The 56,288-nt window shown below is 65.0% G+C and carries 55 protein-coding genes, 1 tRNA gene and 1 pseudogene (2 of these 57 only partly in view); 28 read left to right on the top strand and 29 right to left on the bottom strand.

All coding sequences use genetic code 11. The annotated features are described in order from the left end of the window. Window positions 1-562, bottom strand: partial view of an aldo/keto reductase gene (locus ACP7BY_RS13810; protein WP_033966111.1) — the 5' portion only. The gene continues 434 nt to the left of window position 1, outside the view; only the first 562 of its 996 coding nucleotides appear in the window; it begins with the start codon at window positions 560-562; its stop codon lies beyond the left edge, outside the window. Beyond that, entirely contained in the window at window positions 559-1,845 is a 1,287-nt protein-coding gene (locus ACP7BY_RS13805) for a dicarboxylate/amino acid:cation symporter (RefSeq protein WP_033966110.1), read from the bottom strand. The genes ACP7BY_RS13810 and ACP7BY_RS13805 overlap by 4 nt, the downstream gene beginning before the upstream one ends. A gap of 73 nt (window positions 1,846-1,918) precedes the next feature. On the opposite strand from ACP7BY_RS13805, the gene glmM reads away from it, so the two are divergent. The 7 genes from glmM (at window position 1,919) to ACP7BY_RS13770 (ending at window position 9,094) form a co-directional block, all read left to right on the top strand. Then, entirely contained in the window at window positions 1,919-3,259 is a 1,341-nt protein-coding gene (gene glmM / locus ACP7BY_RS13800; RefSeq protein ID WP_137902448.1) for a phosphoglucosamine mutase, read from the top strand. Window positions 3,260-3,374: 115 nt separating this feature from the next. Next, the gene (locus tag ACP7BY_RS13795) at window positions 3,375-3,620 is read left to right on the top strand and encodes a DUF1272 domain-containing protein (protein WP_137902447.1); all 246 of its coding nucleotides are present in this window, start codon (window positions 3,375-3,377) and stop codon (window positions 3,618-3,620) included. A gap of 85 nt (window positions 3,621-3,705) precedes the next feature. Beyond that, complete coding sequence (locus ACP7BY_RS13790) at window positions 3,706-5,028, top strand: bifunctional hydroxymethylpyrimidine kinase/phosphomethylpyrimidine kinase (RefSeq protein WP_137902536.1); 1,323 nt, start codon at window positions 3,706-3,708, stop codon at window positions 5,026-5,028. After that, window positions 5,021-5,632 carry a ribonuclease HII gene (locus tag ACP7BY_RS13785; protein ID WP_033965841.1) on the top strand — a complete coding sequence of 204 codons (612 nt, stop codon included), beginning with the start codon at window positions 5,021-5,023 and terminating at the stop codon, window positions 5,630-5,632. The genes ACP7BY_RS13790 and ACP7BY_RS13785 overlap by 8 nt, the downstream gene beginning before the upstream one ends. A gap of 229 nt (window positions 5,633-5,861) precedes the next feature. After that, on the top strand, window positions 5,862-7,001 hold the full coding sequence (locus ACP7BY_RS13780) for a site-specific DNA-methyltransferase (RefSeq protein WP_033965847.1): 1,140 nt from the start codon (window positions 5,862-5,864) through the stop codon (window positions 6,999-7,001). Window positions 7,002-7,108: 107 nt separating this feature from the next. Continuing rightward, window positions 7,109-8,167 (top strand): dihydropteroate synthase, encoded by a 1,059-nt coding sequence (gene folP / locus ACP7BY_RS13775; protein ID WP_137902446.1) that lies wholly within the window; start codon window positions 7,109-7,111, stop codon window positions 8,165-8,167. Between the two features lie 42 nt (window positions 8,168-8,209). Next, on the top strand, window positions 8,210-9,094 hold the full coding sequence (locus ACP7BY_RS13770) for a bestrophin family protein (RefSeq protein ID WP_033965840.1): 885 nt from the start codon (window positions 8,210-8,212) through the stop codon (window positions 9,092-9,094). Between the two features lie 35 nt (window positions 9,095-9,129). Here ACP7BY_RS13770 and ACP7BY_RS13765 read toward each other — a convergent pair whose 3' ends face one another. After that, a complete protein-coding gene (locus tag ACP7BY_RS13765) occupies window positions 9,130-9,465 on the bottom strand; it encodes a hypothetical protein (protein WP_033965839.1) in 336 nt (111 codons plus the stop codon). Window positions 9,466-9,554: 89 nt separating this feature from the next. Beyond that, window positions 9,555-10,979, bottom strand: coding sequence for a sigma-54-dependent transcriptional regulator (locus tag ACP7BY_RS13760; protein WP_137902445.1), 1,425 nt, complete (start codon window positions 10,977-10,979; stop codon window positions 9,555-9,557). Between the two features lie 212 nt (window positions 10,980-11,191). Here ACP7BY_RS13760 and ACP7BY_RS13755 point away from each other — a divergent pair, with 212 nt between their 5' ends. The 9 genes from ACP7BY_RS13755 (at window position 11,192) to ACP7BY_RS13715 (ending at window position 18,541) form a co-directional block, all read left to right on the top strand. Continuing rightward, window positions 11,192-11,320 (top strand): aa3-type cytochrome c oxidase subunit IV, encoded by a 129-nt coding sequence (locus ACP7BY_RS13755; protein WP_086010570.1) that lies wholly within the window; start codon window positions 11,192-11,194, stop codon window positions 11,318-11,320. A 2-nt stretch (window positions 11,321-11,322) separates the two neighbouring features. Further along, window positions 11,323-12,444 (top strand): NAD(P) transhydrogenase subunit alpha, encoded by a 1,122-nt coding sequence (locus ACP7BY_RS13750; protein ID WP_033965838.1) that lies wholly within the window; start codon window positions 11,323-11,325, stop codon window positions 12,442-12,444. Window positions 12,445-12,518: 74 nt separating this feature from the next. Further along, window positions 12,519-12,926 carry an endonuclease domain-containing protein gene (locus ACP7BY_RS13745; protein WP_249340803.1) on the top strand — a complete coding sequence of 136 codons (408 nt, stop codon included), beginning with the start codon at window positions 12,519-12,521 and terminating at the stop codon, window positions 12,924-12,926. 9 nt (window positions 12,927-12,935) lie between these two features. Continuing rightward, window positions 12,936-13,247 carry an NAD(P) transhydrogenase subunit alpha gene (locus ACP7BY_RS13740; protein WP_033965836.1) on the top strand — a complete coding sequence of 104 codons (312 nt, stop codon included), beginning with the start codon at window positions 12,936-12,938 and terminating at the stop codon, window positions 13,245-13,247. A gap of 109 nt (window positions 13,248-13,356) precedes the next feature. Beyond that, window positions 13,357-14,817, top strand: coding sequence for an NAD(P)(+) transhydrogenase (Re/Si-specific) subunit beta (locus ACP7BY_RS13735; RefSeq protein ID WP_033965834.1), 1,461 nt, complete (start codon window positions 13,357-13,359; stop codon window positions 14,815-14,817). 54 nt (window positions 14,818-14,871) lie between these two features. Beyond that, window positions 14,872-15,774, top strand: a complete 903-nt coding sequence (locus tag ACP7BY_RS13730) for a hypothetical protein (RefSeq protein ID WP_033965832.1) — start codon at window positions 14,872-14,874, stop codon at window positions 15,772-15,774. Window positions 15,775-15,936: 162 nt separating this feature from the next. Further along, complete coding sequence (locus ACP7BY_RS13725) at window positions 15,937-16,929, top strand: MarR family winged helix-turn-helix transcriptional regulator (protein ID WP_137902444.1); 993 nt, start codon at window positions 15,937-15,939, stop codon at window positions 16,927-16,929. An 85-nt stretch (window positions 16,930-17,014) separates the two neighbouring features. Continuing rightward, window positions 17,015-17,090, top strand: a tRNA-Val gene (locus tag ACP7BY_RS13720). Between the two features lie 155 nt (window positions 17,091-17,245). Next, window positions 17,246-18,541 carry a tyrosine-type recombinase/integrase gene (locus ACP7BY_RS13715; protein ID WP_033965830.1) on the top strand — a complete coding sequence of 432 codons (1,296 nt, stop codon included), beginning with the start codon at window positions 17,246-17,248 and terminating at the stop codon, window positions 18,539-18,541. 205 nt (window positions 18,542-18,746) lie between these two features. Here the strand turns inward: ACP7BY_RS13715 and ACP7BY_RS13710 are convergent, their stop codons facing one another. Both ACP7BY_RS13710 and ACP7BY_RS13705 read right to left on the bottom strand, forming a co-directional pair. After that, a complete protein-coding gene (locus tag ACP7BY_RS13710; protein ID WP_033965829.1) occupies window positions 18,747-18,956 on the bottom strand; it encodes a helix-turn-helix transcriptional regulator in 210 nt (69 codons plus the stop codon). A 285-nt stretch (window positions 18,957-19,241) separates the two neighbouring features. Next, window positions 19,242-21,107, bottom strand: a complete 1,866-nt coding sequence (locus ACP7BY_RS13705) for a reverse transcriptase/maturase family protein (protein WP_046408784.1) — start codon at window positions 21,105-21,107, stop codon at window positions 19,242-19,244. A gap of 898 nt (window positions 21,108-22,005) precedes the next feature. Here ACP7BY_RS13705 and ACP7BY_RS13700 point away from each other — a divergent pair. The 4 genes from ACP7BY_RS13700 to ACP7BY_RS13685 all read left to right on the top strand — a co-directional run bounded on the left by ACP7BY_RS13700 (window position 22,006) and on the right by ACP7BY_RS13685 (window position 26,011). Continuing rightward, on the top strand, window positions 22,006-23,766 hold the full coding sequence (locus tag ACP7BY_RS13700) for a ParB/RepB/Spo0J family partition protein (RefSeq protein WP_033965828.1): 1,761 nt from the start codon (window positions 22,006-22,008) through the stop codon (window positions 23,764-23,766). A 57-nt stretch (window positions 23,767-23,823) separates the two neighbouring features. Continuing rightward, a complete protein-coding gene (locus ACP7BY_RS13695) occupies window positions 23,824-24,060 on the top strand; it encodes an RNA polymerase sigma factor (protein WP_033965827.1) in 237 nt (78 codons plus the stop codon). Between the two features lie 71 nt (window positions 24,061-24,131). Continuing rightward, a complete protein-coding gene (locus ACP7BY_RS13690; protein ID WP_033965826.1) occupies window positions 24,132-25,061 on the top strand; it encodes a nucleotidyltransferase and HEPN domain-containing protein in 930 nt (309 codons plus the stop codon). 53 nt (window positions 25,062-25,114) lie between these two features. Continuing rightward, entirely contained in the window at window positions 25,115-26,011 is an 897-nt protein-coding gene (locus ACP7BY_RS13685; protein WP_033965825.1) for an HNH endonuclease, read from the top strand. Window positions 26,012-26,036: 25 nt separating this feature from the next. Here ACP7BY_RS13685 and ACP7BY_RS13680 read toward each other — a convergent pair whose 3' ends face one another. Together ACP7BY_RS13680 and ACP7BY_RS13675 are read right to left on the bottom strand one after the other, a co-directional pair. Beyond that, window positions 26,037-26,276 (bottom strand): conjugal transfer protein TraD, encoded by a 240-nt coding sequence (locus ACP7BY_RS13680; RefSeq protein WP_033965824.1) that lies wholly within the window; start codon window positions 26,274-26,276, stop codon window positions 26,037-26,039. A gap of 16 nt (window positions 26,277-26,292) precedes the next feature. Continuing rightward, window positions 26,293-26,619 (bottom strand): conjugal transfer protein TraD, encoded by a 327-nt coding sequence (locus ACP7BY_RS13675; RefSeq protein ID WP_033965823.1) that lies wholly within the window; start codon window positions 26,617-26,619, stop codon window positions 26,293-26,295. A 171-nt stretch (window positions 26,620-26,790) separates the two neighbouring features. Here ACP7BY_RS13675 and traA point away from each other — a divergent pair, with 171 nt between their 5' ends. Then, window positions 26,791-29,670 (top strand): Ti-type conjugative transfer relaxase TraA, encoded by a 2,880-nt coding sequence (gene traA, locus ACP7BY_RS13670; protein ID WP_033965821.1) that lies wholly within the window; start codon window positions 26,791-26,793, stop codon window positions 29,668-29,670. 79 nt (window positions 29,671-29,749) lie between these two features. Here the strand turns inward: traA and ACP7BY_RS13665 are convergent, their stop codons facing one another. The 9 genes from ACP7BY_RS13665 to ACP7BY_RS13625 form a co-directional block, all read right to left on the bottom strand. Continuing rightward, entirely contained in the window at window positions 29,750-30,124 is a 375-nt protein-coding gene (locus ACP7BY_RS13665; protein ID WP_231565215.1) for a TrbC/VirB2 family protein, read from the bottom strand. 64 nt (window positions 30,125-30,188) lie between these two features. After that, window positions 30,189-31,178: a P-type DNA transfer ATPase VirB11 gene (gene virB11 / locus ACP7BY_RS13660; RefSeq protein WP_033965819.1), complete on the bottom strand. Its 990-nt coding sequence runs from the start codon at window positions 31,176-31,178 to the stop codon at window positions 30,189-30,191. Further along, window positions 31,175-32,272: a TrbI/VirB10 family protein gene (locus ACP7BY_RS13655; RefSeq protein ID WP_249340802.1), complete on the bottom strand. Its 1,098-nt coding sequence runs from the start codon at window positions 32,270-32,272 to the stop codon at window positions 31,175-31,177. The genes virB11 and ACP7BY_RS13655 overlap by 4 nt, the downstream gene beginning before the upstream one ends. Then, window positions 32,272-32,976 carry a TrbG/VirB9 family P-type conjugative transfer protein gene (locus ACP7BY_RS13650; protein WP_033965818.1) on the bottom strand — a complete coding sequence of 235 codons (705 nt, stop codon included), beginning with the start codon at window positions 32,974-32,976 and terminating at the stop codon, window positions 32,272-32,274. The genes ACP7BY_RS13655 and ACP7BY_RS13650 overlap by 1 nt, the downstream gene beginning before the upstream one ends. Next, window positions 32,973-33,869 (bottom strand): virB8 family protein, encoded by an 897-nt coding sequence (locus tag ACP7BY_RS13645; RefSeq protein ID WP_052192419.1) that lies wholly within the window; start codon window positions 33,867-33,869, stop codon window positions 32,973-32,975. Before ACP7BY_RS13645 ends, ACP7BY_RS13650 begins: the two co-directional genes overlap by 4 nt. Then, window positions 33,866-35,143 (bottom strand): type IV secretion system protein, encoded by a 1,278-nt coding sequence (locus tag ACP7BY_RS13640; protein ID WP_137902443.1) that lies wholly within the window; start codon window positions 35,141-35,143, stop codon window positions 33,866-33,868. Before ACP7BY_RS13640 ends, ACP7BY_RS13645 begins: the two co-directional genes overlap by 4 nt. Beyond that, entirely contained in the window at window positions 35,140-37,503 is a 2,364-nt protein-coding gene (locus ACP7BY_RS13635) for a VirB4 family type IV secretion/conjugal transfer ATPase (protein WP_137902442.1), read from the bottom strand. Before ACP7BY_RS13635 ends, ACP7BY_RS13640 begins: the two co-directional genes overlap by 4 nt. After that, complete coding sequence (locus ACP7BY_RS13630) at window positions 37,482-37,757, bottom strand: type IV secretion system protein VirB3 (protein ID WP_426288169.1); 276 nt, start codon at window positions 37,755-37,757, stop codon at window positions 37,482-37,484. Before ACP7BY_RS13630 ends, ACP7BY_RS13635 begins: the two co-directional genes overlap by 22 nt. 13 nt (window positions 37,758-37,770) lie before the next feature. Then, on the bottom strand, window positions 37,771-38,076 hold the full coding sequence (locus ACP7BY_RS13625; RefSeq protein ID WP_033965814.1) for a TrbC/VirB2 family protein: 306 nt from the start codon (window positions 38,074-38,076) through the stop codon (window positions 37,771-37,773). Window positions 38,077-38,632: 556 nt separating this feature from the next. Between ACP7BY_RS13625 and ACP7BY_RS13620 the strand changes: the two are divergent. From ACP7BY_RS13620 to ACP7BY_RS13605, 4 genes and pseudogenes are all read left to right on the top strand, one after another. Then, window positions 38,633-38,923 (top strand): annotated as a pseudogene (locus ACP7BY_RS13620) (Ig-like domain-containing protein); the annotation flags it as partial. Then, window positions 38,923-40,605: a hypothetical protein gene (locus tag ACP7BY_RS13615; protein WP_137902440.1), complete on the top strand. Its 1,683-nt coding sequence runs from the start codon at window positions 38,923-38,925 to the stop codon at window positions 40,603-40,605. The pseudogene ACP7BY_RS13620 and the gene ACP7BY_RS13615, both read left to right, overlap by 1 nt. After that, window positions 40,602-43,190 carry an RHS repeat domain-containing protein gene (locus ACP7BY_RS13610; RefSeq protein ID WP_231565217.1) on the top strand — a complete coding sequence of 863 codons (2,589 nt, stop codon included), beginning with the start codon at window positions 40,602-40,604 and terminating at the stop codon, window positions 43,188-43,190. Before ACP7BY_RS13615 ends, ACP7BY_RS13610 begins: the two co-directional genes overlap by 4 nt. 14 nt (window positions 43,191-43,204) lie before the next feature. Continuing rightward, entirely contained in the window at window positions 43,205-43,789 is a 585-nt protein-coding gene (locus ACP7BY_RS13605; protein WP_137902439.1) for a hypothetical protein, read from the top strand. An 18-nt stretch (window positions 43,790-43,807) separates the two neighbouring features. Here ACP7BY_RS13605 and ACP7BY_RS13600 read toward each other — a convergent pair whose 3' ends face one another. The 4 genes from ACP7BY_RS13600 to cobU all read right to left on the bottom strand — a co-directional run bounded on the left by ACP7BY_RS13600 (window position 43,808) and on the right by cobU (window position 47,567). Next, a complete protein-coding gene (locus tag ACP7BY_RS13600) occupies window positions 43,808-44,944 on the bottom strand; it encodes an AAA family ATPase (protein WP_081988769.1) in 1,137 nt (378 codons plus the stop codon). Then, window positions 44,868-46,553, bottom strand: a complete 1,686-nt coding sequence (gene mobF, locus ACP7BY_RS13595; protein WP_426288168.1) for a MobF family relaxase — start codon at window positions 46,551-46,553, stop codon at window positions 44,868-44,870. Before mobF ends, ACP7BY_RS13600 begins: the two co-directional genes overlap by 77 nt. Continuing rightward, window positions 46,553-46,963, bottom strand: coding sequence for a hypothetical protein (locus ACP7BY_RS13590; RefSeq protein WP_137902437.1), 411 nt, complete (start codon window positions 46,961-46,963; stop codon window positions 46,553-46,555). The genes mobF and ACP7BY_RS13590 overlap by 1 nt, the downstream gene beginning before the upstream one ends. 82 nt (window positions 46,964-47,045) lie before the next feature. Then, entirely contained in the window at window positions 47,046-47,567 is a 522-nt protein-coding gene (cobU, locus tag ACP7BY_RS13585; RefSeq protein WP_033966807.1) for a bifunctional adenosylcobinamide kinase/adenosylcobinamide-phosphate guanylyltransferase, read from the bottom strand. Window positions 47,568-47,672: 105 nt separating this feature from the next. Between cobU and ACP7BY_RS13580 the strand changes: the two genes are divergently transcribed. The 3 genes from ACP7BY_RS13580 to ACP7BY_RS13570 are packed head-to-tail and all read left to right on the top strand — an operon-like array spanning window position 47,673 to window position 51,044. Further along, window positions 47,673-48,662, top strand: coding sequence for an aminotransferase class I/II-fold pyridoxal phosphate-dependent enzyme (locus ACP7BY_RS13580; protein ID WP_033966809.1), 990 nt, complete (start codon window positions 47,673-47,675; stop codon window positions 48,660-48,662). Beyond that, window positions 48,655-49,596: an adenosylcobinamide-phosphate synthase CbiB gene (gene cbiB, locus ACP7BY_RS13575; RefSeq protein ID WP_033966811.1), complete on the top strand. Its 942-nt coding sequence runs from the start codon at window positions 48,655-48,657 to the stop codon at window positions 49,594-49,596. The genes ACP7BY_RS13580 and cbiB overlap by 8 nt, the downstream gene beginning before the upstream one ends. Beyond that, window positions 49,584-51,044 (top strand): cobyric acid synthase, encoded by a 1,461-nt coding sequence (locus ACP7BY_RS13570; protein ID WP_137902436.1) that lies wholly within the window; start codon window positions 49,584-49,586, stop codon window positions 51,042-51,044. Before cbiB ends, ACP7BY_RS13570 begins: the two co-directional genes overlap by 13 nt. Here ACP7BY_RS13570 and cobS read toward each other — a convergent pair. The 8 genes in view from cobS to cobA are tightly spaced (at most 25 nt apart) and all read right to left on the bottom strand, a layout consistent with a single transcriptional unit that may run on beyond the window. Further along, window positions 51,024-51,743 (bottom strand): adenosylcobinamide-GDP ribazoletransferase, encoded by a 720-nt coding sequence (gene cobS, locus ACP7BY_RS13565; RefSeq protein WP_137902435.1) that lies wholly within the window; start codon window positions 51,741-51,743, stop codon window positions 51,024-51,026. The genes ACP7BY_RS13570 and cobS overlap by 21 nt on opposite strands. Continuing rightward, window positions 51,740-52,309: a histidine phosphatase family protein gene (locus ACP7BY_RS13560; protein ID WP_033966164.1), complete on the bottom strand. Its 570-nt coding sequence runs from the start codon at window positions 52,307-52,309 to the stop codon at window positions 51,740-51,742. Before ACP7BY_RS13560 ends, cobS begins: the two co-directional genes overlap by 4 nt. Further along, entirely contained in the window at window positions 52,306-53,322 is a 1,017-nt protein-coding gene (cobT, locus tag ACP7BY_RS13555) for a nicotinate-nucleotide--dimethylbenzimidazole phosphoribosyltransferase (protein WP_137902434.1), read from the bottom strand. The genes ACP7BY_RS13560 and cobT overlap by 4 nt, the downstream gene beginning before the upstream one ends. Beyond that, window positions 53,319-53,726, bottom strand: coding sequence for a DUF1636 domain-containing protein (locus tag ACP7BY_RS13550; RefSeq protein WP_033966163.1), 408 nt, complete (start codon window positions 53,724-53,726; stop codon window positions 53,319-53,321). The genes cobT and ACP7BY_RS13550 overlap by 4 nt, the downstream gene beginning before the upstream one ends. 25 nt (window positions 53,727-53,751) lie before the next feature. Further along, on the bottom strand, window positions 53,752-54,399 hold the full coding sequence (gene bluB, locus ACP7BY_RS13545) for a 5,6-dimethylbenzimidazole synthase (protein WP_033966162.1): 648 nt from the start codon (window positions 54,397-54,399) through the stop codon (window positions 53,752-53,754). Beyond that, entirely contained in the window at window positions 54,396-55,022 is a 627-nt protein-coding gene (cobO, locus tag ACP7BY_RS13540) for a cob(I)yrinic acid a,c-diamide adenosyltransferase (protein WP_052192458.1), read from the bottom strand. The genes bluB and cobO overlap by 4 nt, the downstream gene beginning before the upstream one ends. Beyond that, a complete protein-coding gene (cobF, locus tag ACP7BY_RS13535; protein ID WP_033966161.1) occupies window positions 55,012-55,776 on the bottom strand; it encodes a precorrin-6A synthase (deacetylating) in 765 nt (254 codons plus the stop codon). Before cobF ends, cobO begins: the two co-directional genes overlap by 11 nt. After that, a protein-coding gene (gene cobA / locus ACP7BY_RS13530; protein ID WP_033966160.1) for a uroporphyrinogen-III C-methyltransferase crosses the window boundary here: on the bottom strand, window positions 55,773-56,288 show its 3' portion. The gene runs 207 nt beyond the window's last position; the window shows 516 of its 723 coding nt (coding positions 208-723); the start codon falls outside the window, past its right edge; the stop codon is at window positions 55,773-55,775. Before cobA ends, cobF begins: the two co-directional genes overlap by 4 nt.

The following is a 56,288-nucleotide window of genomic DNA, read 5'->3' as shown; positions in this document are numbered from 1 at the left end:
CGATATCGCGCTCCCACAGCGAATATTCGGATTGCAGCGCGGCGATCGGATGCACTGCCGCCGCCTTGCGCAGCGTCGCGGCGCTCGCCTCGGACAGGCCGAGGAAGCGGACCTTGCCCTCGCGCACCAGCTCGGCCATCGCGCCGACAGTGTCCTCGATCGGCACGTTCGGGTCGACGCGGTGCTGGTAGAACAGATCGATCGTGTCGATGCCAAGCCGCTGGAGCGAGCCTTCGCACGCGCGGCGGATGTTGGCGGGGGTGCTGTCGACACCGGATACCTTGCCGTCGTCGCCGAAGCGGAAGCCGAATTTGGTCGCGATCACCAGCCCGTCACGCTTTCCGCGAATGGCGCGGCCGACCAGTTCCTCGTTGATCAGCGGACCATAGACTTCGGCGGTGTCGAACAGCGTCACGCCCAACTCGATCGCACGGTGGATCGTGGCGATGCTCTCGGCTTCGGTCGCCGCGCCGTACATATTGGGGCCGACGCCCGCCATCGGCATGCAGCCGAGGCCAAGTGCGGAAACCGTGAGGTCGGGGCCAAGCGTGCGATATTTCATGAAGGGTGTTCCTGCAGCAAGGTGTCGGCGGCGGATAGCGGGAGCTTGTCCCCCCGCGCTGCCACGGTCAGCGTAACCGCCAGATCGAAGATGACGTTCCCGAGGGTTCGGAAAATATCCGGCATCGTCTCGACCGCGACCAGCAGCCCAAGCGGGGCGACGGGCACGCCGAGCGTCACCGCAATCGGCGCAATCGCGCTGATGAAGCTGATTTGCCCCGGCAGGCTGACCGAGCCGAGCGAGGTCAGCACGGCGACCACGGTCGCTGCCGCCAGCGTTGCGAAGGTCATCGGCACGCCGCACCACGCCGCGACATAGATCGCCACCGCCAGGTTCATCGCCGGGCCAGTCGCGCGCATCATCGCAACGGCGAGCGGCAGCACCACGCCCGAAGTGGCCACCGGTACATCCATCTCTTCCGAACTGCGCAACATCGCGGGCAAGCTGGCGAGCGAGGATTGCGTGCTGAGCGCGACCGCCAGCACCGGCAGCGAGGCGCGGATGAACCGCCCAAGCGCCATGCGGCCGCCCCAGATGGCGACGGGCACCGCAAACAGGCTGACCACGATCCCGACCGAGGACACCGTCACGATATAGTGGAACAGTGCGCCGACCGCTGCCGTCCCGGTCTTGGCGGCCACCGTCAGGGCGAGGGCGAACACACCGATCGGCGCGATCCAGATGATCCAGCCGATCATCACCAGCATCGCATCGCGGATCGCGGAAAAGAAGGTCAGCAACGCGGTACGGCCCGTGGCGTCGATCCGGGTAAGGGCGAAGGCGAAGATCAAAGCGAACAGAATCAGCGACAGGAACCCGCCATTGGCGGCGGCGGCGATGACGTTATTGGGCACCATCCCCGCCAGAAACTCACCGAGCGGCGGCACCGCGCCCGGCGGGCCGACATTTACCAGCGCACCGCGCAAGGCGGCGGCAGAGGCCTCCGGGATTGGCACCAGGCCAAGGAACAACGGCGTCAGCAACGCGGCGGCGACTGCGCTGCACACCATTACCACCACGATGATGCTGATCGCCCGCGCGGCCACCGCCCCGCTGCGCGCGGCCTCCGCAGTCGACGCAATGCCGGTGACCAACAGCGAGAACACCAGCGGAATCACCGTCATTTGCAGCGCATTGAGCCAGGCTGCGCCGATCGGCTGCGCAACCGCCGTTGCGCCCGGCACCGCACCGGGCAGCCAGGTGGCAAAAACAATCCCGAAGAGTAACCCCGCACCCAGCGACACTAGGATCCGCGTCGATGGGCTGTTCAACGTTGCAGACATACTCGCCCTTATCGGTAAGCGGCGCTATCAAGCGCCTCTGAAGATACGGGCATAACCCAACGGATGAGGGCTGATGGCAAGAAAATATTTCGGGACCGATGGTATTCGTGGCCTGACCAACAAGGCCCCGATGACGGCAGCGATGGCGATGCAGGTCGGCATGGCAGCCGGCGCGCACTTCCGCCGCGGCGACCACCGGCACCGCGTGGTGATCGGCAAGGACACGCGCCTCTCGGGCTATATGCTCGAATCGGCGATGGTCGCGGGTTTTACGAGCGTGGGCATGGACGTCGTGCTGTTGGGACCGATGCCGACTCCCGCCGTGGCGATGCTGACGCAATCGATGCGCGCCGATCTCGGCGTAATGATCTCGGCCAGCCACAATCCGTTCTTCGACAATGGCATCAAATTGTTCGGTCCCGATGGCTATAAGCTGTCCGATGCTGACGAAACCGCGATCGAGGCGCTGATCGACGGTGAGATCGCGCTGTCGCCCGCCGCCGAGATTGGCCGTGCGCGGCGCGTGGACGATGCGCAGGGGCGCTATATCCACTTTGCCAAATCGACCTTTCCCGAAGATCTGCGGCTCGACGGTATGCGCATCGTGGTCGATTGCGCCAACGGCGCGGCCTATCGTGTCGCGCCGACTGCCTTGTGGGAATTGGGGGCCGATGTCGTCGCGATCGGCGTGACGCCCAATGGCAAGAACATCAATGACGGCGTCGGCTCGACCGCGCCGCAAACCCTGTGCGAGACGGTGGTGGCAAGCGGCGCGCAGCTCGGCATCGCGCTCGATGGCGATGCCGACCGGCTGATCGTGGTCGACGAAAAGGGCCATGTCGTCGATGGCGACCAGTTGATGGCGACGATCGCTAGCGGCTGGGCGCGCAGCGGGCGGTTGAAGAATGGCGGGCTGGTCGCGACGGTCATGTCCAATCTCGGGCTCGAGCGGCATCTCGCGGCGCAGGGCATCGGCCTGATGCGGACCGCGGTCGGTGATCGGCATGTGCTCGAGGCGATGCGCGCTCAAGGGTATAATGTCGGCGGCGAGCAATCGGGGCATATCATCCTGTCGGATTATGCGACGACGGGCGACGGGCTCGTCGCGGCGCTGCAGATCCTGGCCGAACTGGTGTGGGCGGGGGCTCCGGCGAGCGAGTTGCTGCACCGCTTCGAGCCATTGCCGCAATTGCTCAAGAATGTGCGGTTCGCGGGCGGCAAGCCGCTGGAGGCCGAGGCGGTGAAGGCGGTGATCGCCGGGGCCGAAGCCGAATTGAAGGGCAAGGGCCGGCTGGTGATCCGCCCGTCGGGCACCGAACCCGTTATCCGCGTGATGGCGGAGGGCGATGACCCCGCCCAGGTCGAGGCGGTGGTCGATCGCATTTGTGACGCCGTGCGCGTGGCGGCCGGCTAACTTCGTCCTCCCCTCCCGCTTGCGGGAGGGGCTGGGGGAGGGCATGTCATCCCGTGCCGTCCGCGACAGCCCTCCCCCGACCCCTCCCGCAAGCGGGAGGGGAGAAAGATACGAAATGCTCGAAATGCGCCCCGATTGCGAACGCTGCGGCGTGGATTTGCCCGCCGATGACGCGGGTGCGTTCATTTGCTCGTTCGAATGCACCTTCTGCGCCGAATGCGCCGAAGCGCTCGACGATCGCTGCCCCAATTGCCGCGGCGAATTGATGGACCGTCCCGCGCGCGTCGATGACGCGCTGGCGCGCCACCCGGCAAGCACCGTGCGCCGGTTTAATTCCCCTCCCGCTCGCGGGAGGGGTTAGGGGAGGGCCTGTGACGAACCTTCCCGACCAAGACAGCCCCTCCCCCAACCCCTCCCGCCAGCGGGAGGGGCGCTTTGTCCCGCGCATCCTGATCATCGCAGGCTCGGATTCGGGCGGGGGCGCTGGCATCCAGGCCGATATCAAGACGGTGACGATGCTTGGCGGCCACGCGATGACCGCGATCACCGCGATCACCGCGCAGAATACCTTGGGCGTGCAGGCGGTGCTGCCGGTGCCGACCGAGATGGTGATCGCGCAGATCGAATCGTGCGTGTCGGACATTGGGGTCGATGCGGTGAAGATCGGGATGATCGGCTCGGCGGCGACCGCGCGTGCGGTGGTGGACTATCTCGAACGCCTTAGCCCCTCCCCTTCAGGGGAGGGGTTGGGGTGGGGCCTCTCCCCGGATGCGCCCACTATAGGCACGGCCCCACCCCCAACCCCTCCCCTGAAAGGGAGGGGCTTAAGCATCCCCATCGTCTTCGATCCGGTGATGGTTGCGACCAGCGGCGATGTGCTGGCCGATGCCGATACGATTGCGGCGTTCGAGCGGTTGATGCGGATCGCGACGGTGGTGACGCCTAACTTGCCGGAGCTGGAGGCACTGCAAAAATCCCTCTCCCAGCGGGAGAGGGAGGGAGCCGCGCAGCGGCGGAAGGGTGAGGGTGATGTGGACGCTGCAGCAGACCCTCACCCTTCCCACGCCTTCGGCGCGGGCCCCTTCCCTCTCCCGCTGGGAGAGGGATTTTTGCTCGTCAAAGGCGGGCATGGCGAAGGGGACGAGATCGTCGATCGGTTGATCGGCCCCCAAGGCGAGGTCGCGTCCTGGTCTGCCACGCGAATCGAAACCCGCAGCACGCACGGTACCGGCTGCACGCTCGCCTCGGCGATCGCGACCTTGCTGGCACAGGGGCAGTCGCTAACCGCAGCGATTGCTGGCGCGCGGCACTTTGTTCGGCTTGCCTTGCACGATGCCCCCGGCCTTGGCGGCGGACATGGGCCAATGGGGCATCAGGCGGTGCGGCTCGATATCGGGCCGGAGCGGCGGCTCAACCAGATCACGCTCGGTCTGTCCGATTATGCTGCCTCGTGCGATTTCTACCGCACGCTCGGCCTTACCCAGATCGTTGCCACCGACGATGCGCATTATGCGCGGTTCGAGGCACCGGGCGGCGCGACGCTGTCGATCGAGCAAGGCGCGGAACCGACAGTGTTTTTCGAATGCGCCGATCTCGACGCCGAAGTCGCGCGCTTGCAGACGGCGGGGGTGGTGTTCGACCAGCCGCCGACCGACCAGCCCTGGGGCTGGCGCGAGGCGCGGTTGCGCGATCCCGCAGGCAATGCGGTCTGCCTCTATCAAGCTGGCGAAAACCGCCGCTATCCGCCATGGCGCTTGCGCGATGCCTAGCCTGAAACACGAGAAACTGTGCCTTGCGCCTGTCGCCGGGGTGGACGAGGCCGGGCGCGGGCCGCTGGCTGGGCCGGTGGTTGCCGCCGCGGTGATCCTGCCGGCCAAGGGTATCCCACGCGGTATCGATGATTCGAAGAAGCTGGCCCATGCCGACCGCGCGCGGCTGCATGACCGGTTGCGTGCCTGCGCGATCGTCGGGATCGGGATTGTCGAGGCCGAGGAGATCGACACGCTCAACATCTATTGGGCGACGATGAAGGCGATGACGCTGGCGGTGGAGGCGCTTGGCTGCGCGCCGGGGCATGTGTTGGTCGATGGCAACCGCTTGCCCAAATGGGGCTTTGCCGCGACCCCGATCGTCAAGGGCGATTCGATCAGCCTGTCGATCGCTGCCGCCTCGATCATCGCCAAGCATACCCGCGACACAATCATGCTCGCGCATGCCGAGGCGCATCCGCAGTATGGCTGGCACAGCAACAAGGGCTATGGCGCGCCCGACCATTTGCGCGCGCTGCGCGAGCATGGCCCGTGTCCGCTCCACCGCCGCAGCTTCGCGCCGGTCGCGGAGGCCTATCGCGCGCGGGAAACGCTGCTGGTGTGATTCGGGTCGGAATTCGTTCCGGGGCCATCTTTTTTTATCGCAAGTGAGTCCTCGCGGCGACACCCCAGCGGTTGGGCCTGTGGATAACTCCGGACTCAACATCTGCCCTGCTTCCCGAAATGTTCCGCCTTGTTAACGATTTGGCAGAGGTTTTCGTTAACCAATGTTCGCTTGACGGGAGTCCCCACATTCGCAGGGATGCGCGCGACAGCGAATAAAGGCGGGCATGATGGGCGTTTTGGAAAAGATCAGGGTCGGGACGAAGCTCGACACGGTGCCGCGCGTGCCGATGGCCGAATTGCCGCTCGACCAGATCCTGCAGGGGGATTGCATCGCCGCGATGCGCGCGTTGCCGGCCAAATCGGTCGACCTGATCTTCGCCGATCCACCCTATAATCTGCAGCTCGGCGGCGACCTGTCGCGGCCCGATGGCAGCCATGTCGATGCGGTGACCGACGAATGGGACAAGTTCGATTCGCTCAGCGCCTATGACAAGTTCACGCGCGAATGGCTGGTCGAGGCGAAGCGGATCCTGAAAGACAATGGCGCGATCTGGGTGATCGGCAGCTATCACAATATCTTCAAGGTCGGTGCCGCGATCCAGGATCTGGGCTATTGGATCCTCAACGACATCGTGTGGCGCAAGGCCAACCCGATGCCCAATTTCAAGGGCACGCGCTTCACCAACGCCCATGAAACGCTGATCTGGGCGTCGATGGGCGAGAAGGCCAAATACACCTTCAACTATCGCAGCATGAAGACGCTGAACGACGAATTGCAGATGCGCAGCGACTGGGAATTTCCGGTGTGCGGCGGGCAGGAGCGGCTGAAGAAGGACGGGGTCAAGGTCCATCCGACGCAGAAGCCCGAGGCACTGATCTATCGCATTCTGCTTGCCTGCACCAAGCCGGGCGATGTCGTGCTCGACCCGTTCTTCGGCACCGGCACGACCGGCGCGGTCGCCAAGCGGCTCGGACGGCGCTGGATCGGGATCGAGCGCGAGGACGACTATATCGCCGCCGCGCGCGAACGCATCGCTGCGGCGCTGCCGCTGGATGAATCCTCGCTCAAGACGATGCAAAGCCCGAAGGCCGCGCCCAAGGTGGCGTTCGGCGTGCTGGTCGAAAATGGGTATCTGACGGCGGGTCATGTGCTGTGCGATGCCAAGCGCCGCCACCGCGCGCTGGTGCGCGCCGATGGCAGTTTGGAAAGCGTGTGCGGCGCGGTCGGGTCGATCCACAAATTGGGCTCGACGCTGCAGAACGCGCCCGCCTGCAACGGCTGGACCTTCTGGCATTATGAAACGCCCGAGGGGCTGAAGCCGATCGACGTGCTGCGCCAGACCTATCTGCTGGCGACCCAGCCTTAGCCGCACACCGTCATGCCGGACTTGTTCCGGCATCCACGGTGCCGCAAAGAACATCGCGCGGGGATGGCACCACGGTGGACCCCGGAACAAGTCCGGGGTGACGTACTATGACCCTCCACCTCCGCCCGATCCAGTTTGTCGATACCCCGGTGGATCGCGACGGCGCGGTCGCGCGGCTGGCGGGCGGGATGCTGTGGTTCTCCGCTTATGAGGTAATTGAGGACGGGCGGCGGCGCACCGTGCCGGTGGCCGAGCTTGGCCCGCTGCTGCGCGACGAGCGTGCTGCCTCGCTCCACGCCGCGATCACCGCGCCGCGCGCGCCTTTGGTGCTGGGCGAGCGGACGTTGCGCTTCGATCAGCCGATGGTTGCGGGCATCCTCAATGTGACGCCCGACAGTTTTTCGGATGGCGGCGCAGTTCATGACGATCCGGCCGCCGCCGCCAGTGCGGGCGTGGCGATGGTGGAGGCGGGCGCGGCGCTGATCGACGTCGGCGGCGAATCGACCCGGCCCGGGGCCGCGACGGTGTGGGAAGGCGATGAGATCGCGCGTGTCGTGCCGGTGATCGAACGCCTCGCGCGCAGCGGAACGCTCGTTTCGATCGATACGCGCAAGGCGGGCGTGATGGAAGCGGCGCTGGGCGCGGGCGCGGCGATCGTCAACGATGTCGCCGCGTTATTGTGGGATGATCGCGCGCTGGAGGTGGTGGCGAAGGCCGGATGCCCGGTCGTGCTGATGCATTCGCCCGATCCGGCCAAGGGCGGCCATGGCAGTGTCGGCTATCGGGACGTGCTGCTCGAGGTGTTCGACTGGCTCGAGGCGCGGATTGCGGCGGTGGTCGCGGGTGGGGTGGACCGCTCCCGGATCCTCGTTGACCCCGGCATTGGCTTTGGCAAATCGCTGTCGGACAATCTCGCGCTGATCAATGGCCTTGCGCTGTTGCACGGCCTTGGCTGTCCGATCCTGCTGGGTGCCAGCCGCAAACGCCTGATTGGCGCGCTGTCCAATGAAGCGCCCGCGCGCGAGCGCCTGGGCGGATCGATCGCGCTGGCGATGGCGGGGGTGGCGGCGGGCGCGCAGCTGCTGCGGGTGCATGATGTCGCGGAGACGGCGCAGGCAGTGCGCGTCTGGCGTGGCTTGCGCGATCGGGCACTGGTCGGACGCTAGCGGCACGGCTAACCCAGCCGTCAGGTTGGAGGGAAGACGCCCATGATTATCGATTCCGGCCCGCGCCTGCGCCAGATTTTCGCCGAGGTGTGGCGACCGCTGCTCGTGCTGTTCGTCTGGGATGTGGTGGTGACGGGGGGCTATTATTTGCTCCCGTTCCACGCGCCGTCGCTGCCGTTGACGCTGTTCGGGTCGGCGCTGGCGCTGTTTCTCGGCTTTCGCAGCACCTCGGCCTATCAGCGCTGGTGGGAGGGGCGCGTGCTGTGGGGCGCGATGATCAACGCCTCGCGCAGCCTTGCCCGAACGGTGCGGAGTTATCTGCCCGACGCCGAAGGGCGGGATCTGCAGCGCGCGATCATCCTGCGTCATGTGACTTATGTGAACGTCCTGCGCTGTCAGTTGCGGCGGCAGGACCCCAGGCCCGAGGTAGAGCGCTTCCTGTCCCCGGACGAAGCCAAGCCCTCGCTCGCGCGCACCAACACCGCCAATGGCATCCTCGACGGCACCGGCCGCCGGATCGACCATGCGCGCGTGCTCGGCTGGATCGACACGGTGCAACAAGCGGCGATCGAGCGGATCCTGGTCGATATCACCAACGCGCAAGGCGGGATGGAGCGGTTGAAGAACACGCCTTTGCCCAATCAGTACCGCTTCTTCCCCGAGCTGTTCACCCGGCTGTTCTGCGTGCTGCTGCCGATCGGGCTGGTCGAGACGCTGGAATTTGCCACGCCGATCGGTTCGACCGTGGCGGGGGCGATGTTCCTCGCGGTGCTGCGCATTGGCGACGATCTGGTCGATCCCTTCGCCAATACCGTGCACGACGTGCCGCTGAGCGCGATGTGCCGCACGATCGAGATCGACTTGCTGCAAGCGCTGGGCGATCCAGCCCCCGAACCGATGCGTCCCGTCAAAGGGATCCTCTGGTAGGAAAAGGGCGGTAGTCGCCTACCGCCCCACCACAATCAGCAGCCGTTCTTGCGATTCTGTGCCGCGTCATGCTTCTTGTCGAGATGCTTGCCGAGCAGGGCACCGCCAACGCCGCCCGCCAGCGTGCCGAGCACGCCGCCGCCGAGCACATTGCCCGCGACCGCGCCGCCAACGCCACCGGCGATTGCTCCGGTGGTGCCGCTGCTGCGTTTGCAGCGATAATAACGGCCGTCCTCGCCGCGATAGGTCCGCTGATCGTCGCGACGATCATAGCGACGGTCGTCACGATCCTGCGCGACGGCCATGGTCGGCATGGCCGCCGGGACCAGCGAGAGCGCGGCCAGCGCCGCGAAAACGGATTTCTTCGACATGGGTAATCTCCTCGACGCTGTAACACACAGCGCTGCGGATATTTCCGCATCGGCCCTGAATTTGCGGTGAAGCGATCGTACAGGCGCGGTTAGGCTGCGGCGTTGTCGATCCCCAATTCGCCAAGCTTGCGGTACAGCGTCGAGCGGCCGATGCCGAGCCGTCGCGCCACTTCGGTCATGCGCCCGCGATAATGGCCGATCGCAAGGCGGATGACATCGGCCTCGATTTCCTCGAGCGCGCGCAAATTGCCATCGGCATGGAACAGCGTGACGCCGCCGCTGGTCGCCATCGGCACCGGGGTCGGCGTGGTGTGGCGCTGCCCGCCAAGCGCCGCGATCTGCGGGAAGTCCGCGCGGGTCAGCGCCGATCCGTCGCACAGCACGGCGGCGCGAAACAAGGCGTTCTGGAGCTGGCGCACGTTGCCGGGCCAGTCATACCGTCCCAGCAAGGCGAGCGCATCGTCGGTGATGCCAAGCTGGCGCAACCCCGGCTGTTGCGCGATCCGCGCGAGCAGATGGCGGGCGAGCGCCGGAATATCGCCGGTGCGTTCGCGCAAAGGCGGGATCGTCACCTGCACGACGTTGAGGCGGTAATAGAGGTCTTCGCGGAAGCGCCCGGCCTCGACTTCCTCGATCAAGCGCTTGTTGGTGGCGGCGATGACGCGAACATCGACTTCGCGGACGTGGCGTGCGCCGATCGGCTGGATCTCGCCCGATTGCAGCACGCGCAGCAATTTGACCTGCGCATCGAGCGGCATTTCACCGATTTCGTCGAGGAACAGCGTCCCGCCATCGGCGAGTTGGAAGCGGCCGATCTTGCGCTCGAACGCGCCGGTAAACGCGCCCTTTTCATGGCCGAACAGCTCGGATTCGACGAGGTTGGGCGGCAAGGCACCGCAATTGACCGCGACCATCGGCTTCTTGTTGCGCGGCGACGCGGCATGGATCGCCTCGGCGACGACTTCCTTGCCGACGCCGCTCTCGCCCTCCAGCAGCACCGGCACGCGCGCCCGCGCCGCTTTGGCAGCGATGGCGAGCGCGGCCCGGAAATCCGGCGCGGAACCGACGATCTCGTCAAACGCCAGCAGCGCCGGGATCTTTTCGGTCAATGGTCGCAATTCACCCGCCGCCTTGCCCGCGACCGCCGCGTCGAGCGCGCCAAGCAGCCGTTCGGGCGCGAGCGGTTTCACCAGAAAATCGGTGGCACCGCTGCGCATTGCGGCGACGGCCTGTGCGACCGAGCCATTGGCGGTGAGCAGCAACAACGGCAGATCGGGGCGGCGGGCGCGGATTTCGTCGATCAGCGCGCTCGGATCGGCCTCGGGAGCCCATTGGTCGAGCAACACGGCATCAAGCTGCATCCCGTCCGGCGTGCCCAGCATTGCGATCGCCATTTCGCCGTCGGCCGCGAACACCGCGCGCCAGCCACGCCGCGCCGCGATCGCCGCGACGAGGCGGCGCTGCGCGGGTTCGTCGTCGATCAACATCAGCAGGCGCTGTCCGTTGCGCGTCATGCTTTACCCCAATGCGTGCCAAATCCAGCCGCCAGCCATAGCGACAAGGTATGAAAGCGGGCTTAAACGCCCCGTCATGGGACGGGTGGGACAAAGTCGCACGATGGCACGCGCGCCCTGTAACAAATGTAAGGGGGGTTGAGGGGCCAGGCTGTGCGGGCTAAGCACGGGTCCGAAGCGGGGGTAACCCCGGATCTTCGAGGGGAGAAACGATGGCTGCCGATAGCGAGCTGCAAGTTCACCGCGCGACCTATGAAAAGGTCATTGCTGTCCTGAAATATGGTGCGATCGCGTGCTTCATCATCGCGTTCGTGGTGGTGTGGCTGATCTCGGGCAAATAAGCGTGAAGATCGCTGTCCTGCGTGAAACCGCCGAGGGCGAGCGCCGCGTTGCCGCCACTCCGGAAACCGTCAAAAAATTCATCGCGCTCGGCGCGAGCGTCGCGGTCGAAAGTGGCGCGGGGCTGACCGCCTCGATCGCCGATGCCGATTATGCCGCAGCGGGCGCAAGCGTTGCCGACCGCGCGGCCACGCTGGCGGGGGCCGAAATCGTGCTGGGCGTGCAGGGGCCTGCCGCCGATACGCTGAGCGGTGTCGCTCCGGGCGCATGGCTGGTCGCCGCGCTCAACCCCTTTGCGGACCGCGCGCGGATCGATGGCTATGCCGCAGCGGGCCTCGAAGCGCTGGCGATGGAATTCATGCCGCGCATCACCCGCGCGCAATCGATGGATATCCTGTCGTCGCAGTCGAATCTCGCAGGCTACAAAGCGGTGCTCGATGCAGCCGGCGTCTATGGCCGCGCCTTTCCGATGATGATGACGGCGGCGGGCACCGTTTCTGCCGCGCGCGTGTTCGTGATGGGCGTGGGTGTTGCCGGATTGCAGGCGATCGCCACCGCACGGCGCCTGGGCGCGCAGGTCTCTGCGACCGATGTGCGCTCGGCCACCAAGGAGCAGATCCTGTCGCTTGGGGCCAAGCCCGTTTTCGTTGAAAGCGTCGCGGGGATCGAGGGCGAAGGCTCGGGCGGTTATGCCGGTGAGATGAGCCCCGAATATCAGGCGGCGCAGGCCGAATTGGTGTCGTCGCACATCGCCAAGCAGGACATTGTCATCACGACCGCGCTGATCCCGGGGCGCCCCGCGCCACGGCTGATTTCGGCGGCGCAGGTGGCGAGCATGCGGCCGGGGTCGGTGATCGTCGATCTCGCGGTCGAAAGCGGCGGCAATGTCGAAGGCGCGGTGGCGGGCGAGACCGTGGTGGTGAACGGCGTGTCGATCGTCGGCCACCGCAACGTCGCGTCGCGGCTGGCGGCGGATGCCTCGGCCTTGTTCTCGCGCAATTTGTTCAATTTCCTCAGCGCCTTCTGGGACAAGGAGGCGGGCAAGCCCGTGCTCGATGCCGAGATCGGCGATGCGATCCGGCTGACGCAGGGCGGCAAGATCGTCAACGCGCGGTTGTTGGGGTGAACGGGCTGACGCCCTCCGATCCTCCCCGGAACGGGGAGGGGGACCGTGCGCATTCAGCGAACGGTGGAGGGGGCGTGCCGCGCGTGGTCCGCCCGGAAGTGGCCATTGCCAGAAAATTGCGGCGTGACCTTAGCCTGCCGGAGGCGTTGCTATGGCAGCGGTTGCGGGGGCAGCAAACGGGGCTGAAGTTTCGGCGGCAGCATCCGGTTGGGCCGTATGTCGTGGATTTTTACTGCCCGGCGGTGACGACCGTCGTCGAGATCGACGGCGAAGCGCATAATCGCGCCGGTCGGCCGGATCGCGATGCGGCGCGCGATGCGTTTCTTCGGGAAAATGGCCTTCGCGTCGTGCATGTTTCGGCACAGCGCGTGCTTGCGGATCCTGACGCCGCTGCGGATGCGATCGTTGCGTTTGTGGCACGCCCCCTCCACCATTTGCCGGAAGTGGCAAATGGTCCCCCTCCCCGTGCCGGGGAGGATTAAGGACAGCATATGGACTTTATCTCGATCCTTTCGATCTTCGTGATGGCCTGTTTCGTCGGCTATTATGTCGTGTGGTCGGTCACCCCCGCCCTACACACGCCCTTGATGGCGGTGACCAATGCGATTTCCTCGGTCATTATCGTTGGGGCGCTGATCGCCGCGGCGGCGGCCGGGATCGGTGAGGGCGGGGCGACGTCGAAATGGCTCGGGCTGCTCGCGGTGGTGCTGGCGAGCGTCAACATCTTCGGTGGCTTTGCCGTCACCGCGCGGATGCTGGCCATGTACAAGAAGAAGGTGCCGAGCGCGGCCGCCAAACATTGATTTCGTCACCCCGGCTTTATGCCGGGGTCCACTCATCCACTGACGCCGGGGCTGATGGCGCGGTGGACCCCGGCACAAGGCCGGGGTGACGGTAAGGGGTTGAAGGCAAGTGGAACAGATAACGGTCAATCCCTGGGCATCGCTCGCTTACCTCGTCGCGGGGGTGTGCTTCATCCTCGCGCTGCGCGGGCTGTCCAGCCCGGCGACGAGCCAGCGCGGCAACCGCATGGGCATCATCGGCATGACCATTGCGGTGGTGACGACGCTGGTGACGCATGTGCCTTTCAAAGATTATCAAGACTTCGGTCAATTGGGCTTCATCGCGCACGTTGACGGCCTGACATTGATCGAAATCCTCGCAGCAATCGGCATCGGCGCGGCGATCGGCATCACCACGGCGCGCAAGATCGCGATGACCGACATGCCGCAGCTTGTCGCCGCCTTCCACTCGCTGGTCGGCCTGGCAGCGGTGCTGGTGGCATGCGCGGCGTTCCTCAATCCGGGCGCGTTCGGCATTGCCGTGGATGGCCTGATCTTCCCGCAAAGCCGCATCGAAATGGGCCTCGGCGTCGCGATCGGCGCGATCACTTTCTCCGGCTCGGTCATCGCCTTCCTGAAACTCAACGGCAATATGGGCGGCGCGCCGATCCTGTTGCCGGGGCGGCATGTGATCAACCTCGGCGTGCTCGCCGCGATCCTGGGGCTGGTCGGCTATTTCACCATCGACCAGAGCGCGTGGGTATTCTGGACGATCACCGTGCTCAGCTTCGCAATCGGCTTCCTGCTGATCGTGCCGATCGGCGGGGCGGACATGCCGGTCGTGGTGTCGATGCTCAACTCCTATTCGGGCTGGGCGGCGGCGGCGATGGGCTTCACGCTGCACAACACCGCGATGATCATCACCGGCGCGCTGGTCGGATCGTCGGGCGCGATCCTCAGCTACATCATGTGCAAGGCGATGAACCGCAGCTTCCTCAGCGTGATCGCGGGCGGCTTTGGCGGCGAAACCGCGACGGCGGGCGGCGCGCCCAAGGAACAGCGGCCGTGGAAGCGCGGATCGGCCGAGGACGCCGCCTTCCTGCTCGAACAGGCCGAACAGGTCATCATCGTGCCGGGTTACGGCATGGCGGTCAGCCAGGCGCAGCATGCGTTGCGCGAAATGGGCGACAAATTGAAGGCGCATGGCGTGCGCGTGAAATATGCGATCCATCCCGTGGCCGGGCGTATGCCGGGCCACATGAACGTGCTGCTGGCCGAAGCAAACGTGCCCTATGACGATGTGTTCGAGCTGGAGGACATTAACAGCGAATTCGCGCAGACCGATGTCGCCTTCGTGATCGGCGCGAACGACGTGACCAATCCGGCAGCCAAGACCGACAAGACCTCGCCGATCTACGGCATGCCCGTGCTCGACGTGGGCAAGGCCAAGACGGTGTTGTTCATCAAGCGCTCGATGGGAGGGGTCGGCTATGCCGGCGTCGACAATGACGTGTTCTACATGGACAACACCATGATGCTGCTGGGCGACGCCAAGAAGATGGTCGAAGAGATCGTCAAATCGCTGGACTAAGGCAGCATCCTTCCGCCAAGCTTTTGATCTGAAACGCGAACGGGGGTTTGGGCGATGGTGACGGTTGGCGATATTATCGGCGGTGGCTTTCGCTTGATCCGGGAGCGGATCGGTGCGGTGGCGGTTTGGGCTGGTCTGTATCTGGTGATGAACGTTGCTGTGGTTTTGGCGCTCCGGCCGATCATGGCCGGGACGCTGGCGGCGCAGGCAGCAGGCGCTGCCCCTGATCCCGCGCTGATGATGGCGGGGATGAGCCAGATGTTCGGCCTGTACCTGCTGCTGATGATCGGCCTGCTGGTGCTGTACACAGCCGCGTTGCGCGCCGCTGTCCGCCCGGCGGAAAGCGGCTTTGCCTATCTGCGTCTCGGCATGGACGAAGTGCGTATGGTGCTGGTGGCGCTGGTGCTCTCGGTCGGCTTCTTCCTGCTGTACGTGCTGCTGGCGCTGGTGATTGGCGTGATCGGCGGTGTGGTGGCGGTTGCGGCGCGCGCAGCGGCGGTGCCGGTGTTCGTCCTTCTTGGTTTGATCGTGTTTGCGGTGCTGATCTTCTTCTATGTGCGCTTCTCGCTCGCCTTCGCGCTGACGATGCAGCGCGGCAAGATCATGATCGGCGAATCGTGGAACCTGACCAAGGGACGGTTCTGGACGCTGTTCGGGGCCTATTTCGTGGTCGGGCTGATCGTGACCGTGGTCTCGGTGGTGGTGCTTGCTATTACCCAGGGCAGCTACATTGCGGAGATGGCACAGGGCGGCTTCCGCCCCGAGGCGGTGCAGGCCGCACAGCGGCACCAGATGGAGCAGCAATTCGGGGCGATTACCGTCCTGACCATATTGGGCTGGGTGCTCGGTGCGGTGCTGATGACGCTCTGGATCACGCTGGCGGCGGGTGTTGCGGGCGCGGCGGCGACCGGATTGCGCGAGGATGACTTTGCCGACATCGCTGCCGTCTACGAATGAGCGCTGAGGCTTTGCTCCGTTACGGAGCAAAGTTACGCAAATACGCAGCTTTGGCCGGGCTTTTCCCCCGAAATGGGTCGGCTTTCGCTGTTCCGCTGTGCGGGTAATACGTAATTTGCGTACTTAGCCGCGGCGCTAGCCCGGCGTAGCGGAGCGGCAGCGATGGGCGACGATGGACGAGCGACCGGGGGAACGTTCCCAACCAGCGCGGATTGGCACCGGACCCCGGATATTCTGGCGATCGTAGAAGAGCGGCACCGCGCGGCTGTGGAGGAGGTGTTCGACGCCGTTCGCGGCGGGAGCCGGGCGTGGACCGACTGGCGCGGTGCCACCGAGCGCCTCAATCAGCCGGGATCGGCGGGAATTGTCGTGGCGGACGCCCGCGGAGTGGGCGAGGCGGAGCTTGCGGTGGTCCTGCCCTTGCTCGACGCGTTCGCCCGGGGCGGGGGCCAACGGGTCATCATCGTGCTCGATTTCGAGCAGATCGACAGCATTTCGGCGGCGCTCGCGGCCCCCGGGATCGAGCTGTTATGCGCGCCGACGATGGCCGAATATGTCGCTGCCGTGATCGTCGCGGGCGGCGGCGCTGGCGGGGTCCGCGATAGTGGCCGTGAGGCTGAAGCCGAGCGATTGCGGCAATTGCACGAGCAGGTCGCGCGAATCGCCGAGACGCTGGCGCGGTTGGCGGGGGATGTAGCCGATCCGACGTTGAGCGAGTCCGGACGCGAGTCCGCGCGGGAGGCGGGCTATGTCGGCGAGCATGGCATGCGCTATCGCGGCCCGGCTCCAAGCGCGGCAGCCGCACCCGATATCACCGCGCGCGAGATTCGCGATGCGATTCGCGCGCGGCGCTTGCGCGACCAGCATTTTGCGGGCGGCCTGTTCGAGGACCCGGCATGGGACATGCTGCTCGATCTCTTCGCCGCCGAGCTGGAGCGGTCGCAGGTCTCGGTCTCCAGCCTCTGCATCGCCGCCGCCGTTGCGCCGACCACCGCGTTGCGCTGGATCGCCAAACTCACCGATGCCGGGCTGTTCGAGCGTCAGCCCGACCCCTTCGATCGCCGCCGCGCCTATATGGCGCTGTCCGCCCGCGCGAGTACGGCGATGCGCGCTTATGTCGGGGCGGTGCAACGGATCGGCGCTGCCATTGCGTAATCATAAGGCGGCGTGGGTGCGGAGGCTTGCAGTGTCGGCCGGGTGATGGCACAGGGCGCTTCTTCGTTCCCGCAAGCGGGTTCGCGGGCGATTAGCTCAGTTGGTAGAGCGTCTCGTTTACACCGAGAATGTCGGCGGTTCGAGCCCGTCATCGCCCACCATCTTACCCTTTCAAGAGATGCCACGGGGTCTCACCCCCTTGCAGAATCCTCGGAATTCTGGGATTCATTGGTTCCACCGCTTCCGATGTACTCCCCTTGAAGCGCAATTGGGCTGGGGGCATTTCGGGGGCACTGACCGACGAGGAGGGGGCATCGTGTCACTCACCGATCTGCAGGTGCGAAAAGCTGCACCACGCGAGAAAGATTATAAGCTGGCCGACTCCGGTGGCCTCTACCTGTATGTGACCCGAACAGGCTTCAAATCCTGGCGATTGAAATATCGCTTTGCCGACAAGGAGAAGCGGCTCGTCTTCGGCCCATACCCTGAAGTGTCGCTTTCGAAAGCCCGTGCAGAACGTGATCGAGCGCGCGCCTTGCTGCGCGAACATCGCGACCCTGCTCTGGAAGATCGCAAGCGAAAGATGGCCGCTCACGCGGCGGCGGGCGCAACATTTGAGCGTGTGGCGACCCAATGGCACGACGATCAGCGGGCGCGTTGGTCACCCGTCCAGGCAAAGAAAGTTATCCAAGCATTCAAGCGCGATGTATTTCCTGCCATTGGAGCGCTGCCCCTAATCGATATCGACGGTCCAACCGTGCTCGCCATGCTTCGGAAGGTTGAAGCTCGCGGCGCGATCGACTCGGCAAAAAGAATTCGGCAGCACGTTTCTGCTGTTTTTTGCTATGGGATGGCCGAGAGTCTCGTCGATATTGATCCGGCTGCGACGATCGGTCGGGCGCTGAAACCGATCGGCAAAAAAGGAAAGCAGCCTGCGTTACGAACCATCGAGGATGCTCGGCAACTTCTTGCAGATATGGAGCAGTCCACTTCGAGTCCTTTAACCAAGATTGCGTCGCGCTTGCTTGCGCTGACCGCCGTTCGCCCAGGGGTCGTCCGCGCCGCGAAGTGGGTAGAATTCGAAGGGATAGGCTGGGACGAGCCCACTTCCCCGGCAATCGATGCCGTCTGGAGGATCCCGCCTGACCGGATGAAGCTGGAATTACAGGACAAGGAAGAGGACGCGCTTGAGCATCTAGTTCCGCTACCGCCTCAGGTCGTGGAGCTTTTACGCGCGCTGCGACCCCTGACGGGCAGGATCGATTTTCTCTTTCCGAGCATCAGATCCACGCGAATGCCGATGTCGGAAAATGCGATCGGTTATATGTATTTCCGCAATGGCTACAGCGGTCGGCATGTTCCGCATGGATGGCGAGCGACGTTTTCTACGATCATGAATGAGCGCGCGATCACTTTGAAGCGCCCGGATGACCGTGCCATAATTGATGCGATGCTCGCGCACAGACCGAAAGGGTTATCCGCCTCGGAGATGGCCTATAATCGCGCACTTTATATGCCGCGCAGGCGTGAGTTGGCGATCGAATGGGCGGAGCTATTGATCCAAGGGCTGCTGCCCGTAGAGCAACTCGTCGCCGGGCAGGTGCGGCTGTAGCGTCTTGTCGATTTCCTTGCACATCCGGCGACCATCGTGCCGACACCCCTCCGGCTATGATCGATGTGGCTTGCGTCGTGCCGATTGTTCCAGCAACGCGTTCACTCGGATGACGATACGGGCCGTGCAGTTTCGAAGGCAAGCGACAGGCACCCATGCCCAACGCAATGATTTTGTCCGCTTGAAGCCCCGTGCAACGTCTCGATCAGGCTTTATCCTCGACGCTGTAAAACATCGGATTGTGCAGCCAATCGGAAATCGCCGATTCGCGCCATCCCACGCAGCGAGCGGCGATGCGGACCTGAGGGGGAAAGGTCCCTTGGTCGACCTTGCGATACAGGGTGGAGCGGCTGAGGCCGGTGCGGTCGAGCACGGTATTGAGGCGGAGAATGCGGTCGGGGGCATCGGTGGTCATGGCATGATCCTCGTTCGCGTGTGATCCAATGGCGATCAGGATTGAGATGGCGTGGGCGCTGGACAAGGGGGGCGGGGCCGAGATGTACCGGGCTGCACCAGACCGGCCCGAACAGCCCCCATAAAGTCAGGGAGCAATAGGGCTTGTGCCGTCCCGCGCGGGCGTGCGGTCGAGCTCTATGGCGCTGTGCGCCACCGAGTCGCCTTTGGCGTCTCGGTAGGGTAGACGCGAGACGCCTCTTTCGAGGACGCCCCAGCGCCTCCCCCCGAACCGTGCTTGCACCTTTCAATGCACACGGCTCTCCATTCTGACAGGCATCCGGCCACCGTGATGCGCAACATGACATTTGTGGCACAGGACGACTGTCCTGCGCCGTCGTGCCGATTGTACCCAAGGCGTCAGTTGGTCGCGTCGCTTATCTTTCAGGCGATTGGGATGATGCATCTCGAACGGACCATCGGTGTCGCCGCATGCCTCGCATTGCTCGGCACTCAGGCGCGTGACCAGATCGTTCGGGCTCTGCGCAAGGCGAGAGCCTACCGTGATGGAGTCGACGAGGGGGTTATCCCACGTCTTCACGATCAGATGCTTCAGTTTCCACACCTTATGGACGCGCGGCTCGCCCCGAACCACGGTGATAACACCGTGATCCGACCCCATCTTCAGATATTCCTCGGCCTGCCGCCTCGTCGAGCGTCGCCGGCATGCTACAGTCGCAAAGAGGCTCCTGAGCATGACCAGCTCCAACTTGTCGAGTGACGCTTTCACGCCATCGGCGATCGCATAATAGTTCGCGAAGCCCCGGAACTCTGAGTTATAGGCAACGATAATCTCCGCCAAACTGGATTCCATGAGTTGCGGACGCACCCGGCCATTCCTCATGTCGAGGTTGCCGAGCTTTTTGCGCCTGCAGAACGCATAGACCCGATCCCTCGGCACCCACAGCTTGATATTCCCCCGCGTTGGCCGACGAAGGATGCGTCGCATCCCGCCGCCGACCGCCTGTCGCCCCGCCATTGTTCCGGGAGAGCGCAGCGTGAAGGCGCATACGTGGAAGCCAAGGAACGGCGATCCCCTCGATGCATCGCGAACCCCGGTTTTCTCCGGTGATACCGTCAGATTGAGCCGATCAGCAAGGAAGTGCTGTATGTCGGCCATGATCCGAACGGCATCCGCCTTGCTGCCGATCACGCCGACGAGGAAGTCATCGGCATAACGGCAATAGCGCAGGCGGCGGAAGTTGGGGTCCATTTGATCAACGGATGATATCTTCCGTCGATCCCGATTGATGGCTTCGATCCGAGCAAGACGGGTTCGGACCTCTGCCTCATCCGCGCCAACGGCACGGATTGCATCGATCTCCTTGCGAAGTGCGGCGATTTTCTGGCTTTGGACAACATATGCGGGATTGGCCCGCCGTTTGACGCCCTTGTCGAAGCGAGCCCGCATTTCCTCCATGAACAAGTCAAGCTCATGAAGATAGATGTTGGCAAGCAAGGGCGAGATGACCCCGCCCTGTGGAGTGCCGCTATAGGTCCGCTCGAACTTCCATTCGTCCATGCACCCGGCCTTGAGCATCGTCCCGATCAGATCAATGAACACAGGATCATCGATCCGGCGGGCCAATAGGCTGAGCAGGATATCATGGTCGATGTTGTCGAAGAACCCGCGAACATCCACTTCGATCAGCCATTTCGCGCCCGTCCAGGTTCTGCGGATCTCTTCGAGAGCCGTGTGGCAGGAGCGACCCGCGCGAAACCCATGACTGTGTTTCGAGAACACAGGCTCATAGATCGCCGCGAGGATCATTCTCGCCGCCTCCTGAACGATGCGATCATCCGCCGTAGGAATGCCCAATGGGCGCATTTTACCATTACCCTTGGGGATATAGACCCGCCGCACTGGACGAGGGCGGTAACGGCCTTCCGCCACGCCTTGGGTCAGACGATCCAGCCTCGCCAGCGTCATGCCGTCGAAGGTCTGGCCGTCTACTCCCGGCGTCATGGCACCCCGGTTTCGGGATACCCTGTCATAAGCCCGCTCATATAAGCAGCGGGACCGCATGAGGCGGTGGAGACCATTGATCCGCTTGCCCGCCCGCGACAGGGCCGGAAGCTTCTCGATCCGTCTCAGGATAGTAGCGGTCTGCATCAGCAGTTCCTTTCCGTTGATCCATCGAGTTTACAGAACTGCCGTCCTTCGCCCGGGCGCGCGGATTTCGACAAGGATCGCTCCCGCTTATACCGCTGTCCCGTCCGCCTCTCGGCGGTTGTCCCGGCCATTACACCGGGCATTTGACTACTATGACGGCTCCGTCGCCATGCAGGTCCGGCAAGCCGTCCTGTTTAGGCGATCCCGCAGTTGCGCGAGTGAGGAGTCGCGGCGCGTTTAGGTGCCCCGTTCGTTTCCTTAATCCCCTTACCGGGGCCACGCCGGGCGGACTGGCAGCGATTTGCAGGGCCGTGCTCCTCGCTCCGCTCGAGACGGTGTGTCAGCCGCGTTCACCGTCACCTACCTAGTGGTCGTTGGAAACTGGGATTCAAACAATCAAGTCTTCACCATGCGCGCCTTGCCTGCTGGTCAACCGTCAGGCTGCGGCGCCCAACTTCGATCCGTACCCCGACATGCTATGGTCCCGTTTTCCTTTCGGAATCTCAGCCGGTTCATCACCAGCACCGGTAAGTCGGTCAGGCATGAGCTATGCCAATAAGCTCAGTTCATTCGAACTCTCCTTTCTTCTTCGCGCCACAACGGCGCACGCCCCGGGGGGGTGACGATCTCTGACGAAGGATCGCTCGCGTGCGATCGATCCGGCGGTCATCGCGCTTTGGGCGCGATGGCGTTTGCGCCTCCGGCGTCGATCTGGCGGGGGAGCGTCGCTGTCCCTTAGGCCCGTCGCGGCAGGCCGCAACCTGAGCTGCGCTCAGGCCTTCCACTGCGTTGCAGCCCGTTGGGTGCAGCCTGCCTGTGCCGACGGGCCTGCCGGTCCGCTCCTGCCGCTCCCCCGCCATTCCGGCGCCGGGTGCGGTGTTTTGAAGGAGTGAGAACCATGGAACTCAAACATATCGACATCGCCCATCTGTCCGTGTCGCCTGTGAACATGCGGGCCAAGGGCAAGACCCTGGACATCGCCAACATTCTGCCGTCAGTGCGGGCGCGCGGCGTGCTCGTGCCGCTGATCGTGCGGGCAAAATCCTGTCCTGAGCTTGCCGAAGGAGGAAGCCCAGGCAGCTACGAGATCGTGGCGGGCAAGCGGCGCTATCATGCGGCGCTGGCGGTCGCGTCCGAGGGTGGCGAGATCGAACCGCTGCCGTGCGCGGTCATGGAGGCGGGGGACGATGCGGCAGCGCTCGAAGCCTCGCTGATCGAGAACATCGCTCGGCTGGACCCGGACGAAGTGACGCGGTGGGAGAGCTTCACCCGGCTGGTCCGCGAAGGGCGGACCCCGGAGGATATCGCGCTCACCTTCGGGCTGACCGAGCTGCAAGTGAAGCGGACGCTGGCACTCGGCAATTTGCTCCCGCGTATCCGTTCGCTCTATCGGCTGGGGCGGATCGATGCGGCCACCGTTCGGCATCTGACCCTCGCATCGAAGGCGCGGCAGCGCGACTGGCTGGCATTGCTCGACGACGAGACCGCCTATTGCCCGAGCGGGCAGGCATTGAAGGGGTGGCTGTTCGGCGGCGCGTCGATCCCGGTGAGCGCCGCGCTGTTCGATGTTGCGGACTATACGGGCGAGATCGTGTCCGATCTGTTCGGCGACGAGCGCTACTTTGCCGATGCATCGGCGTTCTGGACCGCGCAGACCGCTGCCATTGAGGCCAAGGCCGAGGCGTATCGCGAAGCGGGATGGTCCGACGTGATCGTGATGCCGACCGGCGAAGCGTTCCACAGCTGGGAGCATGAGCGCACCCCCAAGCGCAAGGGCGGCAAGGTGTTCATCGCGGTGAGCAGTCGCGGCGATGTGGCGATCCACGAGGGCTATGTGACGCTCAAGGAAGCGCGGAAACGGGGGCAGGCCGACCCCGTCGAGAAGCCGGTCCGTCCCGAGATCAGCGTGCCGATCCAGAACTATGTCGATCTGCACCGGCATGCGGCGGTGAGGGCGGGACTTGCCGACCAGCCCTCGGTCGCGCTGCGGCTCATGGTGGCACATGTCATCGTCGGCTCGCCGCTTTGGAACGTCCGCGCCGAGGCGCAGCGTACCGCCAGCGATGTGATTGCGGAGAGCGTCGAGGGATGCGCATCGGAAGCCATCTTCGACGAGAAGCGGCGCGCAGTGCTGGCGCTGCTCGGGTTCGATCCCGAGGCGCCGACAGTCATCGGCGGCGATGACGGCGAGCATGGGCTGGCAGGGCTGTTCGTCCGCTTGCTACAACTTCCCGACCCGGCGCTGTTCGACGTGGTCGCCATCGTCATGGGCGAGACTTTGGAAGCAGGGAGCGCGCTGATCGAGGTGCTCGGGCCGATGCTCGGCACCGACATGGCGAAGGTCTGGCAGCCCGATGACGCCTTGCTCGACCTGATCCGCGACCGCGAAGTGCTCGGGGCGGTGCTGTCCGACGTGGCGGGCGAGAGCGTCGCAGCCGCGAACGAAGCCGCGACGGGCAAGGTCAAGCGCCAGATCGTCCGCGACTGCCTGACCGGCGAGAACGGACGCGCCAAGGTGGCGGGCTGGGTTCCGCGCTGGATGACATTTCCGCCAAGCGCTTACACCGAACGTGGCGGTGTCGCGACCGTCGCTCGCGCCGGGAAGGTGGCGAGCCTCGCCGTCACGCCCGAGCCGCTGCCGCTTCGGCAGGCAGCGTGATCCCGATGCTGGCGGCCGCAAGGCCGCCAGCTCCCCAGCCCTTGTGGGAGATGTCCCATGACCGAGCATCCCGACCCCAAACGACTGAAACGGCTCGCACAGGCGATCCGCAAATTGCCCCGGTGCCAGCGCGAAATCTTCTGCGCGATCCGCTTCGACGATCTCGGCTATGAGGAGATCGCACAGCGAACCGGCCTCACCGTTGCCGAAGTCGAACGCCTGTTCGCCGAAGCGCTGCTGAACTTGATACGGCGTCTCGATGGGAAGGCCAAATGCTGGTGGCGCTTCTGGTGAAAGACTGGCCTCGCGGGGCAAGGCCCCGCGAGGCTTCGCTTTGCGCGATTGCTCGGATAGGATCACCCGACATGCGTACCGACCTCGACCATCTTCCCCGGGCCAAGCAGCGCGAGCTGGAGCGTATCGTCCAAATCCTGTTCGAGGAGTTCGGCGACGCGGTCGCCATTGCGACCTCGGACTGGAAGAAGCAGGCGCGCGTCCTCAAGGTCATCCTCTACGGCTCCCATGCGCGGGGCGGTTGGGTGGACGAGCCGCACACCGCCAAGGGCTATCAATCGGACTTCGATCTGCTGATCATCGTCAACCACGACAAGCTCACCGACCGCGTCGAGTTCTGGTCCACCGCCGAGGACCGGCTCAATCGCGAGCTCGCGGTCACCAGGACGCTGCGCACCCCGGTCAATTTCATCGTCCACACCCTGCAGGAGGTGAACGACGGGCTGGCGCACGGGCGCTATTTCTTCATGGACATCGCTCGCGACGGCATCGCGCTCTACCAGAGCGACGACAGTGAACTGCACCAGCCCAAGCCGAAGACGCCGCACGCGGCATTGGATATGGCGAGGGAGTATTTCGAGGAGTGGATACCCAGTGCAGCTAGTTTTCTAAAAGGTTATCGCTTCTACATGCAGGAAGGAGACTGGAAAAAGGCAGCCTTCCTGTTGCACCAAGCAACGGAAAGCCTTCTGCATTGCGTCCTTCTCGTGGTGGAATTCTACACCCCTCACGTTCACAATCTGGGATTCCTACGCGCACAGGCCGAACGGCTTGATATTCGTCTCGTGCACGTCTGGCCTAATGACAACCGCAAGCAGCGCGGCATGTTCGAAAAACTCAAGGAAGCCTATGTGAAGGCGCGCTATTCGAAGCACTACCGGATCAGCGAGGAAGAGCTGGTCTGGCTCGGCGAGCACGTCGAGGAACTGGGCCGCGTCGTGCATGTCATCTGCGCCGAGCGAATTGCCCAGTTGGAAGCGACCGCACGCGACGCTGGCTGAGCGCCTTCCAACAGCCGGTTTCATCGCTCGCGCTGACCGGCTATTCGCGACGAATGGGCAAGGGCGTTTTCATTCATCGATCGGATTCGATCTACGACGACAGCCCGGCCGAGCGATATCAGTTTCCGCCGCAATATCTCAGCCGCGTGAGCGCCTGTGTCGGCGACTGGATCATCTATTATGAGCCAAGCAAAATCCACGGCACGCGCGGCTATTTTGCCACCGCGAAGGTTGCCCAGGTCGTACCCGATCCAACGGCGCCGGATATGTATCTGGCGCTGATCGAGCCGGGGACCTATCTGGATTTTATTAACCCCGTGCCGTTCAACGGTCCGCTCGGTCTGGCGGAACGCGGTGTGCTCAACGACGCGGGAAAAGTCTCCGGTCGGGCACAGTCGGCCGTTCGGCCGCTCTCGATTACCGATTTCAATCGCATCGTCGATCTTGGCACCGCGGAGAGGGACGACTTTCTGCCGCGTGTCGATGACGAAACCGACAATGTAGTTCACGAGGAACGCACGCCGTTCCTGCACGAAGTCGCGCGGGACCGGGTCGCTTACCTCGGTTCCCGGCTGGTGCGGGACCGGCTGTTCCGCCGCCGCGTCGTCACCGCCTATGACGCGCGCTGTGCCATCACCGGGCTGAAACTCATCAATGGCGGTGGCAGGGCCGAAGTCGAAGCCGCCCATATCCGGCCGGTGGAGCGCGGCGGCCCCGACATCGTCAACAACGGCTTGGCCTTGTCAGGAACGGTCCATTGGATGTTCGACCGCGGCCTCATCAGCCTGACCGACGAGCTGGAAATCGTGATCAGTCGCCAAGCGAACGATGCCGAGGGGATTCGCTCGCTCGTCAATCGCACCGGCTTGGCCACGCCTCCCGCGAGATCGGCGGACCGGCCGCATCCGAGCTTCCTTGCCTGGCACCGCGAACACTGTTTCAAGCACTGACCCAGGAGGCTTGCTCACCAACCCTTCAACGTGGCGCAAAAGGGCGTGCCGCTTCGACTGTTTCGTCGCCGGCAAATGCTCGCCTTCCTCGTCGCCGCCACAGCGCCAATTGCCCGCATCTGTCGTCGCTCCGCAGCTTCGCGGCCGCCTCCAGCAACAGACCGAAGATCACGGCACGGTCATCCTCGGTCAGCTCGACCAGTTCCGCCTTCGCAACAAGACCGCCAAGCTCGATCAGATGGCGCGTTCGTTCGCGGCGCTTCACTTGCCAATCGCGCGTGTCATGCCGCGCGCGGGCCAGCAGGATTCGGTTTCGCGCTGCCGTCGCTCGCCGCATCGCCGCTCGCACCGCGACCAGCGCCACGCGCAGCCCCGCGCGCCGTCCGCTGAAAGAACGCAGCGCCGCTCTTGCGCCACGCCTCCTTTGTCGAGGTGTCGCTGGATTGAGCCGCGGCGAGCAATGCGCCGGCGAGCTGCTCGACCGGCAGCGCATCGGCACCGGCGGCTAGGACCAACTCGCCGAGCTGGACCAGCTTGCGGTCGCGCAGCAGCTTGGCCTTGTCGCTGAGCGCCTTTAGTTCGGCATCGAAGTCGCGAGGTTTGCGCATCGGATCATCCTCAATTGCTTGGTGAGGACGGACCAGATATCGCTCTGTTCGATCAGTCGCAATGCGCTGAAATCTCTTGGGATCACCCAGTCCCGAGATAGATGAAATCTTTCGAGGGCGCGCTTATACGTCGTGCCGACGTGCTCGATTGGTAGTAGATGGGCGATCGCTATGGCGATTTACCATTTCTCGGCCAAGATCATCAGCCGCGCCAACGGCTCGTCGGCGCTGGCCGCTGCCGCCTATCGCTCGGCGTCAAGGCTCCACGACCAGCGGCTTGATCGCCATCATGATTTCTCGAATAAGGCGGGCGTCGTTCACTCCGAAGTGATGCTGCCCGACGGCGCGCCCGAGCACCTCGGTGACCGGGAAAAGCTGTGGAACGAAGTCGAAGCCGCCGAGAAGCGGATCGACGCGCAGATCGCCCGCGAGATCGAGTTCGCGATCCCGCGCGAGCTATCGAGGGAGGACGGCATCGCGCTCGCGCGCGAATTCGTCCGCACGGAGTTTGTCGATCGCGGCATGATCGCCGATCTCAATCTGCATTGGGATATCGGCGCGGATGGGATGGCGAAGCCGCACGCGCATGTCATGCTGACGATGCGCAATGTCGGCGCGGACGGGTTCGGCCCGAAGAACCGCGACTGGAACCGCACCGACCTATTGGAAAAGTGGCGCGAGCGCTGGGCAGGCCATGTCAACGCGAGGCTCGCCCAACTCGATATCGATGCGCGCGTCGATCACCGGTCGCTCGAAGCCCAAGGCATCGAGCTGGAGCCTCAGCACAAGATCGGCCCCGCCGCCGCGCGGATGGCGGGGCAGGGTCTGGCCTCCGAACGGCTCGAAGAACACCATGCCATCGCGCGGACCAATGGCGAGAAACTGCTCGCCAACCCCGCAATCGCGCTCGACGCGATCACGCGCACCCAGGCAACCTTTACCCGCCGCGATCTGGCGATGTTCGTGCATCGCCATAGTGAAGGCAAGGAGCAGTTCGACCAGGTGATGGCGGCGGTACGCGCGGCGCCGGACCTTGTCGCGCTCGGCAAGGACGGACGCGGCGACGAGCGCTTCACCAGCCGCGACATGCTCGACACCGAAGCGCGATTGGAACGCGCGACGATCCGGCTCGAAGCCAGCCGCCGCCACGGCATGACCGAGCAACATCGCAAGCTCGCACTGGTGCGTGCCGAGATGCGCGGGCTGGAGCTGTCGACCGAGCAGCGCAGTGCGTTCGATCATGTGACCAAGCCGCAAGCGATCGGCGTGGTGCTGGGCTATGCCGGCACCGGCAAGTCGGCGATGCTCGGCGTCGCGCGCGAGGCATGGGAGAGCGCCGGCTATCAGGTGCAGGGGCTCGCGCTGTCGGGCATTGCGGCTGAAAATCTGGAGAGCGGATCGGGGATCGCGTCGCGCACGATCGCCAGCATCGAACATCAATGGGGGCAGGAGCGCGACCTGCTGACCGACAAATCCATTCTCGTCATCGACGAGGCCGGGATGATCGGCACCCGGCAGATGGAGCGGGTGATCGCCGAAGCCGAAAAGCGCGGCGCGAAAGTCGTGCTGGTCGGCGACCCCGAACAGCTTCAGGCGATCGAAGCAGGCGCCGCGTTCCGATCGATTGCGGAACGCCATGGCAGCATCGAGATCACCGACATCCGTCGGCAGAAGGTCGAGTGGCAGCGGCACGCCACGCGCCAGCTCGCCACCGAGCGCACCGGCGAAGCGCTCGCTGCCTATCGCGACCATGGTGCGATTCACGCCGCGGACACGCGCGACGAGGCGCGTGGGCGTCTGATCGAGCGCTGGGACCGCGAACGGACCCTGCAGCCCGATGCGCGCCGGATCATCCTCACCCACACCAACGACGAAGTGGCAGCGCTCAACCAGGCCGCGCGCGAACGGCTGCGTAGTCACGGGGAGCTTGGCGACGACGCCACCTTGCAGGTGGAGAAGGGCGAACGGCAGTTCGCGGCCGGCGACCGGGTGATGTTCGGTCGCAACGAGCGCAGCCTTGGCGTGAAGAACGGATCGCTCGGGCGGATCGAGAGCGTCAGCGCCACGCGCATGGCGGTGCTGCTCGACAATGGTCGCGCGGTGGCGTTCGACCTGAAGGACTATGCCGCGCTCGATCATGGCTATGCCGCCACCGTCCACAAGAGCCAGGGGGTAACGGTCGACCACGTCCATGTGCTGGCGACGCCGGGGCTCGATCGCCATGCCGCCTATGTCGCGTTGTCGCGCCACCGCGAAAGTGTCGAACTGCATTACGGGCACGACGATTTTGCCGATCACGGCAAGCTGGCGGCGACGCTGTCGCGCGAGCGCGCCAAGGACATGGCGTCGGACTATGCACCTGCCTTTGCGGCGCGGCGCCAGATCGTGCTGCCGACGCCAGCGCGGGAGCAGCAGCCTGCGCCGAAGCGCGACATGTTCGCTGGCCTGAAACTCCGGCTACCGCCCGATCTGGCCGCGCCCGCGCCGGTGCGGGCGCCTGACCCGGCCGCCGTGCTGCCAGCAGCGGTGGAGCGTCACGGCCGCATCGTCCGTGCGATGAGGTTCGCGCAGAGCGTTGGCGACCCCTATACCGACGAACAGAGGACCGAACTCGTCGCCAGCCGGAGGTCGCTCGACAGCATTCGCCCGCACGCTGTCGACGATCTCGAAAGCGCGATGGCAAACGACAATCGGCTGATCGAGGAGTCCGCGCACGGCCGAACCACCGCCACAATCCGCGCGATGCAGCTGGAGGCGGAAATGCGTGAGAGCCCGACGCTGCGTGCCGATGTGTTCGTCCAGCGCTGGCAGGGGCTGGAGCGCCAGCGTCAGGCGCTTCGACGCAACCACGAGGACAGCAAGATCCGGGTGGTCGAGACCAAGATGATCGGCATGGCGAAAAGCCTGGAGCGTGATCCGCAGGTCGAATCGATCCTGCGCAATCGCCGAGCGCAGATCGGACTGCCCGAAGCGGATGGGCGCAGCATCGGCCAGAGCCTTGCCGACATGATCGGACGGGGGCGGAGCAGGGGAATCGGCATTGGGATGTGAGTGGCCGTTCCGCAACGTGCGTCTCTTGGCCGACTCTCCCGGTTTAATTCGACGTTCGAATTCTGTGCTGAAAGGGTTCTCACCGTTGCGGAACCGAAGCGCCGGCGTAAGGATCGTAGTTGGCGGGAACAGGAGGGGGTGGGGTTGGAGGAACCCATACAGGCGGTGACGCCACGACCACCGAACCCGAAAATCTGTCGCTGCTGGTTATCACCGACTGCAATCCCGTCGCGATGCGCGCCGATCCGAAAAGGATGAAGCAACCGGCCAGCACCGTCATGCCGCGTCGATACGGCACGCGCCCCGACAGCAGGAGCATACCGAGACAACCGACCGCGATCACCGCAATTGTCTTGGCAACGGTGCCGAGAAGCGTTGCTTGTAGCCACGTTATCGCAGCAACGAGCGCACTCGACCCGCTCGGGTTGGAAAGAGATGTCGATATTTGATCCACATGCCCCTCGCGCTAATAGGAAACCTGTCGCGACACCCATGGTGTAGTCGCTGTTCGCGCCCTTTCAACGGCGAAGCAAGACCTCGCTGACGGATCGCCGTCCGGCCGTGCGAGCCAGCTGCACGAACACATCGACGGTGCTGCGGACATAATGCTGCACGTCCTCGCGGTTGAGCCGTGTTCCGGTTTGCAGGACCAGAAGCGCAATCTGCTCGATCGCGCGCTCGGCGCTGTCGGCATGGACCGTGGTCATCGAACCCGGATGGCCGGTGTTGACCGCGCGCAGGAAGGTATAGGCTTCCTCGCCGCGCAGCTCGCCGACGATGATGCGGTCGGGCCGCATTCGGAGCGATGCGCCCAGCAAATCGTCGGTGCTGACCCGCGCTTCGCCGAGCGCGCTGCGCGCGGCGAGCAAGCCGATCGCATTGGCGTGGTGGATGCGCAGCTCAGGCGTATCCTCGATCAGGACCAGCCGTTCGTCGGTGGGGATTTCGCGGATCAGGGCATTGAGGAACGTGGTCTTGCCGGTGGACGTGCCGCCGGACACGAGGATGTTCTTGCGTCCCTTGACCGCGGCCGACAAGGTTCCGGCGATGTCGCCTGCGCCCAGGAGTGCCTGCAGGCGCAGGTCGAGTTCGTGCGTTCCGCCATCGCTGCTGCGCGTGTCGTCGAACGCGCCGGACGCCACGTAATCGCCGAGGCTAAGGTCGGCCGATACGTGCTTGCGGATCGCAAGCACCAAGTGGTCGCGGGTAGCGGGGGGCGCTACGATCTGCACGCGCGCGCCATCGGGCAAGGTCGCCGACAGCAACGGGTGCTCGCGACTGATCCCCTGGTGCGACAAAGCGGCGATCTGCCGTGCCAGGCGCGTGAGAGTTGCTCCGTCGAGATCGGGCGCGTCGTGCCGTTCGGTCGCGCCGGCCAGCGTCTCGATCCACAGTTCGCCGGGGCGGTTGACATAGATATCGGTAACGTCGGGGCGCTCGAGCATTGCGGCGAGCGGCGCCAGATAGCGGCGCAAATAGACCGGGCCGAGGTCGGTAGCTGGGCTCATCTGGTGTTTTCGACCGCCGTGAAATCGAGGTCGCGGGCAACGAACACGCTGATTGCGGTGCCCTGGCGCACGGTGAGGGTGGGCTTGGCCTGTGTCCCGCCGGTCAATGGTCGCGACAGCGTTTGCGAGGCACCGGGCAAGGCGACCACCACAGCGGAGTTGCCATTGCCGATACGCGACGCAAGGTTGACCCCGACGTCGAGCGAGGATTGCAGGATGGCGGAAGCAAACCGCGTGAAGAAATGGCTGTTGACCTTGCCGCGTACGCCGGCGCGACCAAGCGGGTCGGATGCGGGCGAGCCGATCGCGATCGTGACACCATCGGGCCGCACCAGCTCGGTCCAGGTGATCAGCGCGCGATTCTGGCCGGGCTGAAGATCGGCCTGATAATCTCCAAATAGCCGGCTGCCGCGCGGCACCAGCACGCGGCTTCCATCGAACCCGCGCACGTCACGACTGACCAGCGCACGCACTGGCCCGGCCCGGGTGGAGTCGAGTGCCGACTCCAGTACGGCCGGGATCAACGTCCCCCGTGCGACGATCGTCTCCCGGTGTCGGATGACCGAGGCATGCGCCGTCGCGGCTTCCGGCGTGCCGGAACCGGATTGGGTGTTCGCGCCCGGCGTGCCCGACGGGGACATTGCCGCGGCACCCGTGCCGGTGTCGATGACCAGGACGGGTTCGCTCGACACGCGTGGCGGTGCAGCCGAAGGCATCGGCGCTGGCGGAACGGGTTGCGGCACATAAATGATCCGCGGCGGTGGCGGCGGCACGAACACCGGCGGCTTGGGTGTCGGCGTCGGCACCGGTGTTGCGGTGGGAAGCGGCGTCGGGGTTGGGGCGAGTGGCGGCGGCGGAATGTACAGCGGCGGGGGAGCTTGCGCCACGTCGATGCTGTCGTCGGTGCGGGGGCGCACAGGCGGGGCAGAGGCCGCGCGGCGACGCGAATCGAGCACGCTGAACAGCAGGACGCCGGCCAAGACGAGGCTCATGATCATCAGCCACAACGGCACGCCGCTCGCTGACGTCGCGACGACCGGGCGGATGTCCCCCGTGCTCGCGCCCCGCGGATCGACAGGCGAGGGGGTCGGCATCAGCGGCGCTTGCGAGGCAAGTGGCGCGACGCATAAGCGGTCTGTGCGTTGAGGCGGAACACCAGCCGCTTCGCAACGCTGTCGATGACGTACATGCCGTCGCGCATCATGCCGTTGACGAGGGTTTCCTGACCCAGCGGGTCGAGCGCGAACACCGCCGGCATGGTCTGCGCCGGAGCCCATTCGATATAAGTGTGAACGCCGTCGTCGCTCATCGCAGCCGGTCGCAGCGCGCGAGATCCGCTCAGCTTGTACAGCCCCTCCTCGACCTTGGTCGGACCGTTGGCATCGATCGTGGCGATCGCGGGAGCCGCCGATTTGATCCGCACCGTAAAGGGCAGATCGGGCATCGGCCCATAGGCCGGTGCCAGGAGGAAGCTGTAGGTGCGCGAATCGGTGACGACCGTCATGTTGGTCGTGACCCCGCTTTGCGCCGCCTTGATGAACAAGTGGTCGCCCCGCTTGTTGGGGGTGACCTGCCAGGCGCCGCTGTCGCCGACCGCGACATTCTCGATTCGCTCGCCCGCGTCGAACTCGAGCGTTAGTTGATAGCCCGGCGCGACCTGGAGCGTGATGATCTGGTCGGGATCGTAGACGACGGTCTGGATACGCGGATCGCCGGTCCCCGGCGTCGGGCGAAGCTCGGCCGACAACGGCGTGGAGGCGGCGAGCAGCAGCAGAGCGATGACTCGCGCCCGCGTCAAAGCGCGACCTCGTTGGTCTGCGCTCGACGGGGTGCCGCGGGCGGTGGCGATGGCGGTAGCGATGGCGGCGTGACCGGCGATGCGGTTCCTGTACCTGGCAGCGCTGGCGATTGCGGTCGCACGGCCGATCCATAGGGACCATAAAGCGGCAATTGCGGGCCGGTCGCCGGCTGGTTGGTCGTCACCATCGGCTCGATCGCAGCGGGTGCCTGTTCCTGATCGCGGCGATAGCGCAACACCTTAAACCCCAGCGGGTTAAGGAAGCGATCCGACTGCTGCAGCGGCTCGGTCGAGAAGCGGTAGCGGATCACCGCCACCCAGGACCGCAAGGGCAGCGGCTGGCCACCCGCATCGCGGCGCTGCGTGTCGAACCGGACCATCGCTGCGTTGCCGCCGAGCGGCGACACGCTCTTCACCCGCGTCTCGATCACCGTGCTACGCGGAAAGCGCGCGAGCGGGCTGCCGGGGTTGGAGAATTGCACGCTGGCGATATAGTCGGCGCGCGCCGGATCGGCCGACCATAAGGCGACCTTGCGGTAGTTGTCCTGGAGCGCATCGACGTCGAAGCTTTCGCGCGCGATGACATATTGGACGAGGAACGACTGCGTCAGCGCGGTGTCGGGCGCGATCTTCTGCGCGTCGATCGGCTTGAGCGCCTGGACATAGCCTGTGTTGCGGTCGACCATCAGCGTATAGGGCTCGACCGTCTTGAGCGGCATCAGCAGGACGAGTGCGGTCGCTTCGAACACGGCCACGACCACCGCCGCCCCCGCCACGATCCAGGCGACGCGGCGTGAGGCGCGCAAGGCGTCCTGCCGGTCGCGCGCCCAGCTTCCGGCTTGCTCGTAATAGGCGTCGCGTGTTTCGGGCTTGTCGGTCTTGGGTCGGGTCATATCGCCTCACGTCGGCTGGCACCGGCCGAGACACGGTTTCGGGTGCGACGCCGGGCGGACTGCCCGATCGGAACGGCAGCTGCCGTTTGCGGTCCGCGCAGCGGGGTTTGCGGATTGTGGCCGCGTTCGCTCATCCGACTCCCCAGCGCCTGCTGTCGAATGTCGGCCAGCTCGCGCCGCTGCGCTGCCGCCGCCGCATCGGCGATCGCGTGCGCGCGATTGCGCTCGGGCGCGTCCGCTCGGTCTGTGTAGCCTTGCATCGCCGCGCGCTCGCCGAACGCCGCCGATTGCAGATTCTCGATCAACCGGGCCGATGCGGTGCGAACCACGGCTGGAACATGGAAACCATAGGCAACCTTGGCTGAAGTGATCAACCCGGCAAGCAGCGTCGCTGCAAAGATCAGCGCGAATGCCAGCAGCTCGATCGGGACGGCCGGGGTCGCGATATCGGCTTCGCGCTCGGCGAGGATCGCGCCAAGCCATGGTTCGAGGATCGCGAGTTCCGCGCCCAGCAGGATTGCGCTCGCGAGGCCGCCAAGCGCCGCGGCGCCGAGCGCCCGCACCCAACCCCCGAACACACCGCGCGTCGCATCGAACAACAAGAACAGCGCGAAGAACGGCCCGAGCGCAAGCAAAAGTCCGGCGATCAGCCGGACCGCCGCGAGGGCGCCGATCGCGCCGGTCAGATAGACGGTGCGCGCGGTGCCGAGCAGCTCGGCATCACGCTGCGGGTCCCAATGGGGCCGCTGTCCGAGTTGGCGGAAGCGTTGCTGCTGCTGTTCCGGGGCGAGCGGCGACGCGTCGGGGGCAGCGGGTTCGTCGATTTCGGGCGGACGGCCGGTGCCGATCCGAACCAGTTCGGCCAGGCCGTTATCGACCGCCTGGAGATGGGCTTCGAGCCCGCCGCGCGCGCCAGGCAGCGCCGCTGCCCCGCCCACATCCGCGGCAAGCTCGGCCGGAGCATGCAACGCGACGTCATACAGGATCGTGCGATAAGCCGGCCAGCTCGTCGCCAAGGCGAGCACGATCCCGAGCTTGACGATTGCAACCACGGCATCGCGGATTCCAGGCGCCTGAGCGAACAACATGCGATAGCCGAACAGTGCGACGAACAATGTGAGCAGCCCGGTGAGCGCGAGCGAGGCGCTCGATCCCGGCGTGGCAAGCGCGTGATAGCCCGCCGCACCGATCGTCTGCGCCTGGCAATCGACATAGCCGAGCATGTCGCTGACAAACGGCCCATCGGGCGAGAGGCCGCGGCACGCCGCCATCATGCGCGCTCCAGCAGGCGCGGCATCCAGTCGATCGGATCGTCGCCGACGTCGTCGCGGATTTGGTCGAGCAGCCGCACCGTGCGCTCGCGCCCGGAGAGGATCGTCAGCAGATCGGGCTCGCCCGAAAGATTGAGCCGCACCACCACGCTGTCGGTGCCGTGCTTGATCAGGAAACACCGAGCATCGTCGGGCAGGGTACGGACGATCTCATACTCATGAGTGGTCAGCCCGAACCCGCCGACATAGTCCTCGGCACGCGCGCGCGGATTGGTCATGAAGATCTGCGTTGCGGCCTGCTCGATGATCGCGCTGGCGATCTTGCTTTCGAGCGCGTCCTGCGCGCTTTGCGTGGCAAAGCCGACGATCCCGTTGCGCTTGCGGATCGTCTTCTCCCAATCCTTGATTCGCCGCACGAACACATCGTCGTCGAGCGCCTTCCAGCCCTCGTCGACCACGATGATCGCCGCCGTCCCGTCGAGCCGTTCCTCGACTCGGTGGAACAGATACATCATCGCAGGCGTGCGCACCGCCGGATCGTCGAGGATCGCGGTCATGTCGAACCCGACCGCATCCGCGCTGAGGTCGGTCCGGTCGGTCGCGTTGTCGAACAGCCAGGCGCGCTCGCCTTCGCCCCACCACGGCCGCAGCCGCGCCCACAAATCGGCGGCGTGCGGACGGTGCCCGCCGCGAAACAGTTCGACCAGGTGGCGCAGCCGTCGATGCTCGACGTCTTGCCCGAAACTGGCATCGACCGCGTCCTTGATCCGCTCGACGTCTTCCAGGTCGGCGCCGCCGGCGAGTTGCGCGATCCAGTCGATCAGGAACTGGCGGTTGACCGGGTTGTCGGCGATTTGCAGCGGATTGAGGCCTGAGGCGACACCGGGGCGCAGCACATCGTATCGCCCGCCGATCGCGCGGATGAACAGTTCGGCACCGCGGTCCTTGTCGAAGAACACGATGCGCGGCGCGAACTTGCGCGCTTGCGCCAGCAGGAAGTTGAGGACCACCGTCTTGCCCGAGCCGGACGGTCCGATCACGGTGAAATTGCCGAGATCGCCCTGGTGGAAGTTGAAGTGATATGGGCCGGCCGCGGTCGTTTCCAGCAGCGTGACGGCATCGCCCCAATGGTTGCCGCTGGCGCGGCCGAGCGCGAAATTATGGCCGCTGACCAACCCTGCATAATTGCCGGTCGAGATCAGCCCGCGCCGGGCGATATATTTGAAGTTTCCGGGAAACTGCGCCCAGAAGGCCGGCTCCAGCGCGATGTCTTCGCGCACCGCTATAATCCCGAGATCGGCGAGCGACGCCTGCACTTCGGAGACGCCGGCATCGACCTCGGTGAGGGTCGCGCCGTGGACCGCGATCGTCATGTGATGTTCGCCAAAGCCTGCGCGTCCCGCCGCGACTTCGTCCTTGGCGTTCGCGAGTTCGCCCCGCAGCGACACGGCTTCGTCCTCGGTCGAGCGCATCCGCCTGAGCGCAAGGTTCATCTTGCCGAGCGCGGCCTGGCGATCGACGAAGCCGAACGACTGCGCCATCGTCACTTCGAACGGCAGCCGCATCAGGTCGTCGAACATGCCGGGCGCGGTCTGGCCGGGATAATCCTTGATCGAGACGACCCCAACGAAGCGCCGTCCTTCATCCCCATGCGGCCCGAGCTCGATCGTCTCCTGGCCAAAGCTGATCCGGCGATAGGGCAAATAATCACCCAGATCCTCGAGCGGCAACAGCACCGGGCGCATCTCGCCGTGATAGAGCGTCGACAAAAATTCGAGCGGCTCCGAGCAGGGCCCGTTGGGTGTGTCATAGACGCCGAGCAGGCGCGGCTCATAGCTGCCGAGTTGCGCGATCATCGCTTCGCGCGCGGCGTCGAGCGCGCGGACCTCATGCGAGACCCGGTCGGCCTGGTCGTTGCCAACGCGCCCGCGCAACCGGTCGACCAAGCCGATCCTGCCCTGCAGCGGGCGCCGCACGATCGTCAGGAACAGATCGTTGACGTAGAGTTGCTTGGCCGCGAGCCGGGCGCGCCACCGCGCATCGAGTAGCGCGGAAAAATCATCGGGAAAGCGCGCGGGCAGATCGATCTCGACTCGGCGGCGTACGATATGATGGTAGATCGCGAAGCGTGACGAGCCGATCGCCTGCAGCATCGCATCGCGCAAGGTCTTGCGGTAGTTGAGTTCGTCGGTGTCGGCGGTCTCGAACAACAGGCCGCGCAGCCGGATCGTCTGCATCAGCAAGCCGTCGTGGGTTTCGATCGTGTGATCGTCGACGTGACGCGCATAGGGCAAGTGACTGCCTGCGGGCATCTCCCGTCGCATTGCCTTCGCGTCGCGGGTCAGGGGCGGTAGGAGTTGCATCGCCAGATCGCATGATTGCGCACCCGCGGACAGGTCCGAACGCGCGTCAGCCACAGGTCGAAGATGCGCGGCTCGCGCACGCTCAGCACCATGCCGACCAGGTGAACGGCGAGAGCTGCCAGCAGCACCCAGGGCGAATGGAAGATCAGGAACAGCTCGGTCGCAACCACTCCGTTGATGATGAAATAGCTGTAGGTGACGCCCGCAAACATTTGCGGCCGCGTGAGCGCGACGAACAGCGGATCGCGGTCCATTCCCGTCACGGCGCTAGTTGCTGAGACCGGCGGTCGACTGAATCCCCGCGACGATGCTGGCGGCACCGAACAGAATGAAGCAACCGACGATCACGGTGGCGCCGTAACGCCAATTGATTCGACCCGTGAGCATCAGCAGGCCGACCACCGCGACCGCAATCACCGCCAGAACCGTGGCAACGGTGCCTAGCAGCGTACCTTGCAGCCAGCGGACGGCCGAGACGATTACGCCCGACCCGGCGGGGTCGGACAACGAGCCTTGGGCAAGTGCTAATGTGGTTTGGCCCAAAATAGCCAGGTTGCTCAAAACGGTCGCCATCTGCCCACCCTCAACGACACTGAATGTCTCCGTTTTGGAAACGCCGGTCTCGGCTCACGATGCACGGTCGGAAGATATTTGCCAACATCTCGGCGCTGATTCGGACTGTTACAGAGCTGAAAAATTCGATCCGAGTTGGCCAATAATTCGGTTGGAGCCAACCCCATCTCGTGCATAATCTCGACCACAATGTACCGAGTCGGGGGGCACGATGAAGCGAAGGCGTTGGGCGCTATTGGGCAGCACTGCCCTCATCGCCGGAATTGCTGGTGGCGCCTCGCTGGCCCAGGAAACGACTACCTATACATATGATGCGCTTGGACGGCTGATCGCGAGTGCGAGGAGCGGCGGGCCGAATAACGGCATTGTGACGGCGACCTGCTTCGATGCCGCAGGGAACCGGTCTCAGCAAATTGTCAGCGTGGGAGCGTCGGCTTGCGGGAGTACGCCGACCCCAACGCCGACGCCGACCCCAACGCCGACGCCGACCCCAACGCCGACGCCGACCCCAACGCCGACGCCGACCCCAACGCCGACGCCGACTAATCAGCCGCCGGTAGCGGTATCGGACAGCGTCAGCTTTCGCTGCAACCTCAGCAAAAGCGTCAGCGTTCTCGCAAACGACTATGACCCTGACAATAATGTTCCATTGGCTCTCCAATCCGTCACGCCTGACAGCTTAGGGAATGTCAGCGCATCGATTTCAGGGAACGCCGTTCTCCTGACTGCCGTTGAGCCCGGAGTTTATGCTCTGACTTATACGGTTGCCGATAGTCTCGGAGCCACGGCGATCGGGCAACTTTCGGTAACGGTGACAGGAAATTCATTCCAGTGCGAGGGTTCGTGATGGCTCGATCTCTTTTGAATTTGGCGCGTTCTGCCGTCGTTGGCTTGGCCATATTTTGCTCGGTGACACTCTTTGAGGCACCCGTGGCGAATGCCCAGTCTCTTACGCCGCCGAGGCAGTATTCGATCAGCCCAACAAACGTGAATCTACTGGATAACACCTATGCGGTCACGATCGAAGACTTGTCAGTGGGTCCGCTGAAAATCGAACGATCTTATCTAGGTGGTCGCGAGACATCTAGCCATTACTTCGGTGGCGGATGGACTCATAACTTTGATTTGAGAATATCAAGTCATACGGGCGGGATCAACCCGACCGTCACCGTGGTTATCGGGCGGACAAAATATGTGTTCTGGGGCACGTTGTCTTCTGACTACCCCCCCTCCCCGCAGACTGATGAATATGGCACGAGCCTGACGCACGTGGGCGCGATCAATATCTTTACCGATCGTGACGGCACTGTTTATCGTTTCGCACCCGGTGCCAATTCCGACGCGACAATCACCGCGCCAGATGGCGCGGTGACGACGATCACCTACGTGGAATGGAAGCCAAAAATTGTGAGGAGCAACCGCGGATATGCGGTCGTGTTCGATTATGATTCGAATGGAAACGTATCAGCGGCGTGCGGTTTTAACCTCGCGAATAGCGTCGTCTCGACCAGCACGACGTGTGTAGCTGCGACGTTGAAGGCCTCTTACGCTTATACCTCCGGGAAGCTGGTCGCAGCGACCAACGTCGTGGGTGATACCGCGCATTACATATATGGAAGTGGCGGCCTTACTTGTCTGACCGATCCTGGAACCACCACATGTAAGGTCAATAATGCCTATCAAGCCGGGCAGCTCCACATAACCCAGCAAACCATGGCCGACGGATCTGTCTGGCAGTATATCTGTAGCTGCTCGTTCGATGGAAAGGATGACAACGCGGATTCCTTCCCTGACGACGATTCCGGCTGGATCGATCCTACCGGCCATGAAACGAGTTTCTCGTATCATGGCGGCGTAATGACTACCTATCTCGACGGAAACGGGCAGCGCTATTATACACGGTTCCTTGGTCGATATCCCACTTTCGTCGGATTGCCCGAAACCAACGCGGTCGCGTATGGCTATACTGACCGGATGATGCCGACCACGACGGTTTTTCAAGCAAAGTCGGGCAGCGGACTCGCGGATATCGGGACCGACAACAAGGTCTATCCGGCGAGTTGTTCGAATGTCGTAACTTGTAACAAGCCGACGAGCGTTACCGACGCGAACGGAAACGTCACCACCTATTCCTATGATCCGACCCATGGCGGTCTGTTGACGGAAACGTTGCCGGTAAACGCCGCGGGAATCCAGGCAGTCGTGCGCCACGCGTATGTCCAGCGCTACGCTTGGACGCTTACCAGCGCGGGCGGCTATAGCGCTGCAGGACCTCCGCTCTGGTTGCTGTCGGAAGATCGTATTTGCAGGACGAGCGCGACGGTAGGCGGCGGGTGTGCCGCAGGATCGGGCGACGAGGTGGTGACAACATACGATTATGGGCCGGATAGCGGACCAAACACATTGCTGTTGCGCGGTAAGGTCGTGACGGCCGGTGGGGTCAGCCTGCGAACCTGCTACCGTTATGATTGGCAGGGCAACAGGATCAGCGAGACGACCCCGCGCGCCGGCCTGGCTAGTTGCTCGTGATCGTCCGTCCTCTACTCGCCGCAGTAGCGGTTGTTCTCGCCGCGCTGCTGCCCGCACTGGCGCCGCGCGCGGATGCGCAGTCTTCGCCATCGGATTACACCTCGGCTGTTCGATATGACCTCGCGCGTCGTGTGGTCGGGACGATCGCGCCGGACCCGGACGGGTCCGGTCCGCTGCATTTTGCGGCGGTGCGCAATACCTATGATGCGGCGGGGAACCTGATCAAGGTCGAGAAGGGCGAGCTGTCGAGCTGGCAATCCGAGAGCGTGGCACCGAAAGACTGGGAACTCTATACTAATTTCACGGTGTTCCAGACGGTGACGGCAACGTTCGACGTGATGGACCGCAAAGTCACAGAGGCGCTTTCGTCGAGCGGCACTACCTACAGTCTGACCCAATTCAGTTATGACGGCGCCGGGCGGCCGCTGTGCACGGCAGTGCGGATGAACCCGGCGGTTTATGGGTCGCTGCCGGATGCGTGCACGCTCGGGACGGCGGGGTCGAATGGACCGGATCGCATCACGAAAATGACCTACGACGGGGTCGGACAGGTGTTGAAGGTGCAGAAGGCATATGCGACGCCGCTGCAGCAGGATTACGCGACGCTCACCTATAGTGCCAACGGCAAGCAGACGTCGCTGACCGACGCGAACGGCAACAAGGCGTCGATGGGCTATGACGGGTTCGACCGGCAAGTGCAGTGGAACTTCCCCTCGCCGACGGCGGCGGGCACGGTCAGCAGCACCGACTTTGAGGCCTATGGCTACGACGCCAACGGTAACCGCACGAGCTTGCGCAAGCGCGATGGCCAGGTGATCGGCTACAGCTACGATGCGCTCAACCGGATGACGCTGAAAGACATTCCCGGCAGCGCAACGGCCGACGTCTATTACGGCTACGACCTGCGGGGCTTGCAGCTCTACGCGCGGTTCGGCTCGGCGAGCGGAGCTGGCATCACCAACACGTTCGACGGGTTCGGGCGGCAAATATCGACCACGACCAATGTCGGCGGCACGTCGCGGACGCTCGGCTACGCCTATGATGCGGATGGCAACCGCACGCAGCTGACCTACCCCGATGGTCACACGATGAACTACAGCTATGACGGGCTCGACCGGCGGCGGTTGACCTTATTTGACAATGCCACCCAGTTCTATTCGATCGTCTATGATGCGCAGGGTCGGCGCGAGTCGACTAACCAGGCGAGCAGCTACACCAGTTACGGGTATGACGCGGTGTCGCGTCCGGCATCGCAGAGCCAAAGCTTCGCGAGCGGATCGGCCAACACTACGACGACGTTGGGCTATAATCCGGCGAACCAGATCACGCAGCAAACGCGCTCGAACAGCGGCTATGCGTTCACCGGCTATGCAACTGCCAGTACGAGCTATGCGGCCAACGGGCTGAACCAATACACCGCAGTCGGTGCCGGGGCGCTCGGCTATGACGCCAACGGCAACCTCACTTCGACCGGCGGCACGACGTTCGGCTATGATGTCGAGAACCGGCTGATCTCGGCGTCGGGCACGCTGAACGCGTCGCTTGCCTATGATCCGCTGGGGCGACTGTCACAGGTGAGCAGCGTAAGCGGCACGCGGCAATCGGTCTATGACGGCGATCAGCTGGTGGCCGAATATGACGGTGCCGGCACGATGATCGGTCGCTATGCGTTCGGCCCGGGCGAAGACGAAGCAGTGTTGGCGGTGACGACCTCCGCACTCGACTGCTCGAACATGACGTTCCTGCACCGTGACCAGCAAGGCTCGATCGTCGCGGCCGCCGACTGCTGGGGCAACCCGGTATCGATCAACAGCTATGACGAATATGGCGTCCCCGGATCAGGCAACGTCGGACGCTTCCAGTATACCGGCCAAGCGTACATCCCTGAGCTCGGGCTGTATTACTACAAGGCGCGGTTCTATTCCTCACGGCTCGGCCGGTTCCTGCAAACCGACCCGATCGGATACGCCGATCAGAACAACCTCTATGCTTATGTCGCAAACGATCCGGTCAATAACGAAGACCCGAGCGGGATGTGCACGGGGTCACTGTTCCAAAACTCCGCAGGGGACTGCACGACCGGAGCTGGGGTTGGGCCCCGCGCTACGGCCCAAATTGGTCCCCCGGATGGCCTACAAGCAAAGAATTCTGCACGAGGAGCCGACCCGAGGACTGCATCTACTGATCCTGCTCCGGGGTCGAAGGCGCAAGGATATTGTTCAGAATGCGTTTTAATGAGTCTGTTTCCTGTAACTCGCGTTATTAACCTGGCATTGGCAGTAAAGAATTGGCTATCTCCGGGACCAAAAGCCACAACTACAGTAATCGGTCGAGTTAATGATCTTAAAAATCTAAAGCCGGGAGAGCAGTCACTGTTAAATAGGCTTCCTGATAGAGGAAGCCCGCAAGCAAATTGGTCTCAAAATGCTGGCGTGTTGAGACAGGAAATGGCACGAGGTCTGCCCATTCGGGATGCTTCGCCCGGGAATACAGGCGGTCAGTTCTTGAATGCGGAACGCAATCTTCTTCAGAGTCGAGGTTGGAGGTTCAATGCAGAAAATAACATGTGGACTCCACCCCAGTAAAGATATGTAAGAAAATGGCACTTTCCCCATTAGGCAGAGAAAATCTCAATTTCGCTGAAGAGGCGAAGACTATATTCTCATTTCTCGAAGGAATGGGTCTGATATTGATAAATAGTTCTGATACTCTCGTAGAGTATTCCAATAACTCGCTATCGGTTGTATTGTATCATGGTCGGCAATCCTACGAAATAGGATGCGAAATTGTAAATCAGGGCGTTGTTTATTATATATCGGAAATTATAACTATTTATGATGTCGATTTAGGTTCTAAATATCGTGACGCTGTCGCATCAACGCCAGAAGATGTGCGGAGAGGCTTGATAAGACTGCGAGATATTTTCATTAAATATGCCCTTAATGCCGTAAGGGGTGATCATGAGACTTTCTCAAATCTTGCCAATCAGAGAAGAATATGGGCAAAGGATTTGGAACTCAAGACGAAGATATCGTCGATAAAGCCGCGCGCTGATGAAGCATTTCGCCTAAGAAATTATGCTGAAGCCTCCGAGCTTTATAACCAAATACGAGATAACCTCACTCCGTCCGAATCAATAAAGGCTGATTTAGCTCTTGAACGCGCATTACGGCAATCTGAGTAAAGATGGAGACCATGCAGCCTAAAGCGCCATATGGTGCTCCCGGCCCATAGTCTCGTCGATCGCCCCGACCTGCGCGCCATCGCGCAACCCGAGCGCCTCGGTGAGCTTGGCGCGGCTGTCGGTGTAGATCGCGGCTCCTTCGCGGGCGCGGGAGATGGCGACATAGGCGGACGCTGCATCGACGGTGTTGGCGCGGAAACTCTCCAGATGCGCCATGACGTGATCGCACGTCGCGCCCTGGCTGGAATGGATCGTCCGCACCCAGCCATGCCGCACATGCCGGTCGGCGAGCCGGTTCATGTCGAGCGTCTGGCTGGTGCCGTCCTGCTTCGCGACGGTGACGCGGGCGTGTTCGGCGTCGATCGCGACGACCTCGGCGGTATCGCCGTTGTTGCGGACAGCGGCGCGGTTGTTGCGGGTAAACTGGAGCCGGTCGCCGGTGCGGAACTCGGCTGCGACCTCGGTATAGGCCTCGGCCTGGTCACCGCCCCATCGCGCGGGTGACCATGCCACTGTCTTGCCCTGCGGCGAGACGAGCGACACGGTGCCAGCCTCGGCGTCGATCGACTCCACCCGGTAAGCACGGCCCCGGCTGAGCCGCGCGTCGCGGTTGCCCTGGCGGAACGTGACGACGCTGCCGGGGACGTAGCTGGCGGCGCTGCCAGCCTCGGCCTTACTCAATCCGCACGGCTCCAGCACGGTCGCGACCACGGCGTCCTGGCCGAGCGTTCCGTCGTTGAGCAGCGCGAACCGGATGGCGTCGGTGAGCCGCTGCCGGCCCTCGCGGGTCGGATCGAGCACGAGCGTTCCGGCGCGTTCCTCGCGGGAAAGCGCGGCGAAATCCCGCGCGATGAGCGCGCGGCGAATATCGTCCTCGGCGTGCTGGACGATGCGCCCGCCCCCCTTATCGATGGCGTCGAACGCGCGCGCGGCCTCGCCGGCAAGCATGGCCTCGACCGCCTCGCGGGTGAGGTCGTTGGTCTGGCGGACGATCTGGTCGAGGACGGGCGTCGTCATGCCGGCTTCCTGGAGCTGTGCGAAGGCGCGGCCGGCCCCCACGGACCCGAGCTGCTTCACGTCACCGACGAGGACGAGGCGCGCGCCTTCGTCGCGGGCGCGGGTGAAGAGCTGATCGGCCTCGCTGGCGGCCATCATGCTGGCCTCGTCGACGATCCATACCTCGCCGCCCGTCCCGGCCTCGGGCGGGGTCGGCGAGCAGCATGCGCTTGACCGTCATGTGTTCGGCATCGACGGCGCGGCCGAGCAGCTCGGCAGCGGCGCTGGTGGGGGCCATCGCGCGGATGGTGAGGCCCTGGGCGCGCGCCGCCTCGGCGAAGGTCGCGATGACGGTCGAGGTCTTGGCGGTGCCAGCCGCACCCTGGAGTCCGGTGATGCGGTTGGCGGACATGAGCAGCGCCTGGGTCGCGTCTTCCTGCCCCTTGGTCCAGGTGTGCCCGCGCTCGGCCGAGCGCAGCCTGGCGGCTTCGACGACGGTCTTGGCACGGATGCGACCGTAGAGCGGGGTCAGCGTGCCGCGCCCCTCGCGCTCGATGCCAAGCATGTGCTGCTCGGTCTCGACAGCCTCGCGCGTGGCATAGCCGGTCGCACCCTGCGCCATGCGCGGCGCGTGACGGATGACGAGCGCCTGGGCGTGCTCGGCGCGGTTGATCGCAGCGCGGATGTCGGCGTGGGTGGCGTGGCCGCGCGCCCTGATGGCGGCATCGCGTTCGAGTCGCGCGGCCGGGAATATGGCGTCGTGCTCGCTGATATGGGCAGCCGCGAACACGACCGCCTCATCGGCTGCTGCCGTGCGCGCGTCGGTGCCCAGACCCGGCATGGCGAGGGCGCGGGCCTCGGCGCCTGCGACCATCGTGCGGCGCGTCCGCTCGTCGAAGCCGAGCTGGTCCGCCTCGGCGCGCCATGCATCGACGAGGGTGGCATGGTCGATCGCACGCTTGGGCGCGCGGGTGGCGAGCGCGAGCGTCGCCTTCTCGGCAGCGGTCGCCGTGGCGCGGGTCTGGCCGCGCGCGGCGAGCGCCGCCTCGATCTGGGCGGAACGCGCGGAGAAATGCTGCCGCACGTCTTCGGGGACGCCCTCGATCTCGAACATGCCGTCGTGTGCGATGGCGAGCGAATAGCCGAGTCGGCGCAGCTCGGCTGCGATCTCCATATGGTAGATCGCGCCTGCGTCCTTCTGGAGCGCGTAGAGGTCGCGCGCGTCGAGGCTGCGCCAGGTGCCAGCATCGTCCTGGGTCATGTTGAGGATGACGTTGTGGGTGTGGAGGTGCGGTGCGGGGAGGCCGGTCTCGGTCTCGCGCGCGGTGACGTGAAGGAACTGCGCGATGGCGAGCCTGCCCGTGCGCACCCGGTCGATGTGCTCGCCGCTTCGGATGCGGGTGACGCCGGTATGGTGCTCGACCCAGCCCATCGTCACATCGACGGCGCGGGCATGGGCGTCGAGAATACGGCGGTCACCGGCCAGCAGCGCCATGGTCGAGACCGACTTGGGCGCGCTTAAGGTGAGGTCGTAGCCGGGGACGTGTTCGCGCACGCCGCCCCGGATGGTGCCGAGCAGCCTGCCGTCGGGCAGCTCGCCCTTGAGGCGTGTGACGAACTCGCCTGAGTCCACGTCGCCGTGCAGGCCGAGCGCGGGGGCGGCTTCTCCGCGCCATTGCCCGGTCCCGCCCCGGCTCCAATAATCGTCGGCCTCGTAATAGCTGCCGGCTGCGGCTGCGTCGCTGATCTTGTCGAGCGAGGCGACCATCAGAACGGTCCTGCGAACGACAGCCAATCCGGGCTGTCCTCGCTGCGGGTCGGGGGCGGCGTGGCGGTGTCGGGGGCGGTGCGCGGGGTCGAGGCTGCGGGCACGAAGCCGGGGGCGATGACGGGCAGCGGCGCGCCGGGGTCGATCGTGACCTTGGCGATCGGATAGCCGGACAGGCGCAGGAACGCCTCGCCGATCTGCAATCCGGTCACCTCGGCGTCGAGTACCAGCGACTTGCGCTCGCGGTTGGTGGCGAGCGACCCGCCCTCCTTGTCGCCTGACTGGTCGCTCGAACTTCCGGACTTTGCGGTGGAAGAACGTTGGCGAAAACCCGGTCGTCCAGCGGCACTCCGATCAAGCGAACGGGCGCACGAAAAAAACTTGGGGCCATTCTCAGGGGCATTTCTCACAAAGAGCCTGTAAACAACGCTTCTAGATCAAAGTTTTAGACTCCGAATATGGTAGGGTCATCGCCCACCACGCCCTGCAGGGCTATTTCAGCACCAACGGCAAGCCGGCGGCGACGAACACCACCGAATCGACGGTGCGCGCGATCGCCTGGTTGATCGTGCCCGCCATGTCGCGAAAGCGGCGCGCGAGCGCATTGTCGGGCACGATGCCGAGGCCGACTTCATTGGATACGAGCAGGATCTTGCCCGGCGCAGCGGCGATAGCAGCGGTGAGGTCGTCGATTGCCGAGGCCAGATCAGCCTCCGCGAACAACAGGTTGGAAGCCCATAGCGTCAGGCAATCGATCAGCAGGACGGTTTCGGGGCGACTGTGCGCGGCAATAGCCTCGGCCAGCGCGAGCGGTGCCTCGAGCGTTTGCCAGCGCGCCCCCCGTTCGGCGCGATGCCGCGCGATGCGATCGTCCATCTCGCTATCGAGCGCTTGCGCGGTGGCCACATAGAGCAGCGTCCCCGGGAGGTCTTCCGCCTGGCGCTGGCCAAAGGCGCTCTTGCCCGAGCGCGCGCCGCCCAGGATCAATTGTGTCCGTGTGAATGCAATCGACATCGCTTTGGCGGTTCCAACAGAGTCCCGTTGCCCTATAGCGCGGACGCGGCACTCTGCACCGTTCGATCGAGCGCGGGTAGGACCAGACGACAGGATAATACGCGCTTGCGGGAATGGACGATACATGGCGGTCGGCTTGCGGAAGCGCAGCTCCATTATCGCGACGCGCCGACACCGTGGCTGGATCTATCGACCGGGATCAATCCGTGCCCCTGGCCGGGGGCCGACGCGCTGACCTTCGACTGGACGCGCTTGCCGGACGACGCCGCGCTTCATGCGCTTGAAACGACCGCCATGCGCTATTTCGCGGCGCGGGGGCCGCAGGTTCTGGCGCTGCCCGGCACCGAATTCGGCTTGCGCGGTTTAGCGACGCTTGGCCTGCCCGCGCCCTTCCGCCATGTCTGGCCGGGCTATCGCACCCATGCCGAAGCGCTGCCGGGAAGCGTCCCCGTATCCTTCGACGCCGCGATCGAGCTGGCCGGACAGGGCGGCACGATCGTGCTGGCCAACCCGTCCAACCCCGATGGGCGCTTGCTTGCGCCTGCCGATCTGATGGGGCTGGCGCGGCGGCTGGCGCGCAGCGGCGGGTGGCTGGTGGTCGATGAGGCGTTCATCGATGCGGAGGACGGCGGCAGCATCGTGCCGTTGCTCGACGGGAACGAGCCGGTGCTGGTGACGCGTTCGTTCGGCAAGTTCTTCGGTCTGGCGGGCGTGCGCCTGGGCTTTGCCGTGGGGCCGCCCGCAATAATCGCGCGCTGGCGCGAGACCGTCGGCAGTTGGCCGCTGTCCGCCGCTGCGATCGCGATCGGCACGGCGGCTTATGGTGATAGTGGTTGGATCGCCAGCGCCCGCGCTGCCCTGTTCGAGCGTGTAGCGGCGCTGGATCGCGTGTTGCGCCGCCACGGACTGGAGCCGATCGGCGCTTCGCCGCAGTTCCGGCTGGTGCAGTGTGAGGCGAGCGCGTTGTTCGACCGCCTGGCGCGTACCGGCATTCTGACGCGACCCTTCGACTATGATCCGCGCTGGTTGCGGCTGGGTGTGCCAGCGTCGCGCGGAGATCTCGCGCGCCTCGATAGGGCTCTGGCCGGTGGCTGAACCGGTCGCGCTGGTGGCGCTGGCCCTCGATGCGGCGATCGGGTGGCCCGCATGGCTGTACCGGCGGATCGGTCACCCGATCGGCCTGTTCGCCCGGATGCTCGACGCGTGTGAGCAGGCATGGAACCGTCCCAACCGTTCCTTTGCGTCGCGCCGGACGCTGGGGGTTCTCACGATGGCGCTGCTGATCGGGACGGTCGGTGGGGCGAGCTGGTTGCTGCAACGGGCAGTGTTGGAGGGGTTTGGCCCGGTCGGGTGGCTGGCCTGCGCGTTGCTGGCCTTTCCGGCGCTGGCGCAGCGGAGCCTGGATGACCATGTCCGTGCGGTTGCCCTGGCGCTCGAGCAACGGGACTTGCCCACCGCGCGTACTGCCGTTGCGCAGATCGTGGGGCGCGATCCAGATGCTCTCGATGCCGCCGGGGTCAGCCGTGCCGCGATCGAAAGCCTGTCCGAAAGCTTTTGCGACGGCGTTGCCGCGCCGCTCTTCTGGTTGCTGGTTTTGGGGTTGCCGGGCGTGTGGATGTACAAGGCGATCAACACAGCCGACAGCATGATCGGCCACCGCGAGGAGCGTTGGCGCGCCTTCGGTTGGGCGGCAGCGCGGATCGACGATGCGGTAAACCTGATCCCCGCGCGCCTTGCCGGGATGGTAATTTGCCTTGCCGCCGGCAAAGGCTGGCGGACGATGGCACGCGATGCGGGCAAGCATGCTTCCCCTAATGCCGGGTGGACCGAGGCGGCGATGGCGGGGGCGCTCGATCTGCGTCTGGTCGGCCCGGTCGCTTATGACGGCGTATTGTACGACAAGCCCTGGATCGGCGCGCGCGGCCGCAGCGATGCGGGGGCCGCCGACATTCGCCGGGCACTGGCGATCTATCGCCGGGCGTGCCTGTTGCTGTGGGGAATTGCAGGGGGGCTGGTATGGGCGCTGTAATGCTGCAGGGGACGGGTTCGGACGTCGGCAAATCGGTGCTGGTGGCGGGGCTGTGCCGCGCGCTTGCCAATCGCGGGCTGCGCGTGCGGCCGTTCAAGCCGCAGAACATGTCGAACAACGCTGCCGTCACTGCCGATGGCGGCGAGATCGGGCGGGCACAGGCGACCCAGGCGATCGCCTGCCGTACCGAGCCGACCACCGACATGAATCCGGTGCTGCTGAAGCCGCAAGCCGATCATACATCGCAATTGATCGTGCACGGTCAGGTGCGCGGCACCTTGCGCCCGGGCAATTTCCGCCAGGCGCGCGGGGCCCTGCTGGAGGATGTGCTGGCGAGCTACCACCGGCTGCGCGCCGAATGCGACGTGGTGGTGGTGGAGGGGGCCGGGTCGCCTGCCGAGATCAACCTGCGTGCCGGGGATATCGCCAATATGGGCTTTGCGCGCGCGGCCGGAGTGCCGGTGGTCTTGGTCGGTGACATCGATCGCGGTGGCGTGATTGCGGCGATCGTCGGCACGCGCGCGGTGATCGACCCCGACGACGCGGCGATGATCCGGGGATTTCTGATCAACAAGTTTCGCGGCGATCCGGCCCTGTTCGAGGACGGTTATCGCCTGATCGAGCAACTGGCGGGCTGGCGAGGCTTTGGCGTGGTGCCGTGGCTTGCTCCAGCGGCGCGCTTGCCGAGCGAGGATGCGGTCATTCTCGAACGCCCGATCGTCAGCGAACAACAGCGAATCGTCATCGCTTGCCCGATCACGCCGCGCATCGCCAATTTCGACGATCTCGATCCGCTGAAGCTGGAGCCGGGCGTGGAGGTGCGGATGATCGCGCCCGGCCAGCCGATCCCGGCTGAGGCTGCTTTGGTGGTGTTGGCCGGGTCGAAGGCGACCATCGCCGACCTTGCTTTCCTACGCGCCGAAGGATGGGACATCGATATTCTGGCGCACTACCGGCGCGGTGGCCATGTGCTGGGCCTGTGCGGCGGGTATCAAATGCTGGGCGACACGATCAGCGATCCACACGGGGTCGAAGGTCCGTCCGGCCGCGTGGCCGGGCTGGGCCTGTTGAAGGTCGATACCGTTCTTGCCGGGCGCAAGACATTGGAGCGGGTGAATGGCACTGCGCTTGGTACGCCGTTCCAGGGCTACGAAATTCATATGGGCGAAACCACGGGCCCCGATACCGCTCGCCCGGTTGCCCGCATGGCCGATGGACGGAGCGACGGTGCGATCAGCGCCGACGGGCGCATCGCGGGCAGCTACGTCCATGGTCTGCTCGATCTTGCCGGTCAGCGCGCGGCATGGCTCGCGCGCATCGGGGGGACGGGCCGTGGCATCGACCAGCACGCTGCGGTTGACCGGGCCCTGGACGAGATTGCCGCTTTGCTCGAAATCCATCTCGACATCGACGCGCTGGTCGCGATGTCACAGATGGCGCAGGACTAAGATCGCGACCAGTAACCCGGTTTCGACGAGTTCGATCCCCGCGCCGTGGCAATCGCCCGAAACACCACCCAGCGTTCGCCGCAACCACAGGCCCCACAGGCCGATCAACGGCAGCACGAGCAGGATCGCGGGCACCGCCACGGCGCTCGCCGCGAGCAGGGCGGACCACCCGACGATGTGCGATATGCGCACATGCTCGACGAAGCGCGCGCCAAGCCCTGCATGCAGCGGCGGCAGCCACAGCGCCCACACCAGCGGCCCGATGCGCGCGGCAAAGGGCAGCAGGATCAACGCAGGGAAAACATCGCCCGCCGCGATCAGGGCGTGGACCAGCACCAGCTTGGCGAGCAATTGCAGCACGATCACGACCACGCCGAAGCTGCCGACATGCGGATCCGCCATCACCGCCAGCAAGCGGGCGCGATCCTTGTGCGCAGCCCCGCAGCCATCGGCGAGGTCCGCCAGCCCATCGAGATGCAGCGCCCCGGTCACCCCCACCCACACCGTTACCGCCGCCAGCGCCGCCACCCAGCCATCCAGCTGCGCGCCCAGCCCCGCCGCGCCCGCGACCAGCGCCCCGACGATCAGCCCGACGGCGGGGAACCAGCGCATCGATCGGGCAAAATCGCGTTCGCTCGCCACCACGCGCGGGGTGGGCAGCCGGGTGAGGAACTGGATGGCAAGGAGCAGGCTTTTCATGGGCGCAGGCCAATGATCTGCGCAGCGCGCGTTTCACCGGGCCACACGCGCAACGACAACAGGCTGGCATAGGGCAGATCGATTGCCCAGCTCTGGCGGGAATCGAAGCCGCACAGCACCGCCAGCGCCGCCCGCATCGCCCCGGCGTGCGTCACCACCAGAGTTGGAGCCGCCGCCAGATCGGCCAGCGCCCGCGCCACCCGCCCGACGAGATCGGACCAGCGCTCGCCCGCCGGCGGCGCGCAGCCATCGGGATCGTCCCAAAAGCGCGAGAGCGCGGCACCGTCCACTGCGTTGGGGGGCAGGCCGTCCCACTGCCCGAAGTCCAATTCGCGCCAACGCGGATCGATCGTCAGCGGAATGTCCGTCATCGCCGCGATCGCCTCGCCCGCATGCTTGGCGCGCGTGAGATCGGATGCGATCAGCACCTCGAGATCCAGCTCCCGCGCTTGCGCCACGCACGCGGCAATGCCCGACGCCAGCGGGGCGGTGTCGGTGTGGCCAAGCAAGCGCCCCGCACCTTCCGGCTCGCCATGACGCAGGAGATGCAGGACGAAGCTGCTCACAACGCCTCCGCCACCCCCGCCTCGGCAAAGGTCGCCATGCCGTTATGCGCGGCGAGCGCGCTGCGAAGGACCGACACGGCCACCGCGCCGCCGCTGCCCTCACCCAGCCGCATCCCGAGCGACAGGAGCGGCTCCAGTCCCAATTGGCCGAGAAGGCGGACATGCCCCGGCTCGGCCGAACAATGCCCGGCGATACAGTGATCGGGGATGGCAGGCGCGTGGGCGGCCAGCGGTGCCAGCGCCGCGCAGGTGATAAAACCATCGAGCACCACCGGCACGCGCTGCCGCCGCGCGGCAAGTATGGTGCCCGCAATCGCGGCGATTTCGCGCCCGCCCAGTCGTCGCAACGTTTCAAAGGGGGTGCGCGGTGCCCCCGCGTGGAACGCCAGCGCGCATTCGACCACCGCGACCTTGCGGGCGATGCCGGTCGGGTCGACACCGGTTCCCGGCCCGACCCAGTCCGCCGCCGCGCCGCCAAAGCTGCGCGCGCACAGGGCGGCGGCGGCGGTGGTGTTGCCGATGCCCATCTCGCCGACCACCAGCAGGTCGAGCCCCGGCTTAACCACGGTGGCCCCGGCGGAAAGGGCGGCCAGGCATTCGCCCTCCGTCATTGCGGGGCTTTGCGTGAAATCAGCCGTCGGACGATCGAGCTCCAGCGCGACCACCGAAAGCTCCAGCCCCGCCGCCGCCGCCAGGGCATTGATCGCCGCGCCGCCCTTCGCGAAATTGGCGACCATCGCCTGGGTGACGCTGGCGGGAAAGGCGCTGACGCCATGCGCGACAAAGCCGTGATTGCCGGCGAAAATGGCGGCGCGCCCGTGCGCGATGCGCGGTCGCGCGGTGCCCTGCCACCCGGCCATGAACAGCGCGAGATCCTCCAGACGGCCGAGCGACCCCGGTGGCTTGGTCAATGCCGCTTGCCGCGCGCGTGCTTGCGCAATTGCCGTCGCATCGGGCTCGGGTAAATTGGCCAGCGCGGCATCGAACGCGGCGGGTGTGGCAAAACCGCTCATTGCGCGACAAAGCCCGGCGGTGGCGTGCGGGTGATGAAATGCCCCTTCACGCCCTGCGGCCACTCTTTGAAGGGCACGCGGCCATGCTCGCTCTCGGCATAGGCCAGCGCGTAGTCGAGCAAGGCGGTTGCGGCATCGGCATCCGGCGTGAACCGGCCCAGCACATAGCCGACCTTGCCCGGCGCGCGCAGATGCACGGTGCAGAATTCGGCACAGGCGAACAGGCACGGCATTTCCTGCACGGCGATGCCTGCATAGCGTGGGTCACCAGCCTGTGCTTCGCGTAACGCCGCGACCAGCCGCGCGCCGCCGCGCAGGCCGACCGCATCCTCTTTCGCATCGGCGCTGTGGCGACAGGTGTTGCAGGCGACGATGGCGGGGCCATCCTCGACGGGGGTCAGCATTAGGGACGGGCCTTTTCTGTTGGGGTCATCGTTCGAAAATCCGGTCGTCCATGGGTTCGCGTGCCTGCCAGCCGTGCCGTTCGAGTTCGGGCGTAAGGGAGGCCTCGCTCGGGTAGCCGACACACAACACTGCAATCAGCGACCACTGCGCCGGCACGTCGAGCAGCGCCTGAACCTCCAGCGGATCCACGATCGATACCCAGCCCATGCCGATGCCGCGCAGCCGCGCCGTCAGCCACAGCGTGTGGATCGCCATGACGCACGAATAGCGCAGCATTTCGGGCATGGTCGCGACGCCGAGGCCGTGCCCGGCGGCGGGTTGCTCGTCGCAGAAGACCGCCAGCACTTCGGGGGCCTCGCGCAAGCCGTGCAGCTTCAGCGCCTGATAGCGATCGTACCGTTCGGTGCCGCGATAACGCGTTGCCGCTTCGGCCTTTTGCGCATCGACATGGATGGCCAGCGCGTCGCGCAGTGCACGCGTGCGCACCCGCACGAAGCGCCACGGCTGCGCATTGCCGACCGACGGCGCGAAAGCGGCCGAATGCAGGATGGCGCGTATGTCCGCTTCCGCCACCGCGCGCGGATCGAAATGGCGCACATCGCGTCGCCAGCGCAGCAGGTTGCCGAAGCGCGCCTGAAACGCGACATCGAAGGCGGGCGGTCCTTCGGTCAAAATTCGATCCCCGCCTGCGCCTTTACGCCCGCGCGGAACGGGTGCTTGACCATCGTCATGTCGGTGACGAGATCGGCTGCGTCGATCAGCGCCTCGGGCGCATTGCGGCCGGTGACGATGACGTGCTTCCTCTCGGGCTTGGCAGCGAGCACCGCCAGCACCTCGTCGAGCGGCAGATACTCGTAACGCAACGCGATGTTCATCTCGTCGGCCAGCACCATGTGATAGGCGGGGTCCGCGATCATGCGCTGCACTTCGTCCCACGCACGGCGCGCGGCGGCGATATCGCGCGCGCGGTCCTGCGTGTCCCAGGTGAAGCCCTCGCCCATCGGCTTGAATTCGACATTGTCGGGAAAGGCGGCGAAGACGCGCGCTTCCCCGGTCTGCATCGCGCCCTTCACAAACTGGACGACGCCCACCTTCATGCCGTGCCCGATCGCGCGCACGACCATGCCCAGCGCGGCGCTGGTCTTGCCCTTGCCTTTGCCGGTGTGGACGATCAGGAGGCCCTTTTCGCGGGCCTTCCCCGCGACGATCCTGGCTTGCGCGGCCTGTTTTTTGCGCATCTTCTCGGTGTGCCGCGCTTCGATCGCCGACGCAGCGTCTTCGGGGTCAAGCGACATCGGCGCGGTTCTTTCGTAAGAGATAGATATCCATGATCCAGCCATGGCGCGCGCGCAGGTTGGCTCGCGCGGCGGCAATGCGCGGCGCGACGGTGGCGAGCGGTCCGTGGATCAGCGTTTCCTGTGGCATCCCGACATAGGCACCCCACCAGATCGAAATGCCGTCCGGCTCCAGCACCTCGAACGCGCAGCCGCTGTCGAGCATAACCACAACCGTGTCGGCCGCGTCGGGCCAGCCACAGGCGCGCAATAACCGCCCGGTGGTGATCGTGACGGCACCCGCGAGGGCATTGAGCGGGATGGCGTGCGCGGCGGTGAGCAGCTGCAGGCTGGTCAGTCCCGGCACGACGCGCACGCGGAGCGGCAGGCCGCTCGCCCGCAACCGCTCCGCGATGCGCAAGCTGCTGTCATAGAGCGCGGGATCGCCCCAGACGAGCAGCGCCAGCCGCCCGCCCTCGGGCAAATGCGCCACGATCTGAGCGCGCCATGCGGCGGCGATGGCGTCGTGCCAGTCGTCGACGGCGTGGGCATAGTCCCCGCCTGCTGCGCGCACCGGCATGTCGAAGGCGACGATCCGCGTCGGCCCGGTCAGCACCCGCGCGCAGATCGCGCGGCGCAGGTCGATCAGGTCGGATTTGGCATCGCCCTTGCGCGGCAGCAGGATCAGGTCGGCGCTGTTCATCGCCTGCACCGCCTGCGCGGTCAGATGGTCGGGATTGCCGGTGGCGATGCCGATCAGGTCGAGATCGATCATGCGTCCTCCATCAACGGGCCATAGAGGATCAGCGCGGGGGCCGATCCCGCGCCCTTGGTCAGCGCATCGGCCAGCGCGGCGACCGAGCTGCGCGTTATCCGCTGACTGGCATGGCCGACATTTTCGGCCAGCAACGCGGGTGTCTGCGGCGGCAATCCGGCGGCGATCAGACGCGTGGCCAGCGCGGGGAAGGTGCGCTTGGGCATGAACACCACCGTCGTCGCCTCGGCATCGGCGAGCGCCGCCAGATTGAGGTCGTGCGGCAGCGCCCCGGTCGCATCGTGCCCAGTGATGAACTGAACGCGCCGCGCCAGCGCCCGCCGCGTGAGCGGGATCGCCGCCGCCGCCGCCGCTGCGCTGGCCGAACTGACGCCGGCAATGATCTCGAAGGGGATGTTCGCCAGCCGCAACGCTTCGATCTCCTCCTCCAGCCGACCGAAGATCCCGGCGTCGCCCGACTTTAGCCGCACCACACGCCCACCCGTGGCAGCATGGGCGACGAGCAAGCGGTT

It is taken from the genome of Sphingomonas sp. PSPC2-2, assembly GCF_049897725.1.
Classification (GTDB): Bacteria; Pseudomonadota; Alphaproteobacteria; order Sphingomonadales; family Sphingomonadaceae; genus Sphingomonas.
The sequence above is the reverse complement of the archived record's forward strand: the minus strand, read 5'-3'. Positions and strand labels throughout refer to the sequence as shown.

Coding starts and splice junctions, on each gene's coding strand:
- cobT (WP_137902434.1), bottom strand. CDS start 53,322: ATGAGCGGTTTTGCCACACCCGCCGCGTTCGATGCCGCGCTGGCCAAT.
- ACP7BY_RS13765 (WP_033965839.1), bottom strand. CDS start 9,465: ATGTCGAAGAAATCCGTTTTCGCGGCGCTGGCCGCGCTCTCGCTGGTC.
- ACP7BY_RS13700 (WP_033965828.1), top strand. CDS start 22,006: ATGGAACTCAAACATATCGACATCGCCCATCTGTCCGTGTCGCCTGTG.
- ACP7BY_RS13570 (WP_137902436.1), top strand. CDS start 49,584: ATGGGCGCTGTAATGCTGCAGGGGACGGGTTCGGACGTCGGCAAATCG.
- ACP7BY_RS13605 (WP_137902439.1), top strand. CDS start 43,205: ATGGCACTTTCCCCATTAGGCAGAGAAAATCTCAATTTCGCTGAAGAG.
- ACP7BY_RS13635 (WP_137902442.1), bottom strand. CDS start 37,503: ATGCAACTCCTACCGCCCCTGACCCGCGACGCGAAGGCAATGCGACGG.
- glmM (WP_137902448.1), top strand. CDS start 1,919: ATGGCAAGAAAATATTTCGGGACCGATGGTATTCGTGGCCTGACCAAC.
- ACP7BY_RS13740 (WP_033965836.1), top strand. CDS start 12,936: ATGGACTTTATCTCGATCCTTTCGATCTTCGTGATGGCCTGTTTCGTC.
- traA (WP_033965821.1), top strand. CDS start 26,791: ATGGCGATTTACCATTTCTCGGCCAAGATCATCAGCCGCGCCAACGGC.
- ACP7BY_RS13755 (WP_086010570.1), top strand. CDS start 11,192: ATGGCTGCCGATAGCGAGCTGCAAGTTCACCGCGCGACCTATGAAAAG.
- ACP7BY_RS13685 (WP_033965825.1), top strand. CDS start 25,115: ATGGGCAAGGGCGTTTTCATTCATCGATCGGATTCGATCTACGACGAC.
- ACP7BY_RS13785 (WP_033965841.1), top strand. CDS start 5,021: ATGCCTAGCCTGAAACACGAGAAACTGTGCCTTGCGCCTGTCGCCGGG.
- folP (WP_137902446.1), top strand. CDS start 7,109: ATGACCCTCCACCTCCGCCCGATCCAGTTTGTCGATACCCCGGTGGAT.
- mobF (WP_426288168.1), bottom strand. CDS start 46,553: ATGGTCGCCTCGCTCGACAAGATCAGCGACGCAGCCGCAGCCGGCAGC.
- ACP7BY_RS13600 (WP_081988769.1), bottom strand. CDS start 44,944: ATGATGGCCGCCAGCGAGGCCGATCAGCTCTTCACCCGCGCCCGCGAC.
- ACP7BY_RS13615 (WP_137902440.1), top strand. CDS start 38,923: ATGGCTCGATCTCTTTTGAATTTGGCGCGTTCTGCCGTCGTTGGCTTG.
- ACP7BY_RS13795 (WP_137902447.1), top strand. CDS start 3,375: ATGCTCGAAATGCGCCCCGATTGCGAACGCTGCGGCGTGGATTTGCCC.
- ACP7BY_RS13695 (WP_033965827.1), top strand. CDS start 23,824: ATGACCGAGCATCCCGACCCCAAACGACTGAAACGGCTCGCACAGGCG.
- cobF (WP_033966161.1), bottom strand. CDS start 55,776: ATGATCGATCTCGACCTGATCGGCATCGCCACCGGCAATCCCGACCAT.
- ACP7BY_RS13805 (WP_033966110.1), bottom strand. CDS start 1,845: ATGTCTGCAACGTTGAACAGCCCATCGACGCGGATCCTAGTGTCGCTG.
- cobO (WP_052192458.1), bottom strand. CDS start 55,022: ATGTCGCTTGACCCCGAAGACGCTGCGTCGGCGATCGAAGCGCGGCAC.
- cobS (WP_137902435.1), bottom strand. CDS start 51,743: ATGAAAAGCCTGCTCCTTGCCATCCAGTTCCTCACCCGGCTGCCCACC.
- ACP7BY_RS13710 (WP_033965829.1), bottom strand. CDS start 18,956: ATGACCACCGATGCCCCCGACCGCATTCTCCGCCTCAATACCGTGCTC.
- ACP7BY_RS13690 (WP_033965826.1), top strand. CDS start 24,132: ATGCGTACCGACCTCGACCATCTTCCCCGGGCCAAGCAGCGCGAGCTG.
- ACP7BY_RS13705 (WP_046408784.1), bottom strand. CDS start 21,107: ATGCAGACCGCTACTATCCTGAGACGGATCGAGAAGCTTCCGGCCCTG.
- ACP7BY_RS13655 (WP_249340802.1), bottom strand. CDS start 32,272: ATGCCGACCCCCTCGCCTGTCGATCCGCGGGGCGCGAGCACGGGGGAC.
- ACP7BY_RS13675 (WP_033965823.1), bottom strand. CDS start 26,619: ATGCGCAAACCTCGCGACTTCGATGCCGAACTAAAGGCGCTCAGCGAC.
- ACP7BY_RS13645 (WP_052192419.1), bottom strand. CDS start 33,869: ATGACCCGACCCAAGACCGACAAGCCCGAAACACGCGACGCCTATTAC.
- ACP7BY_RS13770 (WP_033965840.1), top strand. CDS start 8,210: ATGATTATCGATTCCGGCCCGCGCCTGCGCCAGATTTTCGCCGAGGTG.
- ACP7BY_RS13630 (WP_426288169.1), bottom strand. CDS start 37,757: ATGGACCGCGATCCGCTGTTCGTCGCGCTCACGCGGCCGCAAATGTTT.
- ACP7BY_RS13730 (WP_033965832.1), top strand. CDS start 14,872: ATGGTGACGGTTGGCGATATTATCGGCGGTGGCTTTCGCTTGATCCGG.
- ACP7BY_RS13780 (WP_033965847.1), top strand. CDS start 5,862: ATGGGCGTTTTGGAAAAGATCAGGGTCGGGACGAAGCTCGACACGGTG.
- ACP7BY_RS13725 (WP_137902444.1), top strand. CDS start 15,937: ATGGGCGACGATGGACGAGCGACCGGGGGAACGTTCCCAACCAGCGCG.
- virB11 (WP_033965819.1), bottom strand. CDS start 31,178: ATGAGCCCAGCTACCGACCTCGGCCCGGTCTATTTGCGCCGCTATCTG.
- ACP7BY_RS13625 (WP_033965814.1), bottom strand. CDS start 38,076: ATGGCGACCGTTTTGAGCAACCTGGCTATTTTGGGCCAAACCACATTA.
- ACP7BY_RS13760 (WP_137902445.1), bottom strand. CDS start 10,979: ATGACGCGCAACGGACAGCGCCTGCTGATGTTGATCGACGACGAACCC.
- cobU (WP_033966807.1), bottom strand. CDS start 47,567: ATGTCGATTGCATTCACACGGACACAATTGATCCTGGGCGGCGCGCGC.
- ACP7BY_RS13640 (WP_137902443.1), bottom strand. CDS start 35,143: ATGATGGCGGCGTGCCGCGGCCTCTCGCCCGATGGGCCGTTTGTCAGC.
- ACP7BY_RS13550 (WP_033966163.1), bottom strand. CDS start 53,726: ATGCTGACCCCCGTCGAGGATGGCCCCGCCATCGTCGCCTGCAACACC.